Genomic DNA, 57,269 nt, shown 5'->3' with positions numbered 1-57,269 from the left:
CTACGCCCCGGAGCTGATCGGCAAGGGCCCGCTGGCGCTGGCCGAGGTCATCGACCGCGTCACCCGTGGCGGCCACGGCTCCGACGCCGTCCTGATCGCCTTCCCCGCCACCGGCGGCCCCGGCCACGCCTGGAACGTGGTCAACCACCACGGCACCGTGTCCCTGGCCGACCCCCAGGCGGGCACCCTCACCCCGGCGACCCCGGAGGCCATCACCGGCCTCGGCCGCGTCTACGCCATCCCGGTCGACCCGGACGGCGGGTTCATCGGCACCACCCCCGCCCCCGTCCCGCGCCCGCAGTCCACCACCCCGGCCATCGCCGCCGAGTTCGACCGCGTGTCCACCGCCCCCGACCCCGACTGGTCGGCTTACCAGGACTTCCTCGACGACCAGCGCCCCCTGCTCGACCCGCGGCAGCAGGCCGAACTCGACCTGCACGCCCGCGACGTCGACATGCGCCGCATCCGCGAGGGCGTCCTCGCGGGCACCCCGGTCCGGCTGCGCGACTCCCTGGCCACCCTGGTCCCCACCGCGGACGGCCTGCGCGTGGTGGGCGCCGCGATCACCGCGGAACTGGCCGCCGACCTCGCCGCCATCACCAGCCGCGACGTCATCGCCCTGGTGGTCGGCAGCGATGGCGAGGAGCCCTGGGGCCTGCGCTTCCCGCCCCGCGGCAGGCCGCTCCCGGTCACCGAGGACGAGGTCTGACCCGCCCGCCGCGGCGTCACACCCGGGAGGCCTCCTCGGCGATGATCTTCAACGCCTCGGTGACCCGGTCGTGGTGGGTCCGGTGGGAGACGACGCAGACGCGCAGGGTGAAGCGGCCGTCGAGGGCGGTGCTGGAGAGGGCGACGCGCTGGTGGGCGTTGATCCGCTCCAGCAGCAGGCGGCCCGCCCCGTCGGCCTCCCGGGCGGCGGCGGGGGTGTCGTCGCGCGGGCGCACCCGGAACACCACGGTGGACAGGTCGGGGCGCAGGGGGACCTCCAGGCCCGCGACCGCCGACAGCGAGTCGTGGACGTGCTCGGCCAGGTCCAGCTTCTCGTCCAGGGCCGCCCGGAAGGCGTCCACGCCGTGCAGGTGCAGGGGGAGCCAGGCGCGCAGGCCGCGGATCTCGTGGGTGAGCTCGGGACCCAGGCGGGCGGGGTCGGGCACGCCGCCCGCGCCGATGTCCTGCAGGTAGCTGCCGGTGCCGTCGTGCGCGGCCCGCAGGGTGGCGGGGTCGCGGACGACGAGGGCGCCGGTGCCGAAGGGCAGGAACAGCGTCTTGTGCGGGTCCAGGGTGATCGAGTCCGCCGCCGCCAGGCCGTCGAGGCGGCGCCTGCCGCGGTCGGTGAGGGCGAAGAAGCCGCCGTAGGCGGCGTCGACGTGGAACCACAGGTCCTCGGCGCGGGCCAGCTCGGCCAGGGCGGGCAGCGGGTCGACGGTGCCGGTGTCGGTGGTGCCCGCGGTGGCCACCAGCAGGAACGGGCGCAACCCCGCCGCCCGGTCGGCGCGGATCATCGCGGCGGTCGCCTCGGGGTCCATGCGCTGGTCGGCGGTGTGCGGCACCGTCCGCACGTTGGCCGCGCGGATGCCCGCGAGGCGGGCGGCCTTGGCGACCGAGTGGTGGGCGGACGCGCAGGTGTAGACCGTGCCGGTGGCCAGGTCCTCGCCCAGCCGGTCGTGGCGGGCGGCCACCGTCGCGGAGAAGGTCGCCATCGAGCCGCCGCTGGTCATCAGCCCGCCGCTGCCCGCGGGCAGCCCGCACACCCCTTGGGCGAACCAGCGCAGCACGCTCTCCTCCAGCGCGGCCAGCGCGGGGGCCACCAGGGCGAAACCGCCGTAGCGGTTGGTGGCGCGGGTGTAGAACTCCGCGAGCGCGGCCGTGTACAGGCCCCCGCCGGGGACGTAGGACAGGTGGCCGGGGCCTGCCGTCTCCAGGGCGCAGTCGGCGGCCTCGTCCAGGCGGGACAGCAGGTCGCCCAGGTCGCCGCCCCGCGCGGGCGGGGGTTCCAGGAACGACTCGACCAGGTCCGCCACGGCCGCCGGGGGGTGGGCGTTGGTCGCGGGCCGCGACGGCAGGCGCTCGGTGCGCGCGATGACGTGCTGGAGGACCAGGTCGCCCATCTCGCGCATCGCGCGGCTGTCGGGTTCGAGGGAGGAAGGGTGCACGGTGCGGTTCCCGTCGTCCGGAGGTGGTGTGCGACGCGGGTCAGGGTGCACCGCGGAACGCGGCACGCGATGGCGAGATCACGCGCCTGGGCGCCGCCACGCGCACGAATCTGCGATGAAAGCGCCCTTACGCTGCACCCCATGCCACAACCCCTCTACGACCGGGTCGACCGGGCGATCATGGAGCACCTCCAGCGCCACGGGCGCACCCCCAACGTCGAACTGGCCGAGGCCGTGCACCTGTCCCCGACGTCCTGCCTGCGGCGCACGAAGGCGCTGGAGGCCGACGGCGTCATCGCCGGCTACCGCGCCGACCTCGACCGCGAGCGCCTGGGCCTCGGGCTGACGGTGTTCCTCTCGCTCAAGGTCGAGCACTCCCGCACCAGCGCCGCCGAGGTCGGGCAGGCGCTGGCGGCGATCGAGCACGTCGTGGCCTGCCACGTCGTCTCCGGCGACGCCGACTTCCTCGTCGAGCTGGCCGTGCCCGACCTGCGGACCTTCGAGGCCGTGCTCTACGACCGGGTGCTGGCCATCGCCCCGATCCTCGACGTGCGCAGCACCGTCGTCATCCGCACGATCGTCGACCGGGGCCCGCTGCCGCTCACCTCCTGGGCCGCCCGGCCCGCGCGCCAAGACGATCGCGAGGCCCGGTGAACCGCGGGCCCCCCGCCGCCCGTGGGAGCGGTGACGCAGCGGGAAGGAGGGCACGTGGACCAGGAGATCACCGTCGAGCGGGTCGGGGGCGCCGTGCTCGTGCACGACGGGCGGGGTGACGCCGCGGCGGCCGAGCTGGCCGCGGCGCTGCCGGTGGAGCGCCACCGGACCGCCGTCGTCGTGGGCGCGGCCGCCGCGGCCGCCGTCGCCCGGCTCGACCCGTGGGTCGTGGCCGACCTCGACGAGCACGTCCAGGGCGGGGTGCGGCTGCTCGCGGCCGGGGCGGGGGCCGCGGCGCCCGGCGCGCTGCCCCCCGCCCGGCTGCTCGCCGACCGCCTCGGGGTGGAGGTCATCGCCCCGGACGGGCCGCTGACCGCGGTGCCGGGCGGGGTGTTCGTCCCGCCGCCGGGCACCGGTTGGGTCGCCTACCGGCCCGACGGCGGGCACCGGCGCGGCGGCCCCCGCCACCCCGCGCCCTGGTGGCAGGACGACCTGCCCGCCGACCTGCCGCCCGGTGCCACGCAGGTCCCGCTGGGCGTGTGGGTCCGCCACCCCGATGCCCCCGCGCGCGACGACGAGATCACCACCTGCCCCCAGGACCCCGCCCGCCCGGTCGTGGTGGTGGGCGCCCCGGGGGAGCAGCCGCCGGAGCCGTCCTCGGTCCGCATCGTCCTCAAGGGGCTGTCCGACGCCGCCCGGGACTGCGTGGTGCTCCTCGACCGCACCGCCGCGGGCCTGGCCCAGCCCGTCGCCGACGAACTCGGCGCCCCCGTCCGCGTCCTGCACGGCCTGCCCACCGGCGACGGCACCCGGCTGGTGCACGTCGCCCCGGACGGCACCCGCACCTGGCAGCCGTTCGCCCTGGAGAGCGTCTACCGCCCCACGGCCCCGCCGGTGGTGGACCGCTGGGTCGCCCCGCTGCCCCGCCTGCCGCTGATCGCCCCCGCCGCGTACCGCCTGGCGCCCGGCTGGCGGGTCGACGTGGTCGCCCGCGGCCTGCTCGTCCGCCCCGACGCGGTGGAGCCCGACCCGGCGTGGCACGCGCCGACCGGCTCGACGGCGGACGTGCTGCTGGCGGCGGGCCCGGAGGTGCCCGCGCAGGTCGTGGCCGCCCTGGACTCGCTGATCGCGGCACTGCCCGCGGACGCCAAGGCGCACCTGCGGGTCGTCCCGCTGTCGTCCCTGGCCGCCGAGGCCGCCACCCGGCTGAGCACGGCGCGCGGGAAGGTCGCCCCGGTGCCCACCCGGTCCGCCACGCGGACGTTCGAGCACGTCATCGCGGACGTGGTGGTGACCGCCGACGGGCGCGTGCTGCCCGCGACCCTCGTCGTGGCCAACCCGCGCACGTCGTGGGTGCGCGCCACGGCGGAGCCGACCACTCTCAAATCGACCGCTGTGGAACCGACCACTCCGAAGCTCGCCGCTGAAGAGCAGGCTGCTGAGGAGCAGGCCGCTGAGGAATCCGGCCGCATCTGCGGCGAGCTGGACGTCGAGGCCGTGGCGCAGGTGCGGGTCCCCGCGCAGGCCGTCGCGCCCCCGCACCCGGTCGAGCGCGCGCTGCCGCTGCCGCCGCTGTCCACCGCGGTGCCCGCCATGGCCCCGCCGCCGATGGCGTCGCTGGCCCAGGCGACCACCGCCCCGCCCCTGGGGGTGCCCAGCGTGGCCGCCCCGTCCGTCAGCGCCCCCACGCCGCGCAAGCCCGCGGCGCCTGCTGTGGACGAGCCCGAGCCTGCGGACACGCCCGAGGCACCGGCGATCGAGTTGGCCCCGCGCCCGCTCCCGTCCGTGCCGGTCGCGCCCGAGGATGTCCCCGCAGCCGCCGAGCTTCCTCCCCTGACCGCCCTCACCACCGCTGTCGCGCCGCCCGTGCTGCCCCAGGCCGCCCCGGAGCCCGCCGCAGTTCCCCCCGCGGCACCCGCACCGGCGCTCGCCACGGAGGTGCCCCCGGACGCGCGCAGTACGCCGGAACAACGCCACGAGGTCCGCCAACACCTCGCCAACCGCTACGACGTCGCCGTGCGCGCCGTGGCCCGGCTCCTGGCCGAGCGCCCCGGCATGCGTACAGCGGGCACCGACCACTCCGCGCTCGTGGCCGAGCTGGCGGTGGTGCGGGTGTTCGCCCTCAACCCGTCCGAGGACTTCGACACCGCCTTCCACACCTGCCTGGCGGCGGGCCTGCGGCTCCTGCCGACCCTGCGCGGCGTCGTCGTCCGCGGGCTCAGCGACCTCCCCGCCGTGGGGGACGTGCTGCGCACCCCCGCGCCCGTGCTCGCCGTGACCGCCGCCTCCGACTGCGCGCTCCCCGGCGTGGAGCTGTTGATCTGGACCACCGCGGCGCGCCGGTTGTCGGGGCTGGTGGACGACGACCAGGCCGACGACGTGGTCCTGCCCGCCCAGACCCGGTTGCGGGTGCTGGCCGTGGAGGACGGCCGGGTGCTCGCCGTGGAGGACGGGCTGCCCGTCGACCCCGCCCTGACCCGCCTGCGGGCCGCGGCGACCCGCCGCGCGGACGCCTCGCTGGACCCCGTGGAGGGCTCGGCCCGTTGGTGCGGCGCGCTTCCCGTGGGCTGATCAGAACCGCGGGCGCGGGGGCGAGGGCGGGTGCATCCGCCCTCGCCCCCGCGCGTTTTCGGGGGTGCGCGAGCCCGGTGAACCGCGCGCCGCCCCCCACCCGTGTTGTGGCTGAAGGCACCAGCCCCCGCTGACCGAAGGAGTCCCGATGCCCACCCAGCACACGCGGTTGCTCGCCCTGGCCGGGGCGGTCTCCGACGGTTGGCTGGTCGTTGCCCGCGAGGCGTTGGCCGCGGGTGACGCCGAGCGGTTGACCAGCCTGTTCGACGCGCTGGCGGCGGCCACCCCGGCCGCGGCCGCGGTGCCGGACTTCGCGGCCGGGGCGGCCGAGCACTCCGCCGCCGACCGGGCCGTGGTCGCGCTGGCGGCGGAGCTGCCGATCACCGCGTGCTGGCGGGTCCTGCGCGGCGGGACCGACGCCGTGCACCTGGTGCAGGCCGACGAGGCCGCCGACCTGCCCGCCGTCACCGCCGCGGTGCAGGCCGCGCTGGAGGCGGCCGGGGAGGCCGCGCCGCGGGCGGAGGTGTTCGGGCCCACCACCGCCCTGCCCGCCTACCACGAGGCCGCGCTGCTGGCCGCGACCCTGCTGTGGTCCGCCGAGCCCGCCGTCGGGGTGCGCATCGCCAGGACCTTCGACGGCGCCACCCCCGACGGCGGGCCGTTCTTCGCCGCCACCCGCGAGCTGGTGGTCGACGTGGACGAGCGGCAGCGGCTGCTGGACTTCCTCGGCGGCGGCGAGGTCGTGGCCCCCCTGCCGGGCACGCTGCGGGACCTGATCGCGCCGGTGAGCGGTGCGGTGCCGGTGGACCTGCGCTCGGACGGGGAGTGGGTGTGGTCGGACGCCGCCCGCTACTACCTCGACCGGCACATGGTGGCGCCGGACCCGGAGCTGGCCAGGCACGCCGCCGAGCGGCCCGGCCCGGCGCGGCTGAGCCACCTGGACCGCCACCGCGTGCGCGCCGCGCTGGCGCCCGCCGCCGAAGGGGGTCCGCTGTGGCGGGCAAGCTGACCGGTGTGCGGTCGGTGCTGAGCGTGTCGCCCGGTGAGGCGGACTGCTTCCGCACCATCAGCGACGCGATCGCGGCCGCGGCCGACGGGGACGTGATCTCGGTGCGGCCCGGCACCTACGCCGAGTCCGTCGTGCTGGACAAGGAGGTGACCCTCTCCGGGGCGGGCTCGGCGGGGGAGGTGCGGGTGGAGGCCTCGGGCGACCCCGCGCTGCGCTTGGCCGCCGAGCACGCCACCGCCTCCGGCATCGTCTTCGCCCACAGCGGCGGGGAGAGCGCCGTGGAGGTCCGGGGCGGCACCCTGCACCTGGAGGAGTGCGAGGTCGTCGCGGACTCCTCGGTGGCGGTGGTCGTGCGCTCCGGGGGCGACCTGCGGGCGCGCGGCAGCGTCGTCACCAACCCCGGCGGGGCCGGGGTGCTGGTGTTCGAGGACGGCCGCGGCGACCTGCGCGGCTGCGCGCTGCGCGGCATCCAGACCACGGCGGTCGTGGCCCGCGGCGGCGCGGCGCCCCGGCTGCTCGACTGCACCATCGAGGACGCCCAGGGCGCCGTCCTGGTCGCCGACCGCTCCGGCGGCACCGTCACCGGCACCGCGGTGCGGCGCATCGGCGGGTCCGCGATCGTGCTGGAGGACCACAGCTCCCTCACCGTCAACGGAACCGCCGTGTCCGATGTGGAGGGTGTGGCGCTGCTGGCCGCGGGCGGGTCGGAACCCGTCCTGCGCGACTGCCGGGTCGAGCGCACCACCGCCCAGGCCATCGTGCTCGTGCAGGCGTCGACGATCCGGCTCGACCGGGTGCACGTCGACGCCGCGGGCGGGCACGCGCTGCACGTGGTCGAGTCCTCCAGCGCCGAACTGGCCGACTGCACCGCGACCGGCACCGGCCACGACGCCGTGCTGGTGCACGGCGGGTCGGCCGTGCTGACCCGCTGCGAGCTGACCGGCGGGGCGGGCGCGGGCGTGGTGGCCGACGGCGACGCCGACGTCCGGCTCTCCGGCACCACCGTCACCGGCGCGTCCGGGCCCGCGCTGCTGGCCAAGGGCACCGCCCGGGTCACCGTCGACGGCGGCGCGCTGCGCGAGTCCGCCACGGGCGTGCTCGTCGAGCAGTCCGCCCGCGGCGAGGTCGTCGGCTGCGACATCAGCGACAACCGCGGCGACGGCGTGGTCACCACCTCCGCCGAACCCCTCGACGTGCGCGGCTGCCGCGTCGAGCGCAACCGCGGCCGGGACCTGCGCACCGAGGACGGCAACGCCAGGGTCGTCGACGACGGCGCCCGGCGCGGGCGCGAGCAGCGCCCCGCCACCGACGCGCCCCGAGCCCAGCGCCCCGAGCCCGCCGCCGACCCGGCGGAGGACGACGACCGACCGGCCGACAAGGACGAGCGGCTGGCGCAACTGCTGGAGCAGCTGAACTCCCTGACCGGGCTGGCGGGCGTCAAGCGCGAGGTGGAGACCCTGGTGCGCCTGCACCAGATGGCCGAGCGCCGCGCGGCGGCGGGCCTGCCCTCACCGCCGCTGGGCAGCCACCTGGTGTTCGCCGGGTCCCCCGGCACCGGCAAGACGACCGTCGCCCGGCTCTACGGGCGCATCCTCGCCGCGCTCGGGGTGATCCGCACCGGGCAGCTGGTCGAGGTCGCCCGCGCCGACCTGGTCGCCTCGATCATCGGCGGCACCGCGCTCAAGACCACCGAGAAGTTCGAGGAGGCCCTCGGCGGGGTGCTGTTCATCGACGAGGCCTACACCCTGGCCGCCGGGGCGGGCGCGGGCGGCGGGCACGACTTCGGCCGGGAGGCCATCGACACCCTGGTCAAGCTCATGGAGGACCACCGCGACGACGTGGTGGTGATCGTGGCGGGCTACACCAACGACATGCGCCAGTTCCTCGCCACCAACCCCGGCCTGGCCTCCCGCTTCGCCCGCACCATCGAGTTCACCGACTACTCCAGCGCCGAGCTGGTCACCATCGTCGAGGGCCTGTGCTCCAGCCACCACTACCGGCTGGAGTTCGAGACCCGCGACGCCCTGCACGGCTACTTCACCGACTTCCCGCGCGACGCCAACTTCGGCAACGGGCGCACCGCGCGCAAGGTGTTCGAGGAGATGGTGGGCCGCCAGGCCTACCGGCTGGCCGAGGACACCGACGCCGACGCCGTGGCGCTGACCCGGCTGCTGCCCGACGACCTGGGCCCGCTGCCCGGGGCGGCGGTCGGCGCGGGCGCGGGACGCTTCGACGAGGAGCGGGTGGAGGAGCTGCTGGGCAAGCTGCGCAACCTGGTGGGCCTGGCCGACGTCAAGCAGGAGGTCGCCGCCATGGTCGACCTGCTGGCCTCGGCCCGCCAGCGGCAGGCCGCCGGGCTGCCGGTGCCGTCGCTGAGCAGGCACCTGATCTTCGCGGGCCCGCCGGGCACCGGCAAGACCACCGTCGCCCGCCTCTACGGCTCGATCCTCACCGCCATGGGCGTCCTCGCCCAGGGCCAGGTCACCGAGGTCAGCCGCGCCGACCTGGTGGGCGAGTACGTCGGGCACACCGCCCGGCGCACCACCGAGGCCTTCGACCGCGCCCGCGGCGGGGTGCTGTTCATCGACGAGGCCTACACCCTGTCCACCAAGCCCGGCGGCGGGCACGACTTCGGCCGGGAGGCCATCGACACCCTGGTCAAGCTCATGGAGGACCACCGCGACGAGGTGGTGGTGATCGCCGCGGGCTACGAGCGGGAGATGGCCGGGTTCCTCGACATGAACCCGGGGCTGTCCTCGCGCTTCTCCCACCGGGTGCGCTTCGCCAACTACACCGCCGACGAGCTGGTCACGATCGTCAACCAGCACGCCACGACCTCCGGCTACGAGTGCACCGGCCCGACCGTGGCCGCGCTGCGCGGGCACTTCACCGCCGTGGTGCGGGGGGAGTCCTTCGGCAACGGCCGCTACGCCCGCCAGGTGCTCGACGAGGCGATCACCCGGCACGCCCGCCGGATGCGCTCGATCGAGGCGCCGACGGTCAACGAGCTGTGCCTGCTGCTGCCCGAGGACGTCCCCCCACCGCTGCACCAGGGGTGAGCGGGTGCCCGGGTCAGGTCAGGTCGCCGCAGCGCGACGCCCCGGCCTCCTTCGCCGCGCCCGGCACCCAGCGCACGTTGGCCAGCGACACGTCGAAGGCGCCCTCGGTGTAGACCAGGAAGAACGTGTTCACCTTCTTCGGGTCCAGGCCCGCGTCGGTGAAGCAGGACAGCGGGATGCGCACCGTGGACTTCTTGCCCACCGGCAGCTTGCTGAACAGCGACTTCGCCTCCACCTGCGCCGCGCACGGGTACTCGCAGTGCACCGCGATGGTCGTGCGCACCGCGGGCGCCTTGGTGACCACGGCGTCGAACACCAGGGCCGTGTCGTTGGTGGTGTAGCGGGTCATGTCCCGGCCGCCGCGGGTGTCCTGGAAATAGAGCTGGCCCGCGCCTTTGCCGCTCCACACCGCGTGCAGCCCGTTCTCGTCGCCCACCTTGCCCGGGGTGACGCCGATGGCGGTGTGCTTGGCGGTCTCGCCGTCGCCGAGGAACGTGCCCGCCCAGTTGTCCGCGGAGCCGATGATGCTCTTGAACGGGCCCACGTCCGCCTTGTCGAAGACGGTGAACTCCTTGCCGTCGCTGCCGTCCCCGAGCGGGGCGGCCGGGGCGGCGTCCCCGCCCCGCGCCGCCGGGGCGTCCTCGTCGCCGGTGGTCAGGAACGCGGTGGCCAGCGCGACCACCAGCACCACGACCGCGGCCGCGGCGGCGGGCACCAACCACTTCGGCCTGCGGGCCGGGGTGCGCGCGGCGACCGGCTCCGGCGCGGCCGGGGGCAGCTGCGGCAGCGGCTCGCCCGACGGCGGGGTGCCGGGGGGAGCGGGCGGCGCGGCGGCCGGGGTGCGGGAGACCGCCGCGGCGCCCAGCGCCACGGTGTACTTGGGGTGCAGGCCCACCCGCACCGGCCTGCCGAACGCCTCCGACACCATCTGCGGCACCAGCGGGATCCGCGACGACCCGCCCGCCAGCAGCACCGCGGCCAGGTCGTCGGGGCGCAGCCCGGCCGAGGCGATGGTGCGGTGCAGCGCCTCGGTGGTCAGCTCCACCGACGGCTTGATCATCTCGTTGAACTCCAGCCGGGTGACCAGCAGCTCGCGCTCCCCGGCGGGCAGCGGCACGCGCAGGGTCACGTCCGGCTCGGTGGACAGCTCCTCCTTGGCCCGCACGCACAGCGCCCGGATGGCCGCCAGCGCCCGCGCCGAGTCCGGGTCGCCGGGGTCCAGCGCGCTGATCGCGCCATCGAGGCTGCGGTCGACGTGGGCCACCAGCGCCTCGTCGAAGTCCATCCCGCCCAGCCGCTCGACGCCCTCGGGGGTGCCCAGGATCTCCATCCCGCCCGCCCGCGCCCGCAGGATCGTGGTGTCGAAGGTGCCGCCGCCCAGGTCGTAGACCGCGACCAGCTCCCCCTCGCCGAGCCTGCGCTCCATCGAGTAGTGCGTGGCCGCGGCCTCGGGCTCGGTGACGATCCGCGCCCCGGGCAGCCCGGCCAGCCGGGGCACCTCGTCGAAGTGCTCGCGCCGGTAGGGCCCCCACACCGCCGGGCAGGTCAGCACCACCTGCTCCGGCGGGGCGCCCTCCTGGGCGGTGACGTAGGTGACGACCTCGCGCAGCTGCGCGGCCAGCAGCGCCGCGGGCGAGTAGGCCACACCCCCGATGACCAGCGGCGTCGGGTCGCCCAGCCGCCGCTTGTGCCCCCGCGACAGCCGCACCGGGTCCTTCGCGCCGACGACCTCGGCCGCCACGCCGGTCAGCAGCGCGCCCTCCACCGTGGAGTACACCACCGACGGGACGACCACGTCCTGCCCCAGGGGCACCATCCGCGTGCCCGACTCCCCGGCCACTGCGGCCGCGGTGAAGGTCGTGCCGAGATCAATGCCGAGCCCGTAACCCACTGCCGCACTCCCTGCGTCCCGTGCCCCGGTGTCCTTGCCGTCCCGCTCCACCGGGGAGATCACCACGGATGGTAGTGCGGCGACCGCGCAAGTAGGGAGATCCCTACTCGGTGCTGGGGTGCTCCTCCTTGTCGGACCGACCCGCGCGGGGGAGGCTGGCCCCGTGAACGGACGGCCGGGCCCCCTGCTGCGCCGGGTGGGCGGGTGGCCCACCCGGCTGCGACCGCCGTCCCCGCGCACCGCCCGCCTGCGCCACGACCTCGAACAGGCCGTGCACGACGGCCCGGCGCTGCGCACCTCCGCGCTGGCGCTGGAGCTAGGCTTGCTCGCCGTGACCGTCACCGACCCCTGCCTGCGCGACCGCGTCGAAGCGGTCCAGGACACCGTCCGGGAGGTGATCGACGACCTGCGCGCGGTCGGGGAGGCGCTCTACCCGCCGGTGCTGACCGGCGCGGGCGTCGAGCCCGCCCTGCGCTCGGTGGCCGAGCGCCGCGACATCACCCTGGACCTGCGCGGACCGACCGAGCACCTCGACCGGCGCGCCAGGGTGCGCACCTGCCTGCTGATCGCCGACCACCTGCGCACCCTCGCCCCGGGCAGCGCCGCGCGGGTGCGGGTCGCGGTCGGGCGCCGGTTCGCGCGGGTGCGCATCACCTCCGACGAGCCGGGGCAAGCGCGCCGCAGGCACTGGGCGGTGGTCCGGTGCGGGTAGCCATCGCCGAGGACGGCGCCCTGTTCCGCGAGGGCCTGGTCCTGCTGCTGGAGGCCGCGGGCCACGAGGTCGTCGGCTGCGTGCCCGACGGCGACCGGCTGCTGGCGCTGGTCGCCACCGAGCCGGTGGACGTGGCCATCCTCGACATCCGGATGCCGCCCGAGCCCGACGGCGGGCTGGTGACCGCCGAGCGGGTGCGGGCGATGAAGCCCGACACCGGCATCCTGCTGCTGTCGCACTACGCCGAGACGCACTACCTGATGCGCGTGCTGGAGATCGGCACCGAGCGCATCGGCTACCGGCTCAAGGAGCGGGTGGCCGGGGTGCAGGTGCTCGACGACACCCTCAACCGGATCACCGACGGCGAGATCGTCATCGAACCGGTGCTGGCCAAGCGGTTGGTGCAGAACCCGGCGGGCCGCGACGGCGGCGCGCTCGACGCCCTCACCGAGCGCGAGCTGGACGTGCTGCGGCTGATGGCCGAGGGGCGCACCAACAACGCCATCGCCGCGGAGCTGTTCATCTCGGTCAAGGCGGTGGAGAAGAACATCGCCGCGATCTTCACCAAGCTCGACCTGTCCGGCGACCCCTCGGTGCACCACCGCCGGGTGCTGGCGGTGCTGGCGTACCTGCAGGCCCGCCGGATCGACGGGTAGCCCGTGCTCCCGTGGCGCTCCCGCGGCCGGGCCCCGCACGAGGTGGCGGCCCAGGCGCCCGCCGCCCTGCTCGTGTCGGCCCTGGTGCACAACCTGGCCGACCTGGTGGCGGGCGACGCCGCGTTCGCCCAGCCCGGCCCGCGCGGGTTGGCGACCACCGCGAGCTGGCCCGCGCGACCGCCGGGGGCGGTGCTGGGGTCCGACGCCGCCGAGGTGGCCGCCCGGCAGGAGGTCTCGGCGGTGGAGGACGTGCCCGGGGGAGGGGTGCTGCTCATCGCGAAACCGGGGCGGGTCAGCGCCGCGGACTCCGCGGCCCTGCGCGAGACGGCGTCCTGGTTGGGCTTGGCCGTGCGCCTGGACCAGGCCAGGGCCGCCCGCGACCAGGCGGCGCGCCGGGCCGCGGGCCTGGAGTCCGACCTGTCGGCGGCGCGCGAGCGGCTGGCGCAGGTGCGCGACTTGGAGCGGCGGCGCCTGGTCGGGTCGATCACGGCCGTGACCACCCGCGACTTCGCCGACGTCCGGGCCAGGGCGACCGGCCTGCGCGCCGCGTTCGCCACCGGCGGCGAGGCGGGCGCCCACGACGCGGCGCGCGCCGTGGCGGGCCTGCGCGACGCGCTGGACGAGCTGATCGACACCTTCCGCGCGGTGGTGCGCGACGTGCACCCGGCCATGCTGCCCGAGCGGGGCCCGCAGGCGGCGCTGGAGGAGTTGGCCGCGACCCTGCCGCGCCCGGTGCGCTTCACCGGGTCGTTCGGCCGCCGGGTGGGCTGGGAGGTCGAATCCGGGCTGTACCACGCGGCTTCCGCCGTGCTGGCGCTGCTCGCCGGCACCCGCACCGCCGAGCCGGTCGCGGTGGACCTGGCGCGCACCGACGGCGTGCTGCGCATGGTCGCCACGGCCACAGAACCCGCGCGCGGCACGGCGGACCTGGCCGCCGCGCTGGCCGATGACACCGAACGCCTCGCCGTCCTGGGCGGCGCGCTGACCTGCGCCGTCACCGAGGGCACCGCGGTCGTGACGGTGCTGCTGCCCGAGCGCCTGGGACCGCCGCCGGTCGTGGCCGACACCCGGGCCGGGTTGCTCGACGACCTGCGCGACCTGCTGGCCCAGGGGTGGCAGGGCGCGCCGGACGAGCCCACGCGCGCCCGCTGGGCCACCATCGCTGACCGGCTCGGCCGCCCGGTGCGGCTGGCCGTGGTGGGCCTGGCCAGGACGTCGGTGGTGGGCGCCCTGCTGGGCGTCGAGGTGCGGTCGGCGGACCGGCCGGTCTGGTACGCCCACGGGGAACCGGGCGCCACCACCGACGCGGAGGGACGCGCGGTGGTGCGCCTGTCCGGCGACTTCGTCAACGGGATGACGGTGGTGGACGTGCCCGGCCTGGTGGGCCCCGCCCTGGCGGAGAGGCTGGTCGCGCCGGTGCAGGGCTCGGCACCCGCCGTCGACGCCGTGCTGTGCACGTCCCGGCCCGAGCCGGGTTTCCGCTCGACCCTGCGCGCGAGCGAGCACCGGGTGGCCGTGCTGGAGACGGGCCCCGCCCTGCGCCCCGGCCTCGCCCTCGTCGCCGCCACCCTGCACGAGGACGAGTACCGCGCCCTGCGCCTGGCCGACCCGATGGGCCTGGGCCGCATCCCCGTCGCGGACCGCCCCACCGCCACCGAGGCCGCGGCGGGCGTGGCCGAGCAGGACCCCGCCGCCCTCGCCGCCGCCCTGGCCGACCACAGCGGCCTGAGCGCCCTGCGCCGGACCATCGCCGACGAGGTCACCGCCCGCGCCGAGGTCATCGCCGCCCGCCGCGCCCTGCACGCCATCGCCGACCTGGTCCGCGCCCTGCCCCCCGAGGACCCCGTCCGCTGGCACGCCGAACGCGTCCGCGTCGAAGCCCACGACGTCGCCGAACTCGACCTCCTCGACGACCTCGACCGCGGCGCCTTCCCCAACCCCGCCCACCGGGCCGAAGCCCTCCGCCTCCTCGGCACCCGCGGCACCGACCCCCGCACCCGCCTCGGCCTGCCCCCCAGCACCCCCGACGCCCAGGTCCGCGCCGCCGCCGCCGAAGCCGCGGGCCGCTGGCGGACCCTGGCCGAGCACCCCGCCTCCACCGCCCGCACCCGCCGCGCGTGCGAGACCCTCATCCGCACCTGCGAAGGCATCGCCGCACCACCGACCTGAGAAACCCTGTGCAGGATGGTCCTTCGGCCCTGCGGCGCTGCTTGACCACTTTCTGGCAGGCGTGTCGCATTATTGTCTAGAAATGTCAGCAACAAATGCTTCGCCGCAGGTGGTCGGACTTCCGTCGGCGTCCTACACTCTGAAGTCGTCAACGATGGCCAATGAACATGCGCGGCACCGTGGTTAATCGACCCGGCTCGGTCCCTGGGATGTAGTCGCGACAACGCTCTCGACGGGGTGGTGATGATGGCGAACTGGCGCGGCGCGGGACGTACGATCGTGACCTTGCAGGTCGTGATCGTGAGCTTGGTGTCGTTCGGGGTTGGGGTCGGGATCCTCGTCACGGCCGCGACCTGGGAGTGGGTGACGTCGAAGGCGGGCTTGCAGAACGTCCTGAACAACCTCGGTGGCACGGTGGTGACCTCGGTCGCGCTGTTCCTGGTGTGGGATCTGGTCGGTCGGAGGTCTTTCAAGAGGGAGATGCTGGACACGGTGCAGTACGCCGCCGACCTGGAGGACTCCGGAGTCGTGCGAGTGGGCACCGACTACCTGCGGGAGCCTGACTGGAACGATCTTTTCCGCTCGGTCACGGAGATCGACATCTTCTTCGCCTACGGCAGTACCTGGCGCAACAACCACCACTCCAAGCTGGTTGACTTTCTGGGAGGCAAGAACAGTCGCCTTCGTGTCGTCCTGCCCGATCCCGAGGACGAGGCCACGGTGCGAGTGCTGTCGCAGCGGTTTTCCATGACCTCCGACAAGCTGGCCGATTCGATCCGTGAGGCCGTCACGTTGTTCACTGACTTGAGCGTGACGGCGGCAGGAGAAGTGCAGGTCTACGCGCGCTCCGGTGATTCGTTGTTCAGCTACTACCGGTTCGACGGCAAGGCTGTCGTCACGATGTATGCGCACGAGAAGAAGCGCAAGAATGTCCCTGTGGTCGTGTGTCAGAAGGGCGGGTCTCTGCACTCCTTCTTCACAGCGGATTTTGATGCCCTTCTGAAAGAAGGAAAGAGGATCGCGCCGAAGGAGCAGCCCAAGGGCGAGTAGATCGGCCCTGCCTGCGGGGTTCCCCCGTCGAAGCTGCGTTCCGCTGGTCGCCGGTCAGGTGTCGGTGGGGTGGAGGGGGACGAAGCCGGTGACGGTGGTGCCCTTGCCGGGGGTGGAGGTGACACGGGTGGTGCCGCCGACGGCGGCGGTGCGGGTGTTGAGGTTGTGCAGGCCCGAGTCCGGGGGCAGGCGGGCGGGGTCGAAGCCGGGGCCGGTGTCGCGGACGGAGAAGTCCAGGCCGCGGGGGGTGTCGCGGAGGCGGACGGTGATGTGGGCGCCGGGGGCGTGCTTGTGGGCGTTGTTGACGCCTTCCATGCACACGAAGTACACCGCCGACTCCACCGCCGCCGGGTAGCGGCGCAGGGCGTCGTCGATGTCGAGGGTGACGTCGGCGTGCTCGGCCAGTTCGGTGACCAGGGCGGCGGCGAGGCCGTGGGCGACCAGGGCCAGGGGGAGGATGCCCGAGGCGGTGCGGACCACCAGGTCCTCGGCGGCGTCGAGGCGGGAGACCAGGTCGTCGAGGCGGGCCAGGGCCGCGGCGCCGCCCCGGGCGGTGAGGGTGTGCTCGACGAGGCCGACGGCCATGCGCAGCGCGACGAGGTGGTGCTGGGCGCCGTCGTGCAGGTCGCGCTCCAGGCCGCGCCGCTCGCGGTCCATGTCCGCGGCCGCCCGCCAGCGGCCGTCGGCGAGTTCGCGCGCGGCGGCGTCGCCCGCGCGGCGCAGCTCGTCGGCCTCGGACTCCAGCCGCGCGACGGTGAACACCGGGCCGAGCGCGGTCGCCAGCGCGGGCAGCGGCACGTCCGGCACCACCGCGACCGACCCCTGCTCCTCGGCGCCGTGCTCGACCGCGGCGACCCACCCCGGGCCGTCCTCGCCCCACCCGGACCGCGCGCCCCCGACGGTGAACCAGCAGCCCCGCAGCTCGGCGGCGGCGCACACGGCCTCGGCGAGCGCGGTCAGGTCGGGCCACGGGGTGCCGGGGGTGCGCGGGACCGCGAGGCAGCCGGACACCGCCGCCACCGCCCGACCTTCCCGTTCCCGCAGGCGCACCCCCCGACCGTACCTCCCGCATCACCCAGCGTCACGGCGGACCCCGCCGCACGTTTCGCGAAGGTGGTCCGGTTCGACGTGCGGGGCCGCGGTGGCACCGGTTAGCTGGTGGCGATCCCGTGTGAGAGGCAGGCGCGATGAGCACCCCCACCCCCGCGACCACCGAGGTCCACCGCTTGGCCGAGGGGCCGTTCTGGGACGCGGCGCGCGAGCGCCTGCTGTGGGTGGACATCGAGGCCGGTGCGGTGCTCATGGGCGCGCTCGACGGCGGTGCGCTGCGGGTCCTGGAGCGGCACGGGTTCGACGGGATGGTCGGGGCGGTGGTGGCCGCCGAGGACGGGACGCTGCTCGTGGCCGGGCAGGAATCCCTTGTGGTGCAGCACCTCGACGGCAGCAGGGAGGTCGGGCCGCGGATCGTCCCCAGTGGAGCGCGGCGGCGGCTCAACGACGGCAGCACCGACCCGGCGGGTCGCTTCCTCGTCGGCACGCTGCCGCTGGGGGACCCCTCGGAGTCGGAGGTGCTGGTGCGGGTCGACGGTGCGGGCGTCACCGAGATCGACGCGGACCTGACGCTGTCGAACGGGTTGGCGTGGTCGCCCGACGGCAGCCGGATGTACAGCGTCGACACCGAGAGGCAGCTGGTCTACGTGCGCGAGTACGACGCCGCCACGGGGGAGACCGGCGAGCGCCGGGTGCACCTGCGCCTGGAGCGGGGGCACCCCGACGGCATCGCGATGGACGCCGAGGAACACCTGTGGGTGGCGGTGTGGGGTGAGGGTGAGGTGCGGCGGTACTCCCCCACCGGGGAGGTGGTCGAGCGGCTGCGCGTGCCCGCCCCGCACAGCTCCTGCGTCGCGTTCGCCGGGCCTGACCTGCGCACCCTCGTCATCACCACGGGCACCTCCCAGCTCGACGACGAGCAGTTGGCGGCGCACCCGGACTCCGGGCGGCTGTTCACCGCGCGGGTCGACGTGCCGGGCGTCCCCGTGCCGTACTGGGCGGGCTTCTGATGGGCGCGACCATGCGGGCCTTCGTGCTCACCGGTCCGGAGCAGGGCGCTGTGCAGGAGGTACCCGTCCCCTCGGCGGTGGCGGGTGAGGCCGTGGTGGACGTGGAACGCGCCGGCGTGTGCGGCACCGACGTCGAGCTGTTCACCGGGGAGATGGCGTACCTGCACGAGGGCCACTCCTCCTACCCGCTGCGCATCGGGCACGAGTGGTGCGGCACGGTGTCGGCGGTGGGGGAGGGCGTCGACCCGGGCTGGGTGGGCAAGCGCGTCATGGGCGACACGATGCTCGGTGACGGCACGTGCCGCCGGTGCGAGCGCGGACGGCAGCACGTGTGCGAGCGGCGGCAGGAGGTCGGCATCCGCGACGGCAGGCCGGGGGCGTTGGCGGAGAAGCTGGCGGTGCCGGTGTCGTCGTTGCACGTGCTGCCGGACTCCGTCGACCCGGTGCTGGGCGCGCTCGTCGAGCCCGGCGGCAACGCCCTGCGCGCGGCTCGGGCGGCCGCGGTGGGGGAGGGTGACCGGGTCTTGGTGATGGGGCCGGGGACGATCGGGCTGCTGACGGCGATGTTCCTGCGCGCGGGCGGTGCCGAGGTGCACCTGATGGGCGCGACGGAGGGGTCGCTGGAGTTCGCGCGCTCTTTGGGTTTCGGCCACGCGTGCACGCAGGACTCGTTGCCGGGTCTGCCGTTCGACGCCGTCGTGGACGCGTCGAACGCGGAACACCTGCCTGCTCTGGCGGTGGACGTCGTGGAACCAGGCGGGCGTGTCGTCTACATCGGACTGTCCGGGGGCCCGAGCCGGGTCGACACCCGCTCGCTGGTGCTGAAGGACATCACGGCCGTGGGTGTGCTGTCGGCGTCGCCCGGTCTGGGTGCCACGATCGAGGCCTACGCCTCCGGTGCGGTGGACCCGCGTCCGCTCGTGGGCGCGACCGTCGGGCTGGACGCCGTCGGCGCCGTGCTGGCGGGGCAGCGGCCCGAGGGTGCGGGGTCGGCTCCGAAGATCCACATTGACCCCTCCCTGAGGCAGTGAGGTTTTTGTCGGTGGGGTCGGGCACAGTGTGAGGCAGAGGAACGAGGAGGGACCGGGATGACGGATGCACGGATGACTGGTGCACGGAAGACCGAGGCACGCCCCGCTGTCGTCGACCGCGCTGACTGGGAGGCCGACCGCGCCGCGCTGCTCGCCCGGGAGAAGGAGTTGACCAGGCTCTCCGACGCCGTGGCGGCCGAACGCAGGCGGCTGCCCATGACCCCCGTGCCGGAGTACACCTTCGACGGTCCGGACGGGCCGGTGACGCTGCGGGAGCTGTTCGGGGACCGCGAGCAGTTGGTGGTGCAGAACTTCATGTTCGACCCGACGTGGGACGAGGGCTGCCCGTCCTGCTCGAACCTCGCCGACAACGTCCCGCACCTGGCCCACTTCGGCCCGTACGGGATCGCCTTCGCCCGCGTCTCGGAGGCCCCGGTGGACAAGCTGAGCGCCTACCAGCGCCGGATGGGCTGGCAGGGCGCCTGGGTGTCGTCGCTGAACAGCCCGTACAACCGCGAGTGGGGGTGGACGACCGACGAGGGCCAGGTCCCCGGGGTCAGCTTCTACGTCCGCACCGGCGACGACGTCTTCCTCACCTACACCGCCACGGCCCGCGGTGTCGAACCGCTCAGCGGCTTCGTCGGCTACCTCGACCGCACGGTGTTCGGCCGCCAGGAGGACTGGGAGGATTCGCCCGAGGGCTGGCCCCAGGGCGCGGCGCACGAGGCCAACAAGCGCCACGACGAGTACGAGGTGTGAGGCGGTGGTCTGGACCCGTGACCCGCCGGGCGGCGGGAAACCCGGCCGACGCGCGGGCCGGGGGCGGGTAGGCTCGGCCGCGTGGAGTCGACGCGTCTGGACCGCTGGCTGTGGGCGGTGCGGCTGACCAAGACCCGCCCCGACGCCGCGGCGGCGTGCCGGGGCGGGCACGTGCGGGTCAACGACCGGGCCGCCAAGCCCGCCACGGTCGTGTGCCCGGGTGACGAGGTGCGCGCCCACCTCAACGGGCGCACCCGCGTGATCGAGGTCGTCCGCGTCATCCAGAAGCGCGTCGGCGCCCCCGACGCCGTCACCTGCTACATCGACCACACCCCGCCGCCCCCGAAGGAGACCGAGGGCGCCCTGCCCATCGCCCGCCGCGAGCGCGGCGCGGGCAGGCCCACCAAGCGCGACCGGCGCCTGATGGACCGCCTGCGCGGCAGCGGCTTCTGACGCGAGCACCCCGGCGGTGACGGCCGCCCCCTGCCGGGGATGGCCGTCACCGCCGGGTGGACACCACCGCGGACGACCCGAGCGGTCAGCGGGTCGGTCGTGCACCGCTGGAGCGGTGGACGCCGTGGCCGACCTGCCTCGGCTCGTCCAGGCAGGTGCGGGCGGGATCAGGCGGGCGCGGGGCGGGGACCGAGGTCGAGCAGCAGTTGCGCGCCCACGTCGGCGCCGTCCGTGCGCATCGCGCCCGCGACCGCCTTCGCCCGGTCCGCCGTCGCGGGGCTGAGGGCGATGGCCAGGGCCGCGGTCAGGGACTCGACGGTGGGGGTCGGGCCCTCGTGGGCCGCGCCGATGCCCAGTTCGGCGACCCGGGCCGCCCAGTGGGGCTGGTCGACCAGTTGGGGGACGAGCACCTGGGGCGCCCCGGCACTGGCCGCCCGGGTGGTGGTGCCCGCGCCGCCGTGGTGGACCGTGGCGGCGACCCGGGTGAACAGGGCCTGGTGGTTGACCTCGCCCACCACGAAGCAGTCGTCCTGGTCGGTGATGTCCAGGCCCGCCCAGCCGCGGGCCAGCAGGGTGCGCCTGCCGTGGGCGCGGGCGGCCTCGACGGCGGTGCGGGCCAGGTCGGGCGAGGTGCGCATGGTCATGCTGCCGAACCCCACGTGCACCGGCGGCGGGCCTGCGGCCAGGAAGTCCTCCAGGTCGGCGGGCAGGGGGCGGTCGTCGTCGAGCATCCAGGCGCCCGTCTGCACCAGGTCGAGGTCGGTCAGGTCCGCCCACGGGCCCAGGACCGGGTCGACCGCCAGCAGCGCGCGCTCCCCGAAGACGTGGTCGCGGACGTTGTCCAGCGGTGGCAGGCCCAGGGCCGCGCGGTGGGTGTTCTCGGCCTCCCCGTAGAGCGCCTGCACCCGCTGCGCGTCCTCCGCCCAGAGCACGTCCAGGTCGGTCTCGTCCGCGGCGGACGGCGTCCCCGGCCGGGCCTGCGGCGGGAAGTGGTGCGAGGGCAACCCGTACGGGTGGAGGGAGGCGTAGACGTAGTGCGCGCCCAGCTTCTCCGCGACCGACCGCACCCCCGCGGGCAGCAGGCCGGTGGCCAGCAGCACGTCGGCGTCCCGCGCCACCTCGGTGAGCACCGCGTAGCGCGCCGCGACCAACTCCGGTGCCAGCTGGAACGCGGCGGCGTGCGACGGCGGGCGCTCTCCCGCCACGATCGACCGCACCGACGGGCCCATGGGTGCCAGCGGCACCCCGGCCCGCTCCAGCAGGAGGGCGAACTCCTCGTCCGGCGGCGCGCACACCAGCACCCCCGCGCCCCGCTCCCGCAGCCGCACCGCCAGCGCCACCAGCGGCTCGACATCCCCACGCGAACCCCACGTGGACAGCACCACACGCATGTGGTTTCCCCCGATTCAGTGCTCATCGACCAACGACGGGCGCCAATGCTGGAGCACGACCGGGGTCTTGCCGCAAGCCCCCCGGTGCGCTATACGTTGGAGTGGGAGGAAGAGACTCCTTCCCATTCCCCGGCTCCAGTGGACGCGGCGCGCGCTGGGCACCGGCATCTCCCCACCCCACCCGAGACGTCCCCGGGATCAGAAGCACCACCGCTGGATCGCCTCGTCGAGCCCGGTGGCATCCGTGCCCGCCCACGCGACGTGACCGTCCGGGCGCACCAGCATGTCCGGCGCCTCGACAGCCGCTTTCCCGCTCACCACGCGGACCCGGCCACCGGCCGCCGCGCGCACCGCCGCGGAGTCGTTCAGGTCGAACAAGACCGCGCCGCCCTCGCGCAGGTGGTCCGCCGTCGTGCTGCCGTCGGCCAGGTCCAGCAGCGGGAGCAGCTTGCCGACCGCGGGGTGGGTGCCGCCGAGGTCGTAGCCGTTGAGCAGACCGCCCATCAGCTTGACGAAGTGCGCGTTGCCGTCGTCGGTGCGCATCAGGTCGGTGACGACCTCGCGCAGCGCGTCGCCCTCGGGGCCCGGCCGCAGCACGGCGATCTGCGCCCTGGTCACCCGCAGCACCCGGGCCCCGACCGGGTGGCGCTCGGCGGTGTAGGTGTCCAGCAGCGCCTCCTCGGCCCGGCCGGTCGCCACCGCCGCCAGCTTCCACCCCAGGTTCGCCGCGTCCCCCAGCCCCAGGTTCAGCCCCTGCCCGCCGAACGGCGAATGCACGTGCGCGGCGTCGCCCGCCAGCAGGACCCGACCGCGCCGGTAGGTGGTGACCTGGCGGGCGTTGTCGGTGGAGCGGGTCGCGCTGTGCAGGGCGGTGACCCGCACGTCCGCCCCGCTGACCCGGCGCAGGCTGGCCTCCACCTCCGCGGCGGTGACCGGGGCGGCGCGGTCGGCGGGCGGGCCATCGAACTCCACGGTGAGCACCCGCCGCGGCTGCGGGCCGTGCACGACGAGCCCGGCGGGGGTGCGCACCCAGCCGACCGCCAACCGCTCCGGGTGGTCGAGGTCGACGATCGCCTGCCGCAGCGTCAGCGTCGGGTCGGTGCCGGGGAAGTCGAACCCGGCCCAGCGCCGCACCGCGCTGCGCCCGCCGTCGCACCCGACGAGGTAGCGGGTCCGCACCAACCCCCAGGCGGTGCGGACCGCCACCCCGTCGTCACCGGCGCTGAAACCGGTGACCCCCACCCCGCGGCGGACCTCCGCGCCGCGGGCCTCGGCGAAGCGCTCCAGCACGCGCTCCAGGTCGACCTGGGCCAGCGGGACGAGCGTGCTGCCGTCGGTGGCCGCCAGGTCCGGGTCGTCGGCGGGCAGGCGGGAAGGGTCGATCAGGAACAGCCCGGCGAAGTGGCCCGCGCGCCTGCGCATGCCTGCCCGCACCTGCTGGGGGGTGTGCCCGTGCAGCGCGGCGATCTGCGCCAGCATGGCCTCCTGCACCTGGTCGACCTCGGCGAACAGGCCGCGCTGGCGCAGCCAGGCCGCCGTGGCCGCGTTGACCGACCCGGCCTTGACCGTGTCGTCCGGCTCGTCCTGCCGTTCGAGCACCACCGCGCGGGCGCCGTGCAGGGCCAGTTCCCCGGCCAGGGCCAGACCCGTCGGCCCACCGCCGACGACCGCCACGTCGTAGTCCATGAGATCCCCCCGGTGCCGTCCTCGCCATGAACTTATACCGAGTCAAACTTTATGTCGAGTACAGTGAGCGGGTGACCGGGCTGCGCGAGCGCAAGAAGTGGGAGACCCGGCGGCGCATCTCCGACGCCGCCACCGCGCTGTTCATGGCGCGCGGCTTCGACGGGGTCACCGTCGCGGAGGTCGCGCAGACCGCGGGTGTGTCGAAGATGACGGTCTTCAACTACTTCCCGCGCAAGGAGGACCTGGTCCTCGACCGCTCCGCGGAGATCCGGGCCGCCATCACCACCGCCCTGCGCACGCTCGCCCCCGCGGCGGGCGTGGCACCCGTGCTGCACGACCTGCACCGGACGTGGCTGGCGCAGCGGCACCCGATCTCGGGGGTCGTCCTGCACAGCAAGCCGTTCTGGGAACTCGTCATGCACACCCCCGCCCTGCGCTCCCGGTGGGCCGAGCAGCGCGAGGAACTGGCCGACGCGGTGGCCGAGGTGTGCCGGGAGCTCGGCGCCCCCGCCGCCGAGTCGGTCCTGGTCGCGGGTTTCGTCGTCACCGCCCACCGCGCCACCTTCACCGCCGCCACCGAGCGCATCCTCGCCGGTGACCCGGCGGACGACGTCGAGCGCGACCAGGTCGCCTTCGTGGACACGACCTTCGCCGCCCTGTCCCGCGCGGTGTCGGGGTTCGCCTGGGCCGCGGGCAGGGCGTGACGGGCCTGCGGACCGCCTCCCTGACGGCACAGGATCTCCGGCTGGCACAAGCCCCTGGGAAAGCCGCAAGTTCTTTGAAAAAGCAGGGCCGCAGCGCCTCATGCGCTGCGGCCCTGTGCGGCGGGGGAGTGTCAGACAGGCCGGTAGGAACCGGTTTCGATGCGGCCGTCCGGCACCGGGCCCAGCGGCCAGTCGCCGTGCACGACCTGGCGGTCGGTGCCGGTCACCAGGGTGAACTGGGCCGGGGTGAAGCCCGACTGCGGGTCGTCGGCCTCGGTGACGGCGGTCCAGCGCAGTTCCTTGGCCACGGACGCGCCCGGTTGCAGCACCACGTCGGGGGCCTGCGGGTCGCCGTAGCGGGCGGCGGCGGGCCGGGCAGTGCCGTCGGCCGCTTCGAGGGTGAAGGCCTCGTCCTCGGTGAGCACGTGGGGCTCGGCCCCGGTGTTGGTGACCGTGAGCGTGGCGAACCGCTGCCCGGCGCCCGCCTCCGGGTCGCCCACCACCACCGCCAGCCCCTTGGCTGCCAAGGCCCTCGTCATCCCTCGCTCCTCTCGTCCGGCTCCCCGGTTGAGTACCACCCCCGGCGGGGTCGACACATCCGACCTGTCCGGTTTGTCGGCGGGTGACAATTCCGACCCGGTCGGTCCAGGAGTTTGTCCTGAACTGGTCGGACCGAACGTGAATCCTTTCCCGGTCCGCCCGCCGCCAGTAACGTCCTGCGGGATCTCGGTGCGGAGAGGAGTCGGGCATGCGCTCACGGGCGAGGTACCTGCTGGGGGCGGTGGTCGTCGCGGTGGCCACCGCGGGGGCCGTCGTCGGGACGGCCGAGGGGGCGCAGGTGGCGCTGCCGCCCCGGGCGGCCGGGTTCGCCCAGGGCGACTACTGCCAGGGCCAGTGCTCCGACATCGTGCCGCCGGGGCAGAACGGCAGCGCCACGCTCACCGACATCCTCGCCCACAAGGCCTTCGGCGTGCGGCCCAAGCACTTCGACGACCAGATCGGCAAGTACGACGCCCTCGCCCAGGGCGCGCGCGGGCTGACCACCGACACGATCAACTCCTTCTTCAACGACTCGTCCTTCGGCGTGGCCCCTGACCAGGTGGAGAGCACCGTCAAGCCGCGCGCGGACGTCACCATCATCCGCGACAAGGCCGCGGGCATCCCGCACGTCTACGGCACCACCCGGTCGGGCACCACCTTCGGCGCGGGCTACGCCGCCGCGCAGGACCGGCTGTTCCTCATGGACGTGCTCCGCCGCGTCGGCCGGGGCCAGCTGACCCCGTTCGCGGGCGGGGCGGCCTCGAACCAGGACCTCGAACAGGGCTTCTTCGCCGCGGCCCCGTACACCGAGGAGGAGTTGCAGCGCCAGGTCGACGAGGCCGCCGCGTCGGGCCCGCGCGGGCAGGTCGCGATCGCCGACGCCCGCTCCTACCTCGACGGGGTCAACACCTACATCACCCAGGCCTACCGGGGCCGGTACTTCCCCGGCGAGTACGTGCTGCTCGGGCACGTCGACGCGATCACCAACCAGGGCCGGATCGCGCCCTTCACGCTGACCGACCTGGCCGTGATCGCCTCGGTGATCGGCTCCCAGTTCGGTGGGGGCGGCGGGGGCGAGGTACAGGCCGCCATCGCCAAGCTGGCTATCCAGGAGCGCTACGGCGTCGTCGAGGGTGAGCGGGTGTGGCGCAGCATGCGCACCGAGGACGACCCCGAGCACATCCAGACCGTGCACGACGGGCAGCGCTTCCCCTACGCCCTGTCCCCGGACAACCCCCAGGGCCAGGCCCTGCCGGACAAGGGCTCGGTGACCCGCCAGCAGCTCGTGTTCGACCGCTCGGGCGGCGGCGCGCCCACCGCCGCGAGCGCACCCGCGACCGGTTCGCCCACCACCCGCGACGGCAAGCCCAACCTCGACCTCGCGCGCGGCGCGCTCGACGGCGGCGTGCTCCCGGGCAACCTGCTGTCGGACAAGCACGGCATGTCCAACGCGCTGCTGGTCTCCGGCGCGCACACCAAGAGCGGCAACCCGGTGGCCGTGTTCGGCCCGCAGACCGGCTACTTCGCGCCGCAGATGCTCATGCTCCAGGAGCTCCAGGGCCCCGGCATCAGCGCGCGCGGCGCGTCGTTCGCAGGCATCAGCTTCTACATCCTGCTCGGCCGCGGCCAGGACTACTCCTGGAGCGCCACCAGCTCGGGGCAGGACATCACCGACACCTACGCCGTCGACCTGTGCAGCACCGACGGCGGCCCGGTGACCAAGGACAGCAACGCCTACCTGCTGCGCGGGGTCTGCACGCCGATGGAGGTCGTCGAGCGCAAGAACGCCTGGACGACCTCGATCGGCAGCACCGCGCCCGCGGGCTCCTACACCCTGCGCTCCTACCGCACCAAGTACGGCCCGGTGACCCACCGCGCGACCATCGGCGGCAAGCCCGTCGCCTACACCTCGCTGCGCTCGACCTACCAGCACGAACTCGACACGGTGATCGGCTTCCAGGAGTTCAACGACCCGGACGCGATCACGTCCGCGGCGGACTTCCAGCGCGCCGCCTCGCACGTGTCCTACACGTTCAACTGGTTCTACGCCGACTCGAAGGACATCGCCTACTACAACTCGGGCCTCAACCCGGTCCGCAACCCCGCGGTCGACCCCGGGCTGCCGGTGCTGGCCAACAGCGGCTACGACTGGCGCGGCTGGGACCCGGCCACCAACCGCGCCGACTACACCCCCTACGAGCAGCACGCGCAGGTGGTCAACCAGGACTACCTCATCTCGTGGAACAACGGGCAGGCGCCCGGCACCGCCGCCTCCGGTCTGGAGCGCGGGTCCGTGCACCGCGGCGACCTCCTCGACGCGCGCGTCAAGGACCTCGTGCGGCAGGGCAAGGTCGTCGACCGGGTGAACCTCACCCAGGCCATGTCCGAGGCCGCGCACGCCGATCTGCGCGCCGAGCGGGTGCTGCCGCTGCTGTTCCGGGTCATCGGTGACGGCGACGCCGCCACGGCCGGGGTGGTGGCCCAGCTCAAGCAGTGGGTCGCCGCGGGCGGGCTGCGGCAGGAGACGGCGAAGGGCAGCAAGGCCTACGCCAACGCCGACGCCATCCGCGTGCTCGACGCGTGGTGGCCGCTGCTGGTGCGCGCGCAGTTCCAGCCCGGCCTGGGCGACACCGCGTTCACCGAGCTCACCCGGGCGCAGAAGGTCGACGAGGCGCCGTGGCAGGTCAGCCACCGCGGGTCGGCGTTCCAGTCCGGCTGGTGGGGCTTCGTGCACAAGGACCTGCGCTCGGTGCTCGGCGACGCCGTTCAGGCGCCGCTGGGCAAGCGCTTCTGCGGCGACGGCGACCTGGGCAGGTGCAAGCAGGTCGTCCTCGACACGCTCAAGCAGGCGGCGGCGGTCCCGGCCACGCAGGTCTACCCCGGCGACGGCAGCTGCGCGGCGGGCGACCAGTGGTGCGCCGACGCGATCATCCACAACGCCCTCGGCGGGGTGACCCAGGACCCGATCGCCTGGCAGAACCGCCCCACCTTCCAGCAGGTCGTGGAGTTCCCCGCGCACCGCGGCGACGACGTGTCCAACCTCGCCAAGGGCGCCGCGGTCTCCGCGTCGAGCCAGGAGCGGGGCCTGTTCCCCAATCCGCCGAAGAACGCCGTGGACAGCAACACCACGACCCGGTGGGCGAGCGACTGGTCGGACAACCAGTCCATCACCGTCGACCTCGGCGCACCCCGCTCTGTGTCCCGGGTGGTGCTGACGTGGGAATCCTCCTACGGCAAGGCCTACCGCATCCAGACCTCCACCGACGGCACGACGTGGAAGGACGCCTGGAGCACGAGCGCGGGCGACGGCGGCACCGACATCGCGGCGTTCCCGGCCACCACCGCACGGTACGTGCGCATGCAGGGCACCACCCGCGCGACCCGGTTCGGCTACTCCCTCTACGAGTTCGCGGTCTACGCCAAGTAGCCGCGGGTGCGGGAGCCCCTGCGCTACGGTGGATCGGTGTCGTCTGAGCACCGTCCGCCGTACCTGCTCCTCGCACTCGTGGCGCTCACCATCACCGCCGCCGTCGTCATCGCGTTCCTGTTCTCGGACGCGGTGGCGACGGCGGTGCTGTTCGTCCTGCTGACCCCCGCGGCCCTCGCCGCGAGCGTCCACATCGGAATGTTCATGCTGATGCTCGGCGACGGCTCCCCGAAGTCGAGGGTGTCGCACACCGCGATCATGGTGGCCGTCATCGCGCCGACCGTCGGGACACTGGTCGTGCAGGTGGTCGCGGTCGTGCTCGCGATCGGGTGGAGCGGGCGGGCGTTCCCCCTGCCACTGCTGGCGGCGGTGGCCTCCGCCCTGTGGTGCTGGTCGATCACGGCGGCCGCGGCGGCGGTGGTCAAGGCGTACCGGTAGCAGCCGCTGTCGAGCGGGTCGGGTGTCAGGCGGCGCGGAGCGCGGGGGCACCGAGGGAGGCGGAGACGCGGGCGACGAACTCCGCATTGGAGCGCGTGGTGCGGACCTGCTCCAGGAACTGCTCGGCGGCGCGGCGCGGGTCCTGGTTCGCCAGCGCGCGGCGCACATCGGTCATCACGGCCAGTTCGGCGGCGGGGACGATGAGGTCGTCGCGGCGGGTGCCGGAGGCGATCACGTCGATGGCCGGGAACACCCGGTGGTCGGCCAGGGTGCGGTCCAGGCGCAGCTCGGCGTTGCCGGTGCCCTTGAGCTCCTCGAAGAACACGGTGTCGGCCAGCGAGCCGGTGCCGACGAGGGCGGTGGCGACGATGGTGAGCGAGCCGCCGTCCTCGGTGTTGCGCGCGGCGCCGAGGATCCGCTTCATCGGGTGCAGGGCGGCGGCGTCGACCCCGCCGGACAGCACGCGCCCGGAGTTGCGGGCGGCCAGGTTGTACGCCCGGCCCAGGCGGGTGAGCGAGTCCAGCAGCAGCACCACGTCCTGACCGGCCTCCACCAGGCGCTTCGCTCGCTCGATGGCCAGTTCCGCCAGCGCGGTGTGCTCGGCGGGGGAGCGGTCGAAGGTCGAGGCCAGCACCTCCCCGCGCACGGAGCGGCGCATGTCGGTGACCTCCTCGGGGCGCTCGTCGGTGAGCAGCACCATCAGGTGCGCCTCGGGGTGGTTGGTGGCCACGGAGTGCGCGACCGCCTGGAGCACGGAGGTCTTGCCGGTGCGCGGCGGGGCGACGACGAGGGCGCGCTGGCCCTTGCCCAGCGGCATCACCAGGTCGAGCACGCGGGTGGTGAGCTGGAGGCGCCCGGTCTCCAGCACCAGGCGCTCGTCGGGGTGCAGCGGGGTGAGCCGGTCGAACTCGGGGCGCTCCCCGCTGGGCGGCGCGCCGTTGAGCAGCACCAGCTCACCGCGTTCGACGACGAGGTCGTCGCCGCGGCGCAGGCCGTGCGCCCTGATGAGTCCGGGGGGGACGGTCGGGCCGCCCGCGCCGTAGCCCGCTGTCGCGGTGCGGCCGCTGGTGTTGAGCACGCCCCGGTACGAGGCGGTGCTGGGGGTGGTTGTCATGGTGGAACTCCAAAGGGGAAGTCGAGTGCGGCAGGCGGCGCCTGGCGCGGAGACCCGGTGCGGGTCCGGGAGGGATTCCTCGTCGGGGAGGTCTCCTAGGTCTGGATGGTCCCCGGGCGGCTGGGCCGACATCCGGAGGACTGAGGCGGACGCTACACCCGTCGTGTCGATCAGCGCAAGCCCCTTGCCGATCACCCGGTGCGCAGCGCCAGCGCCCCGGGCACCGCCTCGATCCCGGCGACCGCGACGACGTGCCGCTGCTGCTGCGCACCCGAAGCGCGGTCGAGCAGCCCTTCGACCTGCGCGAGGTCACCGGTGTCGACCAGCGCGTCGCGGACGTGGTCGAGCAGGTCGCCCACCAGCTGCCTGGCAGGCACCTGACGACCGGCCACCAGGTCGATGCCCGGTCCCGTGGTGCCGTAGCGGGCCGCCGACCACACCGCGGCCGGGGCGAGGTCCCGGGGCAGGACCGGGGCCTCCCGCCCACTGTCCACTTCGGCCAGTGCGGTGCGCGTCAATGCCCGGCACAGCAACGCTTGCAGAACGGCATCATCCACGTCGACCGCGGTGTCGGCGGCGCGGAACTCCACCGTCGGCACGTGCGGCGAGGGGCGGGCGAACCAGAACGTCTGGCCCTCGTCGGCGAGCACGCCGCAGTCCACCAGCCGCGCCACCCCGGCCTTCCAGGCGGCGTGGTCGGCCGCGTGCGGGGCCAGGCCCGACCCGGGGAACAGCGACTGCTGCACGACCCGCCAGCTGCCGTACCCGGTGTCGCGGCCCGCGTGCAGGGGCGAGTTCACCGCCAGGGCGAGCAGCGTGGGCAGCCAGCGGTTGACGTGGTTCACGACCGCCACCGCGGTGTCCCCGTCGGGCACCCCGACGTGCACGTGCAGGCCGCACGCCTCGTAGTCCCTGGTCACCTCGCCGTACAGCTCGTCGATGCGGGCGTACCGGTCACCTGGTCCAAGGACGGGGACGCCCCCGGTATTCCCCGCCAGCGGCGGTGTGCCCACCGGCACGGCCAGCACCCCGGCGGCGCGCGCGGCCTCCGCGACCGCCCGGCGCCCGGCCGCCAGCTGCCCCCGCAGCTCGGCGGCGGTGGTGCAGACCCCGGTGGTGACCTCCACCTGCGAGGCCCGCAGCTCCCGGTGCACCGCCCCACCCGGCGGCAGCGCGCCCACGCGGGCCAGCACGTCGTCCACCGCCGCCGCGGGCCGACCGGTGTCCGGGTCGACGAGCAGGAACTCCTCTTCGACCCCCATGGTCATCCCCTGCTCCGGCACAGCCCGGGACTACCACGAACAGATGGTCCTAATCGGCCGTGGTTCAACCGCCCGGCCCCGGGTAGTCAGCGGCTCGTGGTTGACGGAGAAGCACTTCCGGTGGTGGACAGCCTGGACGCGTTGGTGGACCTCGTCGTCCGGGCGGGCGGCGGGCACGACCTGTACGTGCGGTGGTCGCGCGGCTACGACCTCGACCACCACGGGACCAGCAGCGACGAGCTGACCGGGGTGGCGCTGCCGGGGTTGTCCGCGAACCCGCTGCGCGTCGAGGACTGGTGGGACGACCGGCCGCTGCGGCTGTGGGTGGCCCGCCGCCTGCACGACTACCGCCACCTGCGCCAGGTCCGGGGGCCGGGGGTGCGCCCGTGGGTGGCGCGCGGCCGGGAGGTGGCCCGCGGCCCGGACAACGAGCCGCTGATCGAGGTGTGCGAGCCGGTCGCCTGGATCCACCCGGACGTGCTGGACGAGGTCGACGCGACCCTCGCCGAGCACCGGCCGGACTGGGGCCCGCTGAACCGGATGCCCTCCACCGGGGGATGAGTGGCACCGCCGCATCCCGGCGCGAGCGCACCCCCTACCCGGCGGACGGGCAGTGGCCGCGGCGGTGAGCGGTGCCACCCGCGGGTGCTGCGCGCGCGGCCTGGCTCAACGGCACGCACGCAGCGCACGCCCCGCAAGTGCTCTCCGGGTGGGCGGGGGCGGGCGTCGGCGCTGGTGGGCCGTCGTGGATGCTGTCCGGCAGGACTGCTCGCGGCGGAGGACCGCTCCGGGGGACCCCGGAGGGAGGCGACGTGCAGGACGACCAGGTGCAGGACGACGACGAGCAGCGGGCGGGCGCGGCCGGCGTCGTCCTCGGCGTGTTCGAGCAGGTTCCCCTGCCGGTGGTCGCGACCGCGGGCGCGCGGCACCGGGTGATCGCCGCCAACGCCGCCTACCGGGCCTCGGCGGGCCGGGAGCGGGTGCTCGGCCTGCCCATCGAGGAGCTGTTCCCGGAGCTGCGCGGCCAGCAGGTGCTGGAGATGTTCGACCGGGTGCTCACCACCGGCCAGGCCCAGGTCGGCCGCGAGTGGCGGTTGCAGCTCGACCTCGACGGGTCCGGGGTGCCGGTCGACCACTTCTACGACTTTGTCGTCACCCCGCACCGGGTGGGCGGGACCGTCACCGGCACGCTGCTGCACTTCCTCGACGTGACCGGTGCGGTGCGCGACCGCCAGCTCGCCCGCGGCGAAGTGGCGGCGGCCGAGCAGCGCTACGGCGACGCGCGCGAGGCCATGGCCGCCCTCCAGCGCCAGCTGCTGCCGCGCGGGCTGCCGGTGCTGCCCTCGGTGCTGGTGTCGGCCAGCTACCTCGCCGCCGACGCCGAGGAGTCCGCGGGCGGCGACTGGTTCGACGTGGTGCCCCTACCGGACGGGCGGGTGGGGCTGGCCGTGGGCGACGTCGTGGGCCACGGGGTCGCCGCCTCCGCCGCCATGGCCCAGCTGCGGGCGGTGGTCCACGACCGCCTGGACGAGACCGGCGACCCGGGGCTGGCGGTGGCCGCCGCGCACCGGGTGGCGCGGCGCTCGACCGGCGTGTTCGGCGCGACGCTGTGCGTGGTGGCCCTCGACCCCGGCGGGGACGTCGAGCTGGTCAGCGCCGGGCACCCGCTGCCGCTGGTCGTCTCCGGCGACGGCGCCAGGGACACCACCGCGGTGGTGGGGCCGCCGCTGGGGACCGGGGCCGGGGCGTGGACGCGCCGCACCGACCGCCTCGAACCCGGCGAGGTGCTGCTGCTCTACACCGACGGCATCATCGAGCGGCCCGGCCGCGAGCCCGGGACCGCCACCGCCGAGCTGGTCAGCGCCGCCGCCGCGGCCGTGGCCGACCGGGGCCTGCGCACCCCCGGGCTCAGCGCGGCCGAGCGCGCCACCACCCTGGTGCCCGAGCTGGTCATCCGCGCCACCGGGCACACCGACGACGTCACCCTGCTCGCCGCCCAGCTCATCGCGCCCGCCCCGGTGTGGCGGACCAGGGTCCCCGCGGGCCCGGCGGCGGCGGGCGCGGTCCGCGGCGGGTTCACCGACTGGCTGGCGGCCATCGGCTGCGGCGCGGAGGACGCGCTGGCCCTCCAGCACGCCATCACCGAGCTGGTCACCAACGCGGGCGAGCACGGCGACCCGGGCGGCGAGGTCGGCGTGCGGGCCGAGCTGCACGCCGACGGGGTGGCCGAGGTCGCCGTCACCGACGCGGGCCAGTGGCGCCCGCGCGCCGCCCGGGACCTGTCCGCCCCCGCCGACGACGGCCTGGGCCTGGCCATGACCAGCCACTTCGTCGACGACCTGCGCGTCGCGCGCGGTCCGGGCGGCACCACGGTCACCGTGCGCCACCAGCTCACCCGGCCCGCCCGGCACCTGCTCGCCGCCGACGTCGGGTCGGCCGCCCCGGCCGCGGGCCTGGTCCGCCACGGCCTCGTGCTCGACAGCCCGGAGCCCGCGCGGGTGCTGCTGCTCGGCGACTTCGACGGCACCAGCGCCCCGGCGCTGACCGCGGAGCTGGAGCGGCGCACCTTCGGCGGCACCGTGAGCATCACCCTCGACCTGTCCGGGGTCTCCCTGCTGGCCAGCGCCGCGGTGGCGCTGCTGCACCGGGCGGTGGCCAGGAGCACCCGCAACGGCGCCGAGCTGCTGCTGTTCGCCCCGGAGGGCTCGGTGGCCCAGCACGTGCTCGGCCTGGCGTCGCTGCCGCACACCACCCGGTAGGGCCGCTCAGGCCTCGACTCGCCCGCGTTCGCGGAACTCCGCCCACGCGCGCTCCCGCAGCCCGTCGTCGAGCAGGACGTCCGCGGCGGTGTGCGCGAGCGCCTCGGCGGCGGCCAGGACCACCTCGCGAGCCCGGGGACCCGCCGCCGCCCGGGCGAACTCAGGGGTGTGGTCGGAGCCGCCGGGCCCGGTGATGGCCAGGAACGGGTGGATCGCGGGCACCTCGACGCTGACGTTGCCCATGTCCGACGACCCGAGCTGCACCCCCGGGGTCGGCAGCGCCAGCGCGAAGGGCAGGTGCTCGGCGAACCGGTCGGCCAGCGCCTCGTTGCGCCGGAAGTGCGCGTACGGCTCGCGCAGCGCGTGGACCTCCACCGTGGTCTCGGTGACCCAGGCCATCGACCGGGCCGCCTCCTCCACCCGGTCGACCAGCCCGCGCAGGGCCGTGGTGGTCGCCGCGCGCAGCCCGAACCGGCCCACCGCGCGGTCGGGGACGACGTTGGTGGCCACCCCGCCCTCGGTGATGATCCCCTGGACGTGCGCGCCGGGCGGCAGGTGCGGGCGCAGCGCGCCGAGGGTGGTGTAGAGCTGCACGAGCGCGGCGAGCGCGTCCCGCCCCTCGGCGGGGTTGCCCGTGGGGTGCGCGGCCCGCCCGTGGAACACCACCTCCAACTCCACCTGCGCGGTCAGCGGCGCCCACGACCAGCTGTGCACCCCCGGGTGGACCATCAGCGCCGCGTCCACCCCGTCGAACACCCCGGCCCGCACCTCGGCGACCTTGCCCCCGCCGCCCTCCTCCGCGGGCGAGCCGACCGCGAGCACCCGGCCGGGCACCCGGTCCAGCAGCGGCCGCACGGCCAGCGCCGCACCCAACCCCGCCGCCGCGATGAGGTTGTGCCCGCACGCGTGCCCCATCCCGGGCAGCGCGTCGTACTCCATCAGCAGCGCCACCGACGGCCCGCCCGACCCCGCCTCCCCGGTGAACGCCGTCGGCATCCCGGCCACCCCGCGCCGCACCCCGTAGCCGCCGCGCTCCAGCGCCGTGGACAGCAGTGCGGCGGCCCGGTGCTCGTCGAAGGCGCACTCCGGGTCCGCGTGCAGGGCGCACGCCGTCGCCCACACCTCGTCGGCCAGGTCCGCCACGCGCCGGGTGATCGACTGGTGCGGGTCATCGGGGGTCGGCATGCCCCCGCGTGTACCCCGATCGCGGCGCTCGAACCGCCGGGCCCACCGCGCTTGCGGCCGGGACGGGCAGCGCGGGCCGCGCATGAATGGCAGCCGCGCATGAATGGCACCTGTGCGGGCAACCGGGGCGCATGACGCAACCAGCTCCCCGGGCCGACCGCAGCGCGCCACCCCGCCGGGCCGTGGTGACCGGGTCCGACTCCGGCATCGGCCGGGCCGTGGTCGCGGCCCTGGCCGGGGCCGGGGTGGACGTGGGCATCACCTTCCACGAGGACGAGGCGGGGGCGCGCGCCACCGCCGAGGAGGCCAGGGGGCACGGGGTGGCGGCCCACGTGCGCAGGCTGGACCTCACCGACCTGCCCGGCGCCGCCGACGTGGTCGACGCGCTGGTGGACGACCTCGGCGGCGTGGACGTCCTGGTCAACTGCGCGGGCACCGGCAGCGCCGAACCCGCGCTGGACATGGACTTCGCGACCTGGCGGCGGGTGATCTCGGTCGACCTCGACGGCGCGTTCCTGTGCGCCCAGCGCGCCGCGCGGCACATGGTGCGGGCGGGGCGCGGCGGGCGGATCGTCACCATCACCAGCGTCCACGAGCACGCCCCGCGCGTCGGGGCGGCGCCCTACTGCGCGGCCAAGGCCGGGGCGGGCGCGCTGACGAAGGTGCTCGCCCTGGAGCTGGCCGAGCACGGCATCACCGTCAACTCCGTGGCCCCAGGGGAGATCTCCACCCCGATGACGGGGCAGGAGGACACCGACCCGGAGACCGAGCCGCGGCCCGGGGTGCCGCTGGGCAGGCCGGGGCACGCGGGTGAGGTCGCCGCCGTGGTGGCGTTCCTGTGCTCGCCCGCCGCCGCGTACGTCACCGGGGCGTCCTACGTCGTCGACGGCGGCATGCTGCTCATGGGTCCGCAGGCCGGGTCGCACCTGGGCTCGGACTCCTGGCGCAGCGTCGGGTGAGCGCCCGCGCGACACCGCCGCCCTGGCCGCCGCTGCCGCCGCTGTCGGAGTTCCGGTTGGACCGCGGCGGCCGGACGCTGTGGTGCGCCGCAGGCGGCGGCGACGGCCCGGTCGCGGTGTTCACCCACGGCGCCGGGCTGGACGGTCGGTGCTTCGGCCCGCAGCTGCGGCTGCTCGCCGCCCGGGTCGCCACGTGGGACTTGCCCAGGCACGGCCGGTCCGACTCCGCGCGCCCGGGGTCGACGCTGCTGCGCAGGATGCCCGCCGTGGCGTGCCTTTGGCACGGCAGGCACCGCGACGAGCTGGCCACCCCGGTGCGCCGCCACCACAAGGCGGCGAACCGGTGGGCGCTGGCGACGCTGTGGACGTCCACGGCCGCCGACGTCGGCGTCGCGGGGCTGCGGCGCGCGCACCGGGTACTGCTGGACTTCCTGGGCGAGCACGCCGCGCAGTAGTGCTGGCGGGTTTCACCGCTGCTCCCGGGGTTATCCGGTCGCGTGCCCGAGACCCCTGACGCCCCCCGGCTGGACGTGCTGATCCCCACCCGCAACCGCCCGGTGGAACTGGCCACCACCCTGTCCGGGCTCGCCGCCCAGGACCACCCGTCGTTCCGCGTCGTCGTCAGCGACCAGTCCGACGACACCCCTTCCTACGACACCCCCGCCGCCCGCTCGGTGGCCCGGGTGCTGGGGCTGCGCGGGGTGCCGGTGCTCTTCGCCCGCAACCTGCCCCGGCGCGGCATGGCCCAGCAGCGCGCCCACCTGCTCTCCCGCGCCCGCGCGGCGCACGTGCTGTTCCTCGACGACGACGTGTGGCTGGAACCGGGCACCCTGTCCCGACTGCACGCCGCCATCACCCGGCTCGGCTGCGGGTTCGTCGGCGCCGCGCTCACCGGTCTGTCCTACGTGGACGACCACCGCCCGCACCAGCTGGAGCCGTTCGAGGAGTGGGCGGGCCCCGTGCTGCCCGAGGTCGTCACCCGCGACAGCGCCGCGTGGCAGCGCTGGACCCTGCACAACGCGGCCAACCCGCTGCACCTGGCGCAGCGGCTCGCTTTGGCGCCGGGGGAGTGGCGGGCGTACAAGGTCGCCTGGGTCGGCGGCTGCGTGCTGTTCGACCGGGCGGCCCTGCTCGACTGCGGCGGCTTCGACTTCTGGCCCGACCTGCCCGCCGCGCACGCGGGCGAGGACGTGCGCGCCCAGCTCGCGGTGATGTCCCGCTACGGCGGCGCGGGCATCCTCCCCAGCGGTGCCGTCCACCTGGAGTCCCCCACCACGGTCACCGACCGCTCGGTCGAGGCCATGGACGTCCGAGCGTCCCCCTAACCGATCACCTCTCGACCGCGGGGGACCGGCTGCTCGGCCACCAGGGCGCGCACCAGGGCGGTGGTGTCCGGGGACGGGCGCACGCCCAGTTCCGCGCGCAGCAGGCTGGAGCAGTAGCGGTACTGGCGCATGGCGTCGGCGTGGTTGCCGCCCGCGAGGTGCACGCGGATCAGCTCGCGGTGGGCGCTCTCGCGCAACGGGTCCGTGCGCACGGCGGCGTCGGCGGCTTGCAGCGCCAGCAGGTGCTCGCCGCGGTCGCGGTAGGCGGCGCTCAGGCGCTCCAGGGCGCGCAACCTGGTGTGGTGCAACCGGTCCCGCTCCTCCTGCACCCACCGGTCCTCCCACCCGGGCAGCAGTTCACCCAGCGGCAGCGGCGCGGGCGTCGCCCCGACCGCCACCGTGCGCACCAGGTGCACGTCCACCTGCACGGCCGGGTTCACCGCCAGGCGGTCCCCCTCGGCGCTCAGCACGTCGCGGCACGCCCTGGCCACCCGGTACAGCGTCGAGCGCAGGCACGACGCCGCGCGCGCGGGGCTGGCCGCGGGCCACAGCAGCGCGGCGGCCCGCGACCGCCGCAGCGGCCCGTCCGCCAGGGCCACCAGCGCCACCAACCGCTGCGCGCCGGGCAGCACCGGCACCGCCGCGCCGTCGACCGCCAGGGCGAACCCGCCCAGCAGCCGAACCACTACTCCCATGTCGACCTCCGAAGCGGAATGGGCCACGAGCCCCCGAGTGCCCACCCGCGAGCGGTTGAACCATGGAACAAGCCGGTTCCGGCGCCCCGACCGGTGTGGACGATGCCGCTGTCACGCGCGCGTGCCGGTGCGGTCGCGCCCGGTCCCTAGCGTCGCCAGTGGAATCGGCAGCACCGTCGGATGGAGGACCCCGATGTTCACCCACACCAGCAGGTTGCAGTTCGAGGCCAAGCCGGAGAAGCCCGACCCGGTGTACGCGCGCAAGCTCCAGGAGCTGATCGGCGGCGCGTGGGGCGAGATGACCGTGACCATGCAGTACCTGTTCCAGGGCTGGAACTGCCGGATGCCCGGCAAGTACAAGGACCTCATCATGGACGTGGCCACCGAGGAGATCGGCCACGTGGAGATGCTCAGCGTCATGGTCGCCCGGCTGCTCGAAGGCGCCCCGGCCGAGACCACCGCCGCCATGGTCGGCGCCGACCCGGTGCTGGCCGCGGTCGTCGGCGGCATGGACCCGCAGCAGGCCATCGTCAGCGGCGGCGGGGCCACCCTGTCCGACTCCAACGGGGTGCCGTGGAACGGCCGCTACATCGTCGCCAGCGGCAACCTGATGGCCGACTTTCGCACCAACGTCGCCGCGGAGGCCCAGGGCAGGCTCCAGACCGCTCGGCTCTACAACATGACCGACGACCCGGGCGTGCGCGACATGCTCCGGTTCAACCTCGCCCGCGACACCGTCCACCAGAACATGTGGCTGGCCGCGATCGAGGAGCTCCAGGAGGACGGGCTGGAGGGCCCGGTCACCCCGAGCGCGCTGTTCGACGAGGAGCACGTGGAGCACGCGGGCACCATCTGGCACCTGTCCGACGGCACCCACGGCGCCGAGGGCCGCTGGGCGTCGGGCCCGGCCCCCGACGGCACCCACGAGTTCAGCTACCTGCAGGACCCGCAGCCCCTCGGTGACGTGGCCTCGGCGCCCAAGCCGGACCCGCTGCTCTACGCGACCAGCCCGGCGAACCTCGGGCTGATCGAGAAGGCCATCAAGAAGCTCACCTGATCCCCGGTGGCCGGGGGCGCGCGCCCCCGGCCACCGCGGTGCACCCGCAACGAGAGGAGACAGGCCGGTGGTGGACTCCGCCCTGCCCGCGGCCCTGCCCGTGCGCCCCCTGGCCCGGCTGCGGTCGACCGCCGCGCTGCTGGGCCCGGCGTTCGTGGTCGCGGTCGCCTACGTCGACCCGGGCAACTTCGCCACCAACACCGCGGGCGGCGCCCGCTACGGCTACCTGCTCCTGTGGGTGGTGGTGGCCGCGAGCGCCACCGCCGTGTTCGTGCAGTACCTCGCGGCCAAGCTGGGCACCGCCACCGGGCGCACGCTGCCCGAGCTGTGCCGGGAGAACTACCCGCGGCCGGTGACGCTGCTGCTGTGGGGCCAGGCGGAGGTCGTCACCGCCGCCACCGACCTCGCGGAGTTCGTCGGCGCCGCCATCGCGCTCAACCTGCTCTTCGGCATCCCGACCGTGCCCGCCGCGCTGATCACCGCCCTGGTGTCGCTGGTGGTGCTGGCCGTCGCCCCGGCGGGCAGGCGCCGCTTCGAGGTGGTCGTGGTGACCCTGCTGGCCGTGGTGCTGGCGGGGTTCCTCTACCAGACCACCCGGCTGGGCCCGCTCGACGGCGTGGGGGCGGGCCTCGTCCCCACCTTCGACGGCGCGGACAGCGTCCTGCTCGCCACCGGCATGCTCGGCGCCACCGTCATGCCGCACGCCATCTACCTGCACAGCGCGCTCGCCCGCCGCGACAACGGCGCCGCCCCCCGCACCCGGTTGCGCGCCTGCCTGGTCGACCTGCTCATCGCCTTGGGCGTCGCGGGTCTGGTCAACGTCAGCATGCTGCTCGTGGCCGCGGCCAGCCTGCACGGCACCGACCTGCCCGCCGAGTCGCTGGCCGACGTGCACGCGGGCCTGGGCGCCACCCTGGGCACCGGCGCCGGGGTCGCCTTCGGCCTGGCGCTGCTGGCCTCGGGCCTGGCCGCCTCCAGCGTCGGCACCTACGCGGGCGAGGTCGTCATGGCGGGGTTCCTGCGCCGCAGGCTCACCCCGCTGGTGCGCCGCGCCGCGACCATGGCGCCCGCGCTCGTCGTCCTGGTCCTCGGGGTGGACCCGACCCAGGCGCTCGTGCTCAGCCAGGTGGTGCTCTCCTTCGGCATCCCGTTCGCGCTGGTGCCCGTGGTGCTGCTGGGCCGCAGGCGCGACGTCATGGGCGCGCTGGTGAACCGGCGCGCCACCACCGCCGCCGGGTGGGTGGTGGCCCTGGTGATCTCCGGGCTGAACGTGTTCCTCATCGGTCAGACGCTCTTCGGCTGAGCGGCCGGGTGTACGCCACCTGGGGGAGTTTCCGCCCGGGGGCTCGGGGTATCCCACAGTGCGTGGATGAACCGTCTCTGCTGAGGACGCTGACCAAGGTGGTGACCACCCTGGACGCTGCGGGCATCGAGTTCGCGGTGGCGGGCGGGTGCGCCGTCTACGCCCGGGGCGGGCCGCCGTCCGACCACGACGTCGACGTGTTCGTCCGGGAGGACGAGGTGCGCGCCGCGCAGGCCGCGCTGGTCGAGGCGGGCATGCGCCCGGTGGAGCCGCCGGAGGACTGGCTGACCAAGGTCTACGACGGCGACGTGCTCGTCGACCTCGTGTTCCGGCCCAACCACCGCGGGGTGGACGCGCTGCTGGAGCGGGCCGAGGTGATGCGCATCGGGTCGACCAGGGCCAAGGTGCTCGACGGCACCGACGTGCTCGTCGACAAGCTGCTCGTGCTCGGCCCGCACCGCTGCGACTTCGCGCCGCTGCTGGTGATCGCCCGCGACCTGCGCGAGCAGGTCGACTGGGAGCGGGTCGCGGTGGAGGTCGCGGAGTCGGCGTACGCCAAGGCCTTCCTCGTCCTGCTGGAAGAGCTGTCCGTGATCGAGAGGGAAGGGAGCCCGGTGTGAGCGAGCAGGTCCCCCGGGACGACAGCCCGCAGTACCTGGTCGCGCGGCTGCGGCGCGCGCTGGCCGAGGACCCGCGCACCGCCGAGATGGGCGTGCGCGTGCACGTCAACGCCGACCGGGTGCACCTGTCCGGGGAGGTGGCGACCGCGCAGCGGCGCTCCGACCTCGACGCCGTGCTCGCCGACGAGGCGCCCGGCCTGCAGGTGCACAACGACGTGCGGGTGTCCGACACCCGCGAACCCGCCCACCGGGAGGAGCTGCGATGATCCGCATCGCCGCGGTCGGTGACGTGCACCTGGGTGAGGACGCCCGCGGCACGCTGCGGCCCGCGCTGGACAACCTGGCCGAGCACGCCGACGTGCTGCTGCTGGCCGGCGACCTGACGAGGCACGGCGCGCTGGACGAGGCCCGCGTGGTCGCCGACGAGTTCCGCGACCTGCCGGTGCCGGTGGTGTCGGTGCTGGGCAACCACGACCACCACAGCGACCAAGGCGACGACATCGCCAAGCTGCTGGAGGACAACGGCATCCGGGTGCTGGAGGGCGAGTCGACGACCCTGGAGGTCGGTGGGCACACCCTGGGCGTCGCCGGGGTCAAGGGCTTCGGCGGCGGGTTCGCAGGCAAGTGCGCCAGCAACTTCGGTGAGCGGGAGATGAAGGCGTTCGTCGCCCACACCATCGAGCGGGCCGACCGGCTGCGCGCCGCGCTGTCCGAACTGGACACCGACGTGCGGGTGGCGCTGACCCACTACTCGCCCACGGTCGACACCCTGCGGGGTGAACCGCCGGAGATCTACGCCTTCCTGGGCTGCTACCAGCTCGGGGAGGTCGTCGACGAGTGCGGTGTCGACCTGGCCGTCCACGGCCACGCCCACTTCGGCTGCGAGCAGGGCACGACGCCCGGCGGCACCCGCGTGCGCAACGTCGCCATGCCGGTGATCCGCAGCGCGTTCGCCACCTACGGCATGCCCGTCCCCGAGCACGCGTCCTGACACCCCGGCACGAGGCCCGGTCGGACTTCCCGACCGGGCCTCGCCGCGTGTGCGGGGCGCTGCTCGGACTGGAGGTGTCGAGCGGGGAAGTCGGGGTACCCGGCCGCACATGGCTGAGGTGGAAGCGATCGTGCACGTCCCCGCGGACCGGGTCTGGGCCGTGCTGAGCGACGGGTGGTTGTACTCCGGGTGGGTGGTGGGTGCCACGCACATCCGGGAGGTCGACAGCGGGTGGCCCGGGGTGGGGTCGAAGATCCACCACAGCGTCGGGTCGTGGCCGCTGACGATCGAGGACACCACCGAGGTCACCGAGGTGGAGCCCGGTCGGGTGCTGCAACTGCTCGCGCGCGCGTGGCCCGCCGGGGACGCCGTGGTGCGCGTCGAGCTGACCGCGCTGGGCCCGGACCGGACCCGGGTGGTGATGAAAGAGCAGGCGCGCAGCGGTCCGGGGAAGTTGGTGCCGCAACCCCTCCGCGACCTGCTGCTCGTCCGCCGCAACCGGGAGAGCCTGGCGCGGCTGACCGCTCTGGCCACCGGCCGGGAGGGGTAGCCGCGAGGTCCTGCGGGCCTGCCGCGACACGGCAGGTCCGCAGGACCGAGTTGGCTCGGAGTCAGCTGGTGATGGCGCGGAGCGCGGCCCGCACGCCCGCCCGGTAGGCGGGGCCGTACCAGGAACGCGACGCCAGGGCGGCGCGGGCCGCGTTCGCGCCCGCCGCGCCGTGCACGCCGCCGCCCGGGTGCGCGGAGGCGCCTGCCAGGAACAGGCCGGGGACGACCGTGTCGGCCCTGCCCAGGCCCGGGGTGGGCCGGAAGACGAGCTGCTGGTGGATGCCGGACGTGCCCTGGTTGATCGACCCGCCCACCAGGCTCGGGTTCACCGACTCCAGGTGCGGGGGCCCGGCGACGAACCGGCCCACCACGAGGTCCTTGAACCCCGGGGCGTGCCGCTCGACCACGGCCTCCACCCGGTCCGCGACGCGGACCAGCTCCTCGGCCGTCCAGTCCTGGTCGTGCGGAAGGTGGGTGTAGGCCCAGGCCGTCTCGGTGCCCGCCGGGGAGCGGGTGGGGTCCGCGGTGGTCATCTGGCCCATGAGCAGGAAGGGGTGCTCGGGCACCCGGCCGCAGCGCAGGTCGTTGGTGGCGGTGGCCAGCCCGTTGAGGTCGACGCCGAGGTGCACCGTGCCCGCGCCCGCCGCGTCCCGGTTGCGCCACGGGATGGGCCCGCGCAGCGCCCAGTCCACCTTCAGCGTGGCGTCGTCCCACTGGAAGCGGCGCAGGTCGCGCACCACGGTGGGCGGCAGGTGCTCGGCGCCGACCAGGTCGAGCAGCAGCGTCGGGGCGGGGACGTCCGCGAGCACGACCTTGGCGCGGACGGTGGCGCCACCGGCGGTGCGCACCCCCACCGCGGCCCCGTGCTCCACCAGCACCCGCTCGACCCGCTGCGAGCAGCGCACCTGCCCGCCCGCGGACTCCACCCGCCGCACCAGGGCCGCCGCGAGCGAGCCTGCGCCGCCCTCGGGGACGGGGAAACCGATGTCCTGGCCGAGCATGCACAGCAACCAGCCGAACACCGCGCTCGCGGACTGGTCCGGCCCGAGGTCGGTGTGCTGGGCGTTGCCCGCGATGAGCAGCTTCGCGCCCTCACCGTCGAACATCTCGTCAACGAACCGCCGGGCGGGCATCGTCAGGGTCCTGGCAGAGCGCAGGGCACCGCCAACGCCCAGCGAGCGCAGCAGCCGCGTCCCCGCCCGCACCGGGGGGAACGGCGTCAGCAGGGCTTGGAGCAGGTCGTCGCGGATCTCGCGGAACTGGCGGTGCAGCGCCTGCCAGCGGTGGCCGTCGCCGCGGGCGAACCCGTCGAGGGAGTCCGCCGTGCGCTCCGGGTCCCGCGACAGCACGGCCACCCGGTCGTCGGGCAGCACGTGCGCGAGCACCTGGGGGGCGTGCCGCCAGCGCAGGCCGTGGCGCTCCAGCTCCAGGGCGCGCAGCGGGGGCGAGGCCGCCCCGAGCGGGTGGAAGGCGCTGAACAGGTCGTGCCGGAAACCCGGTTCGGTGAGCTCGGCGGTGCGCACGGCCCCGCCCGGCTCGTCGGCGGCTTCGAGCACCAGCACGTCCCACCCGGCGTCGGCCAGCACCGCCGCCGCGGTCAGGCCGTTGGGGCCCGAGCCCACCACCACGGCGTCCACCGACTCCGCACCGCTCACCGCGCCCACGACCTCCACCCCGTCACCATCCTCACGGCCATCCTCCCGCACCGGCACTACCCCGCGCCACGCGCGCGAAACCACGGGTGGGACGAGCGGATGTGGGTAGTCCGAAGTCGACGAAGAGGAGGACGCCCCACCATGACCGCAGCCGCCCCGACCGGGACCACCACCGCAGACGCTTCACCGGCGCTGCCCTGCGCCCGCGGCGAGCTGTCCGCCGCCGTGCTCGCCGCGCTGCGCGAACCACCCGGCGCGCCGCTGCCCGCCACCGGCGAGGTCGTCAACCCGCTGGGCGAGGACGCGCAGCTGGCCCTGCACGTCTGCTACGAGCTGCACTACCGGGGGTGGGCGGGGGTCGACCCCGCGTGGGAGTGGGACCCGGGCCTGCTGGCCGTGCGCGCCCGACTGGAGGCCGCGTTCCTGGAGGCCCTGCGCGCGGGTGTGCGCGGCGGCGCGGACGTGGCGGACGAACTGGGGGCGCTGCTCGTCGAGCCGGTGCCGGGCAACGGCGTGAGCCACTTCCTGCGGGACGAGGGGGAGTGGTGGCACGTGCGCGAGTACTTCGCCCACCGGTCGGTCTACCACCTCAAGGAGGCCGACCCGCACGCCTGGGCGATCCCAAGGCTGCACGGCAGGCCCAAGGCGGCGCTGGTGGCGGTGGAGTTCGACGAGTACGGCGGTGGCCGCGCCGAGCGGGTGCACGCCCAGCTCTACGCCGACCTGCTCGTCGGCGCCGGGCTCGACCCGGGGTACCTGCACTACCTCGACCACGCCCCCGCGCAGTCCATCGCGACGGTGAACATGATGTCGCTGTTCGGGCTCCACCGGCGCTGGCGGGCGGCCCTGGTGGGCCACTTCGCCGCCGCGGAGATCAGCACCGGCCCCAGCGCGCAGCGGATGGCCGCCGCGCTGCGGCGCCTGGGCGCGGACCCGGCCTGCACGCACTTCTACACCGAGCACATCGAGGCCGACGCCGTGCACGAGCAGGTGATGCGCACGGAGGTCGTCGGTGGCCTGCTCGACCAGCAGCCGGACCTGGCGGCCGACGTGGTCTTCGGGGCGCAGGCCACCGACTTCCTGGAGGCCCGGCTCGCCGAGCACCTGATGGGTCAGTGGTCGGCGGGGCGCTCGTCGCTGCTGCTGCCGCTCTGACCGCCGTCCCGGCCACCGGCGGGGGTGCGCTCCTGCGGGGTGCGCACCTTGCGCCGGTGGCTGGTGTCGCAGAAGGGGTAGGTCTTCGAGCGCCTGCACGCGCAGATCGCGACCTGGAAGCGGTCGGAGCGGGCGGTGGTGCCGTCCGGCAACCGCACCTCGACGGGCCCCTCCACCAGGACGGGCCCGCCGGGGTCGACCGCGACGCGGACGGCGTCCGGGCGCTGGGGTCGGGGGTCAGCGGGTGGCACGGACGACCACCAGGTCCTCGGTGGACTGACCGGGCTCGATGAGCCCCACGGCGGCGAGGAAGTCGGCGCGCTCGCGCATCACGGGTCCGAAGGGGATGGTCGTGCGCGCGGCGACCTCGGCCGTGAGGCCGTGCGCCCGCAGGCGGTCCAGTGTCGCGTCCACGCCGGTGACCTCCGAGTGCACCATCATCATCACACCGCGGTCGCTGAGCAGCGCGGGCATCGCGTCGCACAGCGGGTCCACCAGGTCGCGGCCGAGCGGACCCGCGTCCCACGCCCGGTCGCACCCCGACGGCACGCCCGGCTCGGCGCAGGGCACGTACGGCGGGTTGGCCAGCACGAGGTCGAAACCGCGCTCCGGCACCAGGTCCAGCGCCGAGACGCGCCGCGCGGTCACCGGGACGCGGTGGCGCCGGGCGTTGAGCCTGGTCGTCCACACCGCGCGCCTGCCGATGTCCACGGCCAGCACGTGCTCGGCCCCTGCCCGCGCGGCGGCGACGGCCAGCGCGCCCGTGCCGGTGCACACGTCGAGCACGCGCGTCCCGGCGGGCAGCGGCTCGGCCAGCGCGACCGAGGCCAGGAAAGCGGTGTCCTCCTGCGTGCGGTACACCCCCGGGAGCCGCACCACCCGCGGCAGCGGTGCGCCGGTCCCCAGCACCGGCACCCTCGCCAGCTCCGTCATGAACGCCTCCATCCGCAGTGGACGGTACCCCCGTCCGCTGAGGCGGATTACCCGAATCCGGCGGGAGAAACCTGCCGTTCCAACGAGCGGGAGGGTGAGCGCGCTCAGGCGGGCGACGGGTCGGAGGTCGCGCGGGCCCAGTCGGTGCGGGCGGCGATGGCGGCCCGCCAGCGGTGCAGCGCCTTGGGGGGCATGCTGATGGACAGCGCGCCGGTGACGGTGTCGCCGGTGCGGTAGGCCACGAGCACGCCGCCCCCGTCGAACCCGCCCGCGACCACGCGGGCCTCGTCGTGGCCGCGGAGGGCGCCGAAGGCGCGCACCTTCAGGTCGTACTGGTCGGACCAGAAGTACGGGATGGGCGCGAAGGGCTTGGGCGCCCCGGGGTGCAGGAGGTTGCGCGCGGCGGCCACCGCCTGCTCGGCGGCGTTGGTGCGGTGCTCGACGCGCATGTCGGTGCCGAACAACGGGTTGTGCCAGCGGGCGACGTCACCCGCGGCGTGGACGCCCGGTGCCGCGGCGGTGAACTCGTCGCACACCACGCCGTCGGTGACGGTGAGGCCGCTGTCCGCCAGCCACTCGGTGTTCGGGTGCGAGCCGATCGCCACGAGGACGTCGTCCGCGGGCACGTGCGAGCCGTCGGTGAGCCGCACACCGCTGATCGCGTCGCCGCGGCGCAGGAACTCGGCAACACCGACCCCCAGGCGGAGGTCGACGCCCCTCTCCTGGTGCATGTGCGCCAGGAACGCGCCCACCTGCTCGCCCACCACCGGCGCCAACGGGACCGGAGTGGGTTCGACGAGCGTGACCTCCGCGCCGAGCACGCGGGCCGCGGCGGCGACCTCCGTGCCGAGGAAACCGGCGCCCACCACCACGAGCCGGGCCCCGGGGGTGAGCCGGGCGCGCAGGGCCAGCGCGTCGTCGAGGGTGCGCAGCACGTGCGCGCCACCGCCGCCGGGCAGCCCGCGCGGGCGCACGCCGGTGGCGATGACGAGCCCGTCGAAGCCGAGTTCGGTGCCGTCGTCGAGCGCCAGCACCCGGTTCGCCACGTCCAGGCCCGCCGCGGCGGTGCCCAGGCGCAGGTCCAGGCCGAGGTCGACGAGGCGGTCGGGGCCGCGCAGGGCGATCCGCTCCACCGGCCAGGTGCCGTCGAGCACCTGCTTGGACAGCGGCGGCCGGTCGTAGGGCTGGTGGCGCTCGGGGTCGACGAGGGTGATCGTGCCGTCGAAGCCCTCCCGGCGCAGGGTCTCCGCCGCGGAGATCCCGGCCGCGGCGGCCCCGGCGATGGCGATGGCCCTCACCGCCGCTCCCTCCCCGCCGCCGTCACCAGGTGACGGGCAGCTCGTAGACCCCGTAGACGAGGCCGTCGTGCTTGAACCGCAGCTCGTCGACGTCGACCGCCATGGCCAGCGTCGGGACGCGCGAGTACAGCGACTTGTAGGCGATCTGGAGCTCCACCCTGGCCAGCGGCTGCCCGAGGCACTGGTGCACGCCGTAGCCGAAGGCGACGTGGTGGCGCGCGCGGCGGGTGAGGTCGAGCCGGTCGGGGTCGGGGAACGCCTCGGGGTCCCGGTTGGCGATGTCGCCCGCCAGGATGATGCCCTCGCCCGCGCGGATGGTCTGCCCGCCCACCTCGATGTCGGCCAGGGCGACGCGCCTGCGCCCGGAGTGAGTGATGTTGAGGTAGCGCAGCAGCTCCTCGACCGCGCCCGCGAGCACGGCCGGGTCGTCGGTGTCGCGGATGAGCGCCAGCTGCTCGGGGTTGCGCAGCAGGGCGACCGTGCCCAGGGAGATCATGTTGGCGGTGGTCTCGTGCCCCGCGGCGAGCAGCAGCACGCCCATCCGCGCGGCCTCCCGCCGCGTCATCCGCCCGGTGGCGACCTGTTCGGTGGCCAGGGTCGACAGCAGGTCGTCACCCGGGTCGGCGATCTTGTCGCCCATCAGCCCGTCCAGGTACCCGGTGAGCGCGACGAGCGCGTCGCGCACCTGCGCCGGGGTGGACCCCGCCCGCACGAGCACCTGGGTGTTGCGCTGGAACAGGTCGTGGTCGGCGTAGGGGACGCCGAGCAGCGCGCAGATCACCAGGCTGGGCACCGGCAGCGCGAACGCCTCCACCAGGTCGGTGGGGTTGGGCCCGGCCAGCATGGCGTCGATCCGCTCGTCGACGAACCGCTGCACCTGCGGCCGCAGCGCCTCGACCCGCTTGATGGCGAAGGGCGCGGTCACCATCCGCCGGTGGGTGGCGTGCTCCGGGTCGTCCATGGTGAGGAACGTGCGCTCCTCGACGTCCCGCGCGGCGGCGCCCACGGCGTTGCGGTGCGGGTAGCCGGGGCGGCGCGGGTCCGCGCTCACCCTGGGGTCCCCGAGCAGGGCGCGCACGTGGTCGTGGCGGGTGATGAACCAGGGCGTGCTGCCGTCCCAGATCCGCACCCGCGACACCGGGGACTCCGCCTGCAGGGCGTGCAGGGCGGGCGGCGGGTCGAACGGGCACCCGGCCGCGCGCGGGGCGGGGTGCCGCGGCAGGTGCTCGGCGGACGGCTCGCTCGCGCTCGCCAGCGTCTCGGTCATGCGGGCTGCCTCCGGAGGGGGTGGGCGACCCCTCTTTCCTAACAGCGTTAGTGGAGTATTGCAACCAAATTGCCGCGGGACGACCCCGGTGGAGCATCCACCCGCAGCCGGGATGCCCCGCGCGGAGGACCGGTCAGACGTCGCCTTCCAGCACGCTCCAGACGAGGCAGAACGTGTGGCCCGCCGGGTCGCGGTAGACGCGGAAGCGCTCCTCGGGGTCGGGTTCGTGGACCTTGGTGGCGCCCAGCACCAGCACCGCGCGCTCGGCCTCGTCCACGTCGTCCACCCGGATGTCGAGGTGGAACTGCTGGGAGCCGCGCGGGTCGGGGAACTCCGGGGCCGCGTGCTCCGGGGCCAGCTGGAAGGCCAGCCGCCTGCCCGCCGGGTCGGTGAGCACCACCCAGGTGTCGTCGTCCGCCTCGACCCGGCCCCCCAGGACCTCGGCGTAGAAGGCGGCCAGCGCCCTCGGCTCCTTGCAGTCCAGCACCACGCTGCGCAGCTTCCCGATCATGGGCCCAGGATGCCCGGGCGGGGTGCGCGGAAACCACCGGATATAGGTTGGGCCGGTGCTCGGGCTCCCGGTGACCTCGGACGACGCCGTGCTCGACGACCCGGTGGGGGCGTCGCTGCGCGGCCACCACGCGCACCTCGGGCGCCACCACGGCCGGGCCGCCACCTACCTGCCCGGGGTTGCCACCTTCTCCGCCCTGCCCGCGGGCGCGGGCCAGCGGGACTGGGCCGACCTGGCCGAGCTGCTGGGGCCCGGTGCCTTCGCGGACATGTTCAGCTGCCCGGCACGCCCGCCCGCCGGGTGGGACCCCGTCTTCGTCCTGGAAGGCCGCCAACTCGTCTGGCCGGAGGGGGCGCCGCCGCGCCCGGTCGGGGGCGGGGTCGTCGAACTCGGCGCCCGCGACGTGCCCGAGATGCTGCGCCTGGTCGCCGAGACCCACCCCGGGCCCTTCTGGGAGCGCACCGTCGAGATGGGCACCTACCTGGGCGTCCGCGACGGCGGGCGGCTGGTGGCGATGGCAGGCGAACGGCTGCGCCCGCCGGGGTGGACCGAGATCAGCGCTGTCTGCACCGCGCCGGGCGCGCGCGGGCGGGGGCACGCCGCGCGCCTGGTCGACGCCCTCGTCGCCCGCATCACCGAGCGGGGTGAACGTCCCTTCCTGCACGTCGCGGACGCCAACGCCGCGGCGCTCGCGCTCTACGACAAGCTCGGGTTCCACACCCGGAGGGCTGTCACCTTCACGGGCTACCGGACCCCCGGCGGCGACCGCCCGTAGCGGCGGCGAGCCCCGCCCGGCCGGGGTTGTCGGTGGGCGGGGGGAGACTCGCTGGTGTGGACCGAGCACTGCTGGAACCCTCGCGCATCTACTACGAGCCCGCCGCGGCCGCGCTGCCGCGCGGGCAGGCGGTGCTCGACCGGTTCCCCGCCGCCGAGCGGGTGGCGGTCGCGAGCCACTGGAACATCCCGGAGCTGCACGGGGACGAGACCAACGTGCGGCGCTGGGTGCGCATCAAGCGCGAGGCGCTGGTGCTGGGGGTCAAGAAGTCGCTGACGGCCAGGGTGAACGGCCGCTCGGCCGACTTCATCGCGCCGTCCACCGCGAACGGCTGCGCGATGGCCTGCGCCTACTGCTACGTCCCCCGGCACAAGGGCTACTCCAACCCCATCACCGTCTTCGCCAACATCGAGCAGATCACCGGCTACCTCACCCGGCACATCCGCAGGCAGGGGACCAAGCCCGAGCCCAACCAGTGCGACCGCGACGCCTGGGTCTACGACATCGGGGAGAACTCCGACTGCTCGGCCGACGCGCTGGTCAGCGACAACGTCCGCGACCTGGTGGCGCTCTTCCGCGGGCAGCCGACGGCCAAGGCGTCGTTCGCGACGAAGTTCGTCAACCGCGACCTGCTCGACTGGGACCCCCGCGGCCGCACCCGCGTCCGCTTCTCGCTGATGCCGGGGGAGACCGCGAAGCTGCTCGACGTCCGCACGACCCCGGTGGCGCAGCGGCTCGCCGCCCTCGACGACTTCGCCGCGGCGGGCTACGAGGTGCACGTCAACCTCAGCCCGGTGGTGGTCGAGGACGGCTGGCTGGGGCGCTGGGCCGAGCTGTTCGACGCCCTCGGCGACGCCACCGCCCCGGCCACCCGCGACCAGCTCGCCGCCGAGGTCATCATGCTCACCCACAACGAGGGCCTGCACCGGGTGAACCTGGGCTGGCACCCGCGGGCGGAACAGCTGCTGTGGCGCCCCGCGGTGCAGGAGACCAAGCGCAGCGGCAACGGCGGGGTGAACGTGCGCTACCGCCACGACCTCAAGCGCCGGTACCTGGAGCAGTTCCTCGAACTCCTGGCGGCGAAGGCGCCGTACCTGCGCGTCCGCTACGCCTTCTGACCCGCGGCGCCCGCTTCGAGGTGTGGACCGCGCGCGGGTGGGCGATGCTTGCGGGGTCGTGCGCCTGGTGGGAGGACCTTCCGTGACCGTGAACAGCATCGTGATCGTCGGCGCGGGCCTGGCGGGTGCCAAGACCGCCGAGGCCTTGCGGGACAAGGGCTACCGGGGCTCGATCACGTTGGTGGGCGACGAGCGCCGCCGTCCCTACGAGCGGCCCCCGCTGTCGAAGGACTACCTGGCGGGCAAGGCCGGGTTCGACGACGCCTACGTCCATCCCGAGGAGTGGTACGCCGAGCACGACGTCGACCTGCGCCTGGGCACCGCCGCCACCGCCATCCGGCGCGCCGAGCACCAGGTGGAGCTGGCGGACGGGTCCACCCTGGACTACGACAAGCTCGTCCTGGCCACGGGCGCGAGCCCCCGGCCGCTCGCGGGCGCCGAGCCGGGGGCCGAGGGCGTGCACTACCTGCGCCGGGCCGAGGACGCCGACGGCATCAAGGCGCTGCTGGAGCCGGACAAGCACGTCGTCGTGGTGGGCGCGGGCTGGATCGGCTTGGAGGTCGCCGCCGCGGCGCGCCAGGCGGGCGCGCGCGTCACCGTCGTGGAGTCCGCCGAGCTGCCGCTGCTGGCGGTCCTGGGCCGCGAGATCGCCCAGGTGTTCGCGGACCTGCACACCGAGCACGGCGTCGACCTGCGGCTGGGCACGAAGATCGAGCAGATCACCCCCGGCCGCAAGCCCTCGGTGGTCATCGGTGGCGAGCGCGTCGAGGCCGACGCGGTGGTCGTCGGCATCGGCGCCGCGCCCAACACCCGGCTGGCTGAGGAGGCGGGCTTGGCGGTTGACAACGGCGTGCTCGTCGACGCCGCGCTGCGCACCAGCGACCCGGACGTCCTCGCCGTCGGGGACATCGCCAACGCCGAGCACCCGACCCTGGGCGGGCGGGTGCGCGTGGAGCACTGGGCCAACGCGCTCAACCAGCCCACGACGGCCGCGGCGACCCTGCTGGGCGAGGACGACGCCTACGACGAGCTGCCCTACTTCTTCACCGACCAGTACGACCTGGGCATGGAGTACACCGGGCACGCCGGGCCGGACAACCGGGTGGTGGTGCGCGGCGACCTGGGCAAGCGGGAGTTCATCGCGTTCTGGACCAGCGGCGGCCGCGTCATCGCCGCGATGAACGTCAACGTCTGGGACGTCACCGAGGTCTTCAAGGCGCTGATCAGCCAGGGCACGCCCGTCGACGCGGACCGGCTGGCCGACCAGGGCAGGCCGCTGGAGGACCTCGTCTGAGACGTGGGTCACGTGATCGGGTGAACCCGGCGCCGATATTTGAACTGCTCCAAAAAACGTCCTAGGGTGGGGGCGTGACCGACTACGAGACCCAGCTGCGGGCGGTCTCGTTGCGGGTGACCCGGCCCAGGGTGGCGGTGCTCGCGGCGCTGCACGACCACCCGCACGTCGACACCGACACCGTCATCTCGCTGGTGCGCGTGGACCACCCCACGGTCTCCCACCAGGCGGTCTACGACGTCCTGCGCGCGCTCACCGACGCGGGGCTGGTGCGCCGCATCCAGCCCGCGGGCGCCATCGCGCGCTACGAGACGCGGGTGGGGGACAACCACCACCACGTCGTCTGCCGCTCCTGCGGCGCGATCGAGGACGTCGACTGCGTGACCGGGCACGCCCCTTGCCTCACCGCCGCCGACGACCACGGCTACCAGCTCGACGAGGCCGAGGTCGTGTTCTGGGGCACCTGCCCCGCCTGCGCGGCCGGGTGACCCCTCGTCCATGATCCACCCGGCACCGGACCACACCGCACCGACAGAACACCCGCACCACCAGCACCACCAGGCCGACACCCGGCACAGATCAAGCACCAGCTCGGAAGGACGCAGATGAGCGACGCCACGAACACGCCCTCCAGCGCTCAGGGCGTGGACCAGAAGGCGGCGGAGGGCTGCCCGGTCGCGCACGACTCGGTGACCTCGCACGGCAGCGAGAGCGAGAACCCGGCGATCAGCGCCCCGACCCCGCGCGGCGGCGGCCGCCCGCGCACCAACCGCGACTGGTGGCCCAACCAGCTCGACCTGTCGGTGCTGCACGCCCACTCGTCGAAGGGCAACCCGCTCGGCGGCGGCTTCAGCTACGCCAAGGCGTTCGCGGGCCTCGACGTCGACGCCCTCAAGCGCGACATCACCGACGTGCTGACCACCTCGCAGGACTGGTGGCCCGCCGACTTCGGCCACTACGGCGGCCTGATGATCCGCATGAGCTGGCACGCCGCGGGCACCTACCGCATCCACGACGGCCGCGGTGGCGCGGGCGACGGCGGTCAGCGCTTCGCCCCGCTCAACAGCTGGCCGGACAACGCCAACCTGGACAAGGCCCGCAGGCTGCTGTGGCCGGTCAAGCAGAAGTACGGCCAGCAGGTCTCCTGGGCCGACCTGCTCGTGCTCGCCGGCAACGTCGCGCTGGAGTCCATGGGCTTCACGACCTTCGGCTTCGGCTTCGGCCGCGAGGACGTGTGGGAGCCCGAGGAGATCTTCTGGGGCCCCGAGGACGCCTGGCTGGGCGACGAGCGCTACGTCAGCGACAACGAGATGGCCCCCGAGGTGGGCGCCACCGAGATGGGCCTGATCTACGTCAACCCCGAGGGCCCGCGCGGCAACGCCGACCCGGCCGCCGCGGCGCACTTCATCCGCGAGACCTTCGGCCGGATGGCGATGAACGACGAGGAGACCGTCGCCCTCATCGCCGGTGGCCACACCTTCGGCAAGACCCACGGCGCGGGCATCGCCGACAACCACGTCGGCCCGGAGCCCGAGGGCGCCCCGCTGGAGTCGCAGGGCCTGGGCTGGCTGAGCACGCACGGCAGCGGCAAGGGCGCCGACGCGATCACCAGCGGCCTGGAGGTCACCTGGACCGACAAGCCGACCCAGTGGAGCAACCGCTTCTTCGAGATCCTCTTCGGCTACGAGTGGGAGCTGACCACCAGCCCCGGCGGCGCCAAGCAGTACGTGGCCAAGGACGCCGAGGAGATCATCCCGGACCCGTTCGACCCGGCCAAGAAGCACAAGCCGACCATGCTCACCACCGACCTGTCGCTGCGCGTCGACCCGGCCTACGAGAAGATCTCGCGCCGCTTCCTGGAGCACCCCGACGAGTTCGCGCTGGCCTTCGCCAAGGCCTGGTACAAGCTGCTGCACCGCGACATGGGCCCGGTCAGCCGCTTCCTGGGCCCGTGGGTGGCCGAGCCGCAGCTGTGGCAGGACCCGGTGCCCGCGGTCGACCACGAGCTCGTGGGCGAGGCCGACATCGCCGCGCTCAAGGCCAAGGTCCTCGACTCCGGCCTGACCACCTCGCAGCTGGTCAGCACCGCGTGGGCCTCGGCGGCGAGCTTCCGCTCCACCGACAAGCGCGGTGGCGCCAACGGCGCCCGCATCCGGCTGGAGCCCCAGCGCGGCTGGGAGGTCAACCAGCCCGAGAAGCTGGCGCCGGTGCTGGAGAAGCTGGAGTCCATCCAGCAGGAGTTCAACGCGGCGGGCGGGGCGAAGATCTCCCTGGCCGACCTGATCGTGCTGGCGGGCTCGGCCGCGGTCGAGAAGGCCGCGCGCGACGCGGGCTCCGAGGTCACCGTGCCGTTCCACCCGGGCCGCACCGACGCCGCCCAGGAGGACACCGACGTCGAGTCCTTCGCCGTCCTGGAGCCGCGCGCCGACGGCTTCCGCAACTACCTGCGGGCGGGCGAGAAGCTCCAGCCCGAGGTGCTGCTGGTCGACCGCGCGTACATGCTCAGCCTGTCCGCGCCGGAGATGACCGTCCTGGTGGGCGGCCTGCGCGCCCTCGGTGCCGACTTCGGCACCACCCAGCACGGTGTGTTCACCGACCGCCCGGGCGTGCTGACCAACGACTTCTTCACCAACCTGCTCTCCCCGGGCACCCGGTGGAAGGCCTCGGAGACGGAGGAGAACGTCTACGAGATCCGCGACGTCGCCACCGACGAGGTGAAGTGGACCGCCACCGCGGTCGACCTCATCTTCGGCTCCAACTCCCAGCTGCGCGCCCTCGCCGAGGTCTACGCCAGCGAGGACGGCCGCGAGCGCTTCACCGACGCCTTCGTCGCCGCCTGGACGAAGGTCATGGAGCTGGACCGCTTCGACCTGGCCTGATCCCCAGGCCCGGCACCGGCACCGCGCGACGAGCCCGGTCGATCCCCGTGATCGACCGGGCTCGTCCCGTGTGCGGGCGGTGTCCCTGGGTGCTCGGCCGCGCCGCCCGGGGGCTCAGCCCCGGCGGCGGAACCGCGCGAGCACGGCGAGCAGGGCCAGCACGGCCAGGGTGGGGTGCACGACGCGGTCGCGGGCGTCGACGGGGATGACGCCGAGGATGTCACCGCCGTCGAGGTTGCCGATCACCGCCTCCGCCGCGTAGAGGCACCCCACCGCGAGCACCGCGCGCCACGCCACCGCCGGGCGGGGCAGCGCCGCGAGCAGCAGGAGCGCGACGAGGACCTGCGGCACCGCCCGCCACCCGCTGCCGGGCAGCGAGAAGTCCGCACCGGCGATGAGCGTCGTGGTGCCCCTGATGAGCAGGAAGGCGCCCACGACCAGCGCGTACCACTGCGGCGCCGACAGCGCGCGCAGGGCGGCGACCCGGCTGTTGATGATCTCCACGACAAGCTCCTGACCTCGTAATGCCACAGTGGCAGTAAGCCTGCCGGCTATACTGCCACCGTGGCAACAACGGCGGTGGGGGCGGGCGGCGGCGCGCCCCGGCGCAGGCGGGCGCCCGCGCAGGCGCGGGCGGAGATCCTGGACGCGGCCGCGGCGTTGCTGGCCGAGCGGCCCGCGCACGAGGCCACGGTGAGCGCGGTCATGGAGCGCACCACCCTGTCCCGCAAGTCCTTCTACGTGTACTTCCGCGACCGGGCGGACCTGCTCGCCGCCCTGCTCGCGCCCCTGCGCGCCGACGCAGACCGGGCGCTCACCCGCTGGCGCGACGCCGCGGACCCGATCGCCTCCGGGCGCGCCGCCCTGCGCGAGGCGGCCGCGCTGTACCGGCGGCACGGCATGACCCTGCGGGCCCTGGCCACCGCGTCCGCCCACGACCCGGATGCCGCGCGGGTCTGGGCGGGCATGGTCGAGCCCCTGGTGGCGGTGGCGGCGGAGAAGGTCGCCGCGGCGGCACCGGAGCTGGACGCGCCCGCCACCGCCAGGGCGCTGATGACGATGAACGTCCACCACATGCTCGCGAACCTCCCCGGCGCGCCGGAGCCCGCCGAGGCGGCGGTGGTCGCCACCCTGGGGGCGGTGTGGGAGCGCACGCTGTTCCCGTGGGTGCGCGAGGACGGCTGAGGAGTCTCATTTCGTGAAATGACTCCCGGGCATTGTTCGAGGTCGCGGAGTTCGGTCCCGGGAATTGCGTTTCAGAGGTGGATAGGGTGCTTTCCCGCTTTCCGCACCGGGTTGCGCGGGGCGTTAGGGTGGCTCCCATGGGAGAGCGGACAGTGGCCGAATGGCTGGGAGAACTGCTCGTCAACGGCGGCTGGGTGCGGTTCCTGCCCCCGGGGGTGCACGCCGTTCTCCACCCTTTCTGCAGGGCGCGGGAGGTCACCGCGGACGAGGTGGCCGCGGCGGTGCTGGCCACCGGGGAACCGTGGGGCGAGGTCGATCTGTTCACCGCCGAGGACTTCGACGAGATGTGCGCGCGCTCCCCGCTCGACGAGTCCGGGGGCAGGACGGTCGAGCAGGTCAACGCGGGCATCCTGGCCGACCACGAGCAGCGGTTGGCGGAGGTCGACGGGTACGCCGCGCAGCTGGGGGTCGCGGCACCCTGCACGGTCGGCCGGGCGCTGGACTACCTGGTGGCGTGCGGGTTGTTGCAGCGGCGGGGGGAGCGCTACCGGCTGAACCTGGACCCGCCCGACCCGAGTGAGGTGTTCGAGCTGGGGGAGGAGGCGCGCGCGTGGCTGCGGGACTGCGCGTGCAGGCAGCGGTGGCAGGTCGCCTCGGCGGTCATGCGGTTGGCGGAGGACCCGGCCGGGCCGCTGGGGCGGGGGTGGACGACGCTGCGCGGGTTGGGGGCGCACCTCGCCACGGACATCCGGACGGTGCGGGGGGCGTTGGTGGTGCTGCTGGACGACCCGGACGCGGTGTTCGACGTGGATCCGGACCGGGTGGGGGAGGACCAGCGGTTCTCGTTCCGGCGTACGTCTTCTGGGTGACGTGGGGGCTGTGCTGGCTCTGGGTGGGGGGCGCCTCGCCTCGCCTTCGGCTTCGGGCTCCAGGGAAGAGCAAAAGATCCGGGATTTTCTTTGCTGGC

General features: G+C 74.8%; 51 protein-coding genes and 1 pseudogene (1 of these 52 only partly in view). 35 read left to right on the top strand and 17 right to left on the bottom strand.

Going from position 1 to position 57,269, the window contains the following annotated elements; translation table 11 throughout:
* A protein-coding gene (locus tag BJP25_RS34130) for a scabin-related ADP-ribosyltransferase (RefSeq protein ID WP_075975042.1) crosses the window boundary here: on the top strand, window positions 1-709 show its 3' end. Its footprint begins 10,691 nt before the window's first position; 709 of the gene's 11,400 nt are visible here — the last part of the coding sequence; the start codon falls outside the window, past its left edge; the stop codon is at window positions 707-709.
* Between the two features lie 16 nt (window positions 710-725).
* Here BJP25_RS34130 and BJP25_RS12555 read toward each other — a convergent pair whose 3' ends face one another.
* Window positions 726-2,153 carry a pyridoxal phosphate-dependent decarboxylase family protein gene (locus tag BJP25_RS12555; RefSeq protein ID WP_075975041.1) on the bottom strand — a complete coding sequence of 476 codons (1,428 nt, stop codon included), beginning with the start codon at window positions 2,151-2,153 and terminating at the stop codon, window positions 726-728.
* A gap of 141 nt (window positions 2,154-2,294) precedes the next feature.
* Between BJP25_RS12555 and BJP25_RS12550 the strand changes: the two genes are divergently transcribed.
* The 4 genes from BJP25_RS12550 (at window position 2,295) to BJP25_RS12535 (ending at window position 9,446) form a co-directional block, all read left to right on the top strand.
* Entirely contained in the window at window positions 2,295-2,807 is a 513-nt protein-coding gene (locus BJP25_RS12550; RefSeq protein ID WP_075975040.1) for an Lrp/AsnC family transcriptional regulator, read from the top strand.
* 54 nt (window positions 2,808-2,861) lie between these two features.
* Window positions 2,862-5,378: a hypothetical protein gene (locus BJP25_RS12545; protein WP_075975039.1), complete on the top strand. Its 2,517-nt coding sequence runs from the start codon at window positions 2,862-2,864 to the stop codon at window positions 5,376-5,378.
* Between the two features lie 148 nt (window positions 5,379-5,526).
* On the top strand, window positions 5,527-6,387 hold the full coding sequence (locus BJP25_RS12540; RefSeq protein ID WP_075975038.1) for a hypothetical protein: 861 nt from the start codon (window positions 5,527-5,529) through the stop codon (window positions 6,385-6,387).
* On the top strand, window positions 6,372-9,446 hold the full coding sequence (locus BJP25_RS12535; protein ID WP_084793939.1) for a right-handed parallel beta-helix repeat-containing protein: 3,075 nt from the start codon (window positions 6,372-6,374) through the stop codon (window positions 9,444-9,446). The genes BJP25_RS12540 and BJP25_RS12535 overlap by 16 nt, the downstream gene beginning before the upstream one ends.
* Window positions 9,447-9,459: 13 nt before the next feature.
* On the opposite strand, the gene BJP25_RS12530 is transcribed toward BJP25_RS12535, so the two are convergent.
* The gene (locus BJP25_RS12530) at window positions 9,460-11,337 is read right to left on the bottom strand and encodes an Hsp70 family protein (RefSeq protein ID WP_075975037.1); all 1,878 of its coding nucleotides are present in this window, start codon (window positions 11,335-11,337) and stop codon (window positions 9,460-9,462) included.
* A 163-nt stretch (window positions 11,338-11,500) separates the two neighbouring features.
* Between BJP25_RS12530 and BJP25_RS12525 the strand changes: the two genes are divergently transcribed.
* From BJP25_RS12525 to BJP25_RS12510, 4 genes are all read left to right on the top strand, one after another.
* Window positions 11,501-12,049 (top strand): histidine kinase, encoded by a 549-nt coding sequence (locus BJP25_RS12525; RefSeq protein WP_075975036.1) that lies wholly within the window; start codon window positions 11,501-11,503, stop codon window positions 12,047-12,049.
* Window positions 12,040-12,705 (top strand): response regulator transcription factor, encoded by a 666-nt coding sequence (locus BJP25_RS12520; protein WP_075975035.1) that lies wholly within the window; start codon window positions 12,040-12,042, stop codon window positions 12,703-12,705. The genes BJP25_RS12525 and BJP25_RS12520 overlap by 10 nt, the downstream gene beginning before the upstream one ends.
* 3 nt (window positions 12,706-12,708) lie before the next feature.
* Window positions 12,709-14,874 (top strand): thioesterase domain-containing protein, encoded by a 2,166-nt coding sequence (locus BJP25_RS12515; protein WP_075975034.1) that lies wholly within the window; start codon window positions 12,709-12,711, stop codon window positions 14,872-14,874.
* A gap of 285 nt (window positions 14,875-15,159) precedes the next feature.
* Window positions 15,160-15,924, top strand: coding sequence for a hypothetical protein (locus BJP25_RS12510; RefSeq protein ID WP_143219034.1), 765 nt, complete (start codon window positions 15,160-15,162; stop codon window positions 15,922-15,924).
* Between the two features lie 54 nt (window positions 15,925-15,978).
* Here the strand turns inward: BJP25_RS12510 and BJP25_RS12505 are convergent, their stop codons facing one another.
* Window positions 15,979-16,974: a sensor histidine kinase gene (locus BJP25_RS12505; RefSeq protein ID WP_143219033.1), complete on the bottom strand. Its 996-nt coding sequence runs from the start codon at window positions 16,972-16,974 to the stop codon at window positions 15,979-15,981.
* Between the two features lie 137 nt (window positions 16,975-17,111).
* On the opposite strand from BJP25_RS12505, the gene BJP25_RS12500 reads away from it, so the two are divergent.
* The 4 genes from BJP25_RS12500 to BJP25_RS12485 all read left to right on the top strand — a co-directional run bounded on the left by BJP25_RS12500 (window position 17,112) and on the right by BJP25_RS12485 (window position 20,227).
* The gene (locus BJP25_RS12500; protein ID WP_075975031.1) at window positions 17,112-17,984 is read left to right on the top strand and encodes an SMP-30/gluconolactonase/LRE family protein; all 873 of its coding nucleotides are present in this window, start codon (window positions 17,112-17,114) and stop codon (window positions 17,982-17,984) included.
* Window positions 17,984-19,015, top strand: coding sequence for a zinc-dependent alcohol dehydrogenase (locus BJP25_RS12495; protein ID WP_233158042.1), 1,032 nt, complete (start codon window positions 17,984-17,986; stop codon window positions 19,013-19,015). Before BJP25_RS12500 ends, BJP25_RS12495 begins: the two co-directional genes overlap by 1 nt.
* 72 nt (window positions 19,016-19,087) lie before the next feature.
* Window positions 19,088-19,774: a DUF899 domain-containing protein gene (locus BJP25_RS12490; RefSeq protein ID WP_075975030.1), complete on the top strand. Its 687-nt coding sequence runs from the start codon at window positions 19,088-19,090 to the stop codon at window positions 19,772-19,774.
* Window positions 19,775-19,855: 81 nt separating this feature from the next.
* On the top strand, window positions 19,856-20,227 hold the full coding sequence (locus tag BJP25_RS12485) for an RNA-binding S4 domain-containing protein (protein ID WP_075975029.1): 372 nt from the start codon (window positions 19,856-19,858) through the stop codon (window positions 20,225-20,227).
* Between the two features lie 167 nt (window positions 20,228-20,394).
* On the opposite strand, the gene BJP25_RS12480 is transcribed toward BJP25_RS12485, so the two are convergent.
* Together BJP25_RS12480 and BJP25_RS12475 are read right to left on the bottom strand one after the other, a co-directional pair.
* Complete coding sequence (locus BJP25_RS12480) at window positions 20,395-21,618, bottom strand: glycosyltransferase (protein WP_075975028.1); 1,224 nt, start codon at window positions 21,616-21,618, stop codon at window positions 20,395-20,397.
* A gap of 198 nt (window positions 21,619-21,816) precedes the next feature.
* Window positions 21,817-23,304 carry an FAD-dependent oxidoreductase gene (locus tag BJP25_RS12475; protein WP_075975027.1) on the bottom strand — a complete coding sequence of 496 codons (1,488 nt, stop codon included), beginning with the start codon at window positions 23,302-23,304 and terminating at the stop codon, window positions 21,817-21,819.
* A 26-nt stretch (window positions 23,305-23,330) separates the two neighbouring features.
* Between BJP25_RS12475 and BJP25_RS12470 the strand changes: the two genes are divergently transcribed.
* The gene (locus tag BJP25_RS12470) at window positions 23,331-24,008 is read left to right on the top strand and encodes a TetR/AcrR family transcriptional regulator (protein ID WP_075975026.1); all 678 of its coding nucleotides are present in this window, start codon (window positions 23,331-23,333) and stop codon (window positions 24,006-24,008) included.
* 131 nt (window positions 24,009-24,139) lie between these two features.
* Here BJP25_RS12470 and BJP25_RS12465 read toward each other — a convergent pair whose 3' ends face one another.
* A complete protein-coding gene (locus BJP25_RS12465) occupies window positions 24,140-24,547 on the bottom strand; it encodes a DUF4232 domain-containing protein (protein ID WP_075975025.1) in 408 nt (135 codons plus the stop codon).
* Between the two features lie 209 nt (window positions 24,548-24,756).
* Between BJP25_RS12465 and BJP25_RS12460 the strand changes: the two genes are divergently transcribed.
* Both BJP25_RS12460 and BJP25_RS12455 read left to right on the top strand, forming a co-directional pair.
* A complete protein-coding gene (locus BJP25_RS12460) occupies window positions 24,757-27,975 on the top strand; it encodes a penicillin acylase family protein (protein WP_084793938.1) in 3,219 nt (1,072 codons plus the stop codon).
* 36 nt (window positions 27,976-28,011) lie between these two features.
* On the top strand, window positions 28,012-28,413 hold the full coding sequence (locus tag BJP25_RS12455; RefSeq protein ID WP_143219032.1) for a hypothetical protein: 402 nt from the start codon (window positions 28,012-28,014) through the stop codon (window positions 28,411-28,413).
* A 25-nt stretch (window positions 28,414-28,438) separates the two neighbouring features.
* Here the strand turns inward: BJP25_RS12455 and rho are convergent, their stop codons facing one another.
* The gene (gene rho / locus BJP25_RS12450; protein ID WP_075975023.1) at window positions 28,439-29,527 is read right to left on the bottom strand and encodes a transcription termination factor Rho; all 1,089 of its coding nucleotides are present in this window, start codon (window positions 29,525-29,527) and stop codon (window positions 28,439-28,441) included.
* Between the two features lie 191 nt (window positions 29,528-29,718).
* Complete coding sequence (locus BJP25_RS12445; RefSeq protein ID WP_075975022.1) at window positions 29,719-30,795, bottom strand: carboxylate-amine ligase; 1,077 nt, start codon at window positions 30,793-30,795, stop codon at window positions 29,719-29,721.
* 114 nt (window positions 30,796-30,909) lie between these two features.
* Between BJP25_RS12445 and BJP25_RS12440 the strand changes: the two genes are divergently transcribed.
* Window positions 30,910-31,350 (top strand): DUF6098 family protein, encoded by a 441-nt coding sequence (locus BJP25_RS12440; RefSeq protein ID WP_233158041.1) that lies wholly within the window; start codon window positions 30,910-30,912, stop codon window positions 31,348-31,350.
* 251 nt (window positions 31,351-31,601) lie between these two features.
* Entirely contained in the window at window positions 31,602-33,548 is a 1,947-nt protein-coding gene (locus tag BJP25_RS12435; protein ID WP_198943454.1) for an ATP-binding SpoIIE family protein phosphatase, read from the top strand.
* Window positions 33,549-33,554: 6 nt separating this feature from the next.
* Here BJP25_RS12435 and BJP25_RS12430 read toward each other — a convergent pair whose 3' ends face one another.
* Window positions 33,555-34,733, bottom strand: a complete 1,179-nt coding sequence (locus BJP25_RS12430; protein WP_075975020.1) for an amidohydrolase — start codon at window positions 34,731-34,733, stop codon at window positions 33,555-33,557.
* A gap of 131 nt (window positions 34,734-34,864) precedes the next feature.
* Between BJP25_RS12430 and BJP25_RS12425 the strand changes: the two genes are divergently transcribed.
* The 3 genes from BJP25_RS12425 to BJP25_RS12415 are packed head-to-tail and all read left to right on the top strand — an operon-like array spanning window position 34,865 to window position 37,017.
* Complete coding sequence (locus BJP25_RS12425) at window positions 34,865-35,692, top strand: SDR family oxidoreductase (RefSeq protein ID WP_075975019.1); 828 nt, start codon at window positions 34,865-34,867, stop codon at window positions 35,690-35,692.
* Window positions 35,689-36,147 carry an alpha/beta fold hydrolase gene (locus BJP25_RS12420; protein ID WP_075975018.1) on the top strand — a complete coding sequence of 153 codons (459 nt, stop codon included), beginning with the start codon at window positions 35,689-35,691 and terminating at the stop codon, window positions 36,145-36,147. Before BJP25_RS12425 ends, BJP25_RS12420 begins: the two co-directional genes overlap by 4 nt.
* A 42-nt stretch (window positions 36,148-36,189) precedes the next feature.
* Window positions 36,190-37,017: a glycosyltransferase family 2 protein gene (locus BJP25_RS12415; protein WP_198943453.1), complete on the top strand. Its 828-nt coding sequence runs from the start codon at window positions 36,190-36,192 to the stop codon at window positions 37,015-37,017.
* Here the strand turns inward: BJP25_RS12415 and BJP25_RS12410 are convergent.
* A complete protein-coding gene (locus BJP25_RS12410; RefSeq protein ID WP_075975016.1) occupies window positions 37,014-37,712 on the bottom strand; it encodes an AfsR/SARP family transcriptional regulator in 699 nt (232 codons plus the stop codon). The two genes, BJP25_RS12415 and BJP25_RS12410, sit on opposite strands and share 4 nt — an antisense overlap.
* Window positions 37,713-37,905: 193 nt before the next feature.
* Here BJP25_RS12410 and BJP25_RS12405 point away from each other — a divergent pair, with 193 nt between their 5' ends.
* From BJP25_RS12405 to BJP25_RS12380, 6 genes are all read left to right on the top strand, one after another.
* Window positions 37,906-38,769, top strand: coding sequence for a manganese catalase (locus tag BJP25_RS12405; protein WP_075975015.1), 864 nt, complete (start codon window positions 37,906-37,908; stop codon window positions 38,767-38,769).
* Between the two features lie 67 nt (window positions 38,770-38,836).
* The gene (locus BJP25_RS12400) at window positions 38,837-40,072 is read left to right on the top strand and encodes an Nramp family divalent metal transporter (RefSeq protein ID WP_075975014.1); all 1,236 of its coding nucleotides are present in this window, start codon (window positions 38,837-38,839) and stop codon (window positions 40,070-40,072) included.
* A gap of 62 nt (window positions 40,073-40,134) precedes the next feature.
* Window positions 40,135-40,692 carry a nucleotidyltransferase domain-containing protein gene (locus BJP25_RS12395; RefSeq protein WP_075975013.1) on the top strand — a complete coding sequence of 186 codons (558 nt, stop codon included), beginning with the start codon at window positions 40,135-40,137 and terminating at the stop codon, window positions 40,690-40,692.
* The gene (locus BJP25_RS34980; RefSeq protein WP_075975012.1) at window positions 40,689-40,958 is read left to right on the top strand and encodes a BON domain-containing protein; all 270 of its coding nucleotides are present in this window, start codon (window positions 40,689-40,691) and stop codon (window positions 40,956-40,958) included. Before BJP25_RS12395 ends, BJP25_RS34980 begins: the two co-directional genes overlap by 4 nt.
* Window positions 40,955-41,683 carry a metallophosphoesterase family protein gene (locus BJP25_RS12385; RefSeq protein WP_075975011.1) on the top strand — a complete coding sequence of 243 codons (729 nt, stop codon included), beginning with the start codon at window positions 40,955-40,957 and terminating at the stop codon, window positions 41,681-41,683. The genes BJP25_RS34980 and BJP25_RS12385 overlap by 4 nt, the downstream gene beginning before the upstream one ends.
* Before the next feature lie 109 nt (window positions 41,684-41,792).
* Entirely contained in the window at window positions 41,793-42,233 is a 441-nt protein-coding gene (locus BJP25_RS12380; RefSeq protein WP_075975010.1) for an SRPBCC family protein, read from the top strand.
* Between the two features lie 61 nt (window positions 42,234-42,294).
* On the opposite strand, the gene BJP25_RS12375 is transcribed toward BJP25_RS12380, so the two are convergent.
* Window positions 42,295-43,905, bottom strand: coding sequence for a phytoene desaturase family protein (locus BJP25_RS12375; protein WP_233158040.1), 1,611 nt, complete (start codon window positions 43,903-43,905; stop codon window positions 42,295-42,297).
* A gap of 123 nt (window positions 43,906-44,028) precedes the next feature.
* Between BJP25_RS12375 and BJP25_RS12370 the strand changes: the two genes are divergently transcribed.
* Window positions 44,029-45,042 (top strand): iron-containing redox enzyme family protein, encoded by a 1,014-nt coding sequence (locus tag BJP25_RS12370; protein ID WP_075975009.1) that lies wholly within the window; start codon window positions 44,029-44,031, stop codon window positions 45,040-45,042.
* Window positions 45,043-45,083: 41 nt separating this feature from the next.
* Here BJP25_RS12370 and BJP25_RS12365 read toward each other — a convergent pair.
* The 5 genes and pseudogenes from BJP25_RS12365 to BJP25_RS12345 all read right to left on the bottom strand — a co-directional run.
* Window positions 45,084-45,293, bottom strand: a pseudogene (locus BJP25_RS12365) (CDGSH iron-sulfur domain-containing protein); the annotation flags it as partial.
* On the bottom strand, window positions 45,280-45,975 hold the full coding sequence (locus BJP25_RS12360) for a HemK2/MTQ2 family protein methyltransferase (RefSeq protein WP_075975097.1): 696 nt from the start codon (window positions 45,973-45,975) through the stop codon (window positions 45,280-45,282). The pseudogene BJP25_RS12365 and the gene BJP25_RS12360, both read right to left, overlap by 14 nt.
* A gap of 104 nt (window positions 45,976-46,079) precedes the next feature.
* The gene (locus BJP25_RS12355; RefSeq protein ID WP_198943452.1) at window positions 46,080-47,273 is read right to left on the bottom strand and encodes an NAD(P)/FAD-dependent oxidoreductase; all 1,194 of its coding nucleotides are present in this window, start codon (window positions 47,271-47,273) and stop codon (window positions 46,080-46,082) included.
* A 22-nt stretch (window positions 47,274-47,295) separates the two neighbouring features.
* Window positions 47,296-48,540, bottom strand: a complete 1,245-nt coding sequence (locus BJP25_RS12350) for a cytochrome P450 (RefSeq protein WP_075975008.1) — start codon at window positions 48,538-48,540, stop codon at window positions 47,296-47,298.
* A gap of 133 nt (window positions 48,541-48,673) precedes the next feature.
* Window positions 48,674-49,051 (bottom strand): VOC family protein, encoded by a 378-nt coding sequence (locus BJP25_RS12345; protein WP_075975007.1) that lies wholly within the window; start codon window positions 49,049-49,051, stop codon window positions 48,674-48,676.
* Window positions 49,052-49,106: 55 nt separating this feature from the next.
* Between BJP25_RS12345 and BJP25_RS12340 the strand changes: the two genes are divergently transcribed.
* The 5 genes from BJP25_RS12340 to katG all read left to right on the top strand — a co-directional run bounded on the left by BJP25_RS12340 (window position 49,107) and on the right by katG (window position 55,117).
* On the top strand, window positions 49,107-49,826 hold the full coding sequence (locus BJP25_RS12340; protein ID WP_233158039.1) for a GNAT family N-acetyltransferase: 720 nt from the start codon (window positions 49,107-49,109) through the stop codon (window positions 49,824-49,826).
* Window positions 49,827-49,882: 56 nt separating this feature from the next.
* Window positions 49,883-50,944 carry a spore photoproduct lyase family protein gene (locus tag BJP25_RS12335; RefSeq protein ID WP_233158038.1) on the top strand — a complete coding sequence of 354 codons (1,062 nt, stop codon included), beginning with the start codon at window positions 49,883-49,885 and terminating at the stop codon, window positions 50,942-50,944.
* Between the two features lie 82 nt (window positions 50,945-51,026).
* Complete coding sequence (locus BJP25_RS12330) at window positions 51,027-52,238, top strand: NAD(P)/FAD-dependent oxidoreductase (RefSeq protein ID WP_075975006.1); 1,212 nt, start codon at window positions 51,027-51,029, stop codon at window positions 52,236-52,238.
* Between the two features lie 74 nt (window positions 52,239-52,312).
* Window positions 52,313-52,726 carry a Fur family transcriptional regulator gene (locus BJP25_RS12325; RefSeq protein WP_075975005.1) on the top strand — a complete coding sequence of 138 codons (414 nt, stop codon included), beginning with the start codon at window positions 52,313-52,315 and terminating at the stop codon, window positions 52,724-52,726.
* 117 nt (window positions 52,727-52,843) lie between these two features.
* Window positions 52,844-55,117: a catalase/peroxidase HPI gene (gene katG, locus BJP25_RS12320; RefSeq protein WP_075975004.1), complete on the top strand. Its 2,274-nt coding sequence runs from the start codon at window positions 52,844-52,846 to the stop codon at window positions 55,115-55,117.
* 114 nt (window positions 55,118-55,231) lie between these two features.
* Here the strand turns inward: katG and BJP25_RS12315 are convergent, their stop codons facing one another.
* A complete protein-coding gene (locus BJP25_RS12315; protein WP_075975003.1) occupies window positions 55,232-55,621 on the bottom strand; it encodes a hypothetical protein in 390 nt (129 codons plus the stop codon).
* A 60-nt stretch (window positions 55,622-55,681) separates the two neighbouring features.
* Here BJP25_RS12315 and BJP25_RS12310 point away from each other — a divergent pair, with 60 nt between their 5' ends.
* Window positions 55,682-56,302 (top strand): TetR family transcriptional regulator, encoded by a 621-nt coding sequence (locus tag BJP25_RS12310; protein WP_075975002.1) that lies wholly within the window; start codon window positions 55,682-55,684, stop codon window positions 56,300-56,302.
* 137 nt (window positions 56,303-56,439) lie between these two features.
* Window positions 56,440-57,171, top strand: a complete 732-nt coding sequence (locus BJP25_RS12305) for a DUF6042 family protein (RefSeq protein WP_075975001.1) — start codon at window positions 56,440-56,442, stop codon at window positions 57,169-57,171.
* The last annotated feature ends 98 nt before the right edge of the window (window positions 57,172-57,269 follow it).

This window comes from Actinokineospora bangkokensis (assembly GCF_001940455.1).
GTDB lineage: Bacteria > Actinomycetota > Actinomycetes > Mycobacteriales > Pseudonocardiaceae > Actinokineospora > Actinokineospora bangkokensis.
Note: the sequence above shows the minus strand (reverse complement) of the source record. Positions and strands in the feature narration are given on the sequence as shown.

Bases quoted from the DNA above. Each gene is read 5' to 3' on its own strand.
- BJP25_RS12350 (WP_075975008.1), bottom strand. From the start codon at position 48,540: ATGACCGAGACGCTGGCGAGCGCGAGCGAGCCGTCCGCCGAGCACCTG.
- BJP25_RS12500 (WP_075975031.1), top strand. From the start codon at position 17,112: ATGAGCACCCCCACCCCCGCGACCACCGAGGTCCACCGCTTGGCCGAG.
- katG (WP_075975004.1), top strand. From the start codon at position 52,844: ATGAGCGACGCCACGAACACGCCCTCCAGCGCTCAGGGCGTGGACCAG.
- BJP25_RS12490 (WP_075975030.1), top strand. From the start codon at position 19,088: ATGACTGGTGCACGGAAGACCGAGGCACGCCCCGCTGTCGTCGACCGC.
- BJP25_RS12385 (WP_075975011.1), top strand. From the start codon at position 40,955: ATGATCCGCATCGCCGCGGTCGGTGACGTGCACCTGGGTGAGGACGCC.
- BJP25_RS12460 (WP_084793938.1), top strand. From the start codon at position 24,757: ATGCGCTCACGGGCGAGGTACCTGCTGGGGGCGGTGGTCGTCGCGGTG.
- rho (WP_075975023.1), bottom strand. From the start codon at position 29,527: ATGACAACCACCCCCAGCACCGCCTCGTACCGGGGCGTGCTCAACACC.
- BJP25_RS12470 (WP_075975026.1), top strand. From the start codon at position 23,331: ATGAACTTATACCGAGTCAAACTTTATGTCGAGTACAGTGAGCGGGTG.
- BJP25_RS12465 (WP_075975025.1), bottom strand. From the start codon at position 24,547: ATGACGAGGGCCTTGGCAGCCAAGGGGCTGGCGGTGGTGGTGGGCGAC.
- BJP25_RS12550 (WP_075975040.1), top strand. From the start codon at position 2,295: ATGCCACAACCCCTCTACGACCGGGTCGACCGGGCGATCATGGAGCAC.
- BJP25_RS12305 (WP_075975001.1), top strand. From the start codon at position 56,440: ATGGGAGAGCGGACAGTGGCCGAATGGCTGGGAGAACTGCTCGTCAAC.
- BJP25_RS12380 (WP_075975010.1), top strand. From the start codon at position 41,793: ATGGCTGAGGTGGAAGCGATCGTGCACGTCCCCGCGGACCGGGTCTGG.
- BJP25_RS12405 (WP_075975015.1), top strand. From the start codon at position 37,906: ATGTTCACCCACACCAGCAGGTTGCAGTTCGAGGCCAAGCCGGAGAAG.
- BJP25_RS12475 (WP_075975027.1), bottom strand. From the start codon at position 23,304: ATGGACTACGACGTGGCGGTCGTCGGCGGTGGGCCGACGGGTCTGGCC.
- BJP25_RS12430 (WP_075975020.1), bottom strand. From the start codon at position 34,733: ATGCCGACCCCCGATGACCCGCACCAGTCGATCACCCGGCGCGTGGCG.
- BJP25_RS12410 (WP_075975016.1), bottom strand. From the start codon at position 37,712: ATGGGAGTAGTGGTTCGGCTGCTGGGCGGGTTCGCCCTGGCGGTCGAC.
- BJP25_RS12360 (WP_075975097.1), bottom strand. From the start codon at position 45,975: ATGACGGAGCTGGCGAGGGTGCCGGTGCTGGGGACCGGCGCACCGCTG.
- BJP25_RS12480 (WP_075975028.1), bottom strand. From the start codon at position 21,618: ATGCGTGTGGTGCTGTCCACGTGGGGTTCGCGTGGGGATGTCGAGCCG.
- BJP25_RS12370 (WP_075975009.1), top strand. From the start codon at position 44,029: ATGACCGCAGCCGCCCCGACCGGGACCACCACCGCAGACGCTTCACCG.
- BJP25_RS12495 (WP_233158042.1), top strand. From the start codon at position 17,984: ATGGGCGCGACCATGCGGGCCTTCGTGCTCACCGGTCCGGAGCAGGGC.
- BJP25_RS12445 (WP_075975022.1), bottom strand. From the start codon at position 30,795: ATGACCATGGGGGTCGAAGAGGAGTTCCTGCTCGTCGACCCGGACACC.
- BJP25_RS12540 (WP_075975038.1), top strand. From the start codon at position 5,527: ATGCCCACCCAGCACACGCGGTTGCTCGCCCTGGCCGGGGCGGTCTCC.
- BJP25_RS12345 (WP_075975007.1), bottom strand. From the start codon at position 49,051: ATGATCGGGAAGCTGCGCAGCGTGGTGCTGGACTGCAAGGAGCCGAGG.
- BJP25_RS12425 (WP_075975019.1), top strand. From the start codon at position 34,865: ATGACGCAACCAGCTCCCCGGGCCGACCGCAGCGCGCCACCCCGCCGG.